Source organism: Streptococcus dentasini (assembly GCF_053206945.1).
In genome coordinates this window covers 230,687-286,561 of sequence record NZ_JBRUHS010000002.1, presented here as the reverse complement: position 1 = coordinate 286,561, position 55,875 = coordinate 230,687, and the positions used below count along the sequence as shown (strand labels likewise).

Below are 55,875 nucleotides of genomic sequence, written 5' to 3'. Positions count from 1 at the left end.
AAGATTCAGAAGTGGGCAGCGCTGCCCTATTTATGATCCCAAAAGGAGTTGCTTCTACTGCTGGAGCAACATTTAATCAAGATGTAATAACAGTAGGGCAGGGCGCCTCGTCAGATGAGACTCCCTATTATAAAACTAGCTAGTTCAATCGTTAAAGTAGTTCGTATCAAAATTGCTATTACAAATACATTTCAAGATTACATTAATATGTTGACAACGTTTTTCGATTTATCTATAATAAAGGCAATTATGAAAATGAGAGGAGTATATAAATGAGAAAAGATTTATCATGGAGTGAAAAACAACGTTTTTCAATTCGAAAGTATTCACTAGGAGCTGCTTCTGTCTTAATTGGGGCTAGTTTGTTAATAGGAAACCAAGTTTTGGCAGATGAACAAGCTGCTCCTAATGATTCGATCCCTGATACTACAGTTCAAACAGTAGCCGTCAATGATGAGGGGCAAAATGTAGTTACTGATACTGGGATTGATAACTTACAAGAAAATAAAACAGCAGAGGGTGCGGCATCGGTAGCATCAGAAATATCTGATGCTGCAAGTCAGGCAGATATAAAAGAAGGTCTAGTTACTAACGAAGCTGCTTCGGCCACAGTTGATGAAGCGACACAGACTGATGGTAATACGACTCCCCCTGTAGCCGCTAATCAAAATACAGAATCAGCTTCAAGTTCTACTGATACTAGTGAAGTTACTTTACCCACACTGGAGCGTTATACTTTTGATAAAGAAGTAGAAGTTAAGAGCGAACCCAAGGTAACTGCAAAAACGGATTTTACCTTTAAACAAGGGGAAAGTATTAGCTATGATAAGCGCCTCCAAACTGACGGTTATAATTGGATCAGTTACGTTTCTTATAATGGGAATCGCCGTTATGTTATGCTGGATAAACTGGCAGCACCGGAGCCTCAGCCAAGTGAACCTAAGTTAACGGGGCAAATTAGCTTTGAAAATCAGACAGAACAAGGATTTGATATCCGCATATCTAATGTTTCAGATGATAATGGAGTTCTTGCTGTTAAGGTACCTATTTGGACAGTTAAAAATGATCAAGATGATTTAATTTGGTATGATGGTGTCAAACAAGATGACGGCACTTACAAGGTTGCTGTTAAGTTGGCTGATCATAAAAATGACAAGGGTGATTATCTCGTACATCTTTACTATGTTGAAAATGATGGTAGGATGGTTGGCATTACCGAAGCCAAGTATACAGTTGAAGAAACAACCCCGCAAGTCACCACCCGTACAGGAACTCTTTCCTTTAGCAACCAGGCTAATGGTGATTTCGATGTAATTATCTCCGATGTCTCAGACAGTGCAGGTCTTAAGGCTGTTAAGGTACCGGTTTGGACAGATGATAATGGTCAAGACGATTTGGTTTGGTATGATGGTGTCCAACAAGGAGATGGCACTTATAAAGTAAGTGTGAAGCGTTCAGATCATAAGGATGAAACAGGTCTTTATCAGATACATCTTTACTATATTGAAAATGACGGTCAGATGGTTGGAATTACCAATGGACAACATACACCTGAGGTAAAAAAAGAAGAAAATAAACTAACAGGTACTATCACTATTCAAAATCAAACTGCTGATGGTTTTGAAGTCGTTGTTACAAATGTTGCTGATAGCAAAGGAATAAAGGCTGTTAAAGTTCCTGTCTGGACGGAACAATCAGATCAGGATGATGTTGTTTGGTATGATGCTACTAAACAAGATAATGGCGACTATATGGCTGTCGTTAAAACTAGTGAACATAAAGGAGAACACGGCGATTACAACATCCATCTCTACTACGTTGAGGATGATGATAGAATGGTCGGTGTAGCTGCTACCAAGACCACAGTTCCTCAGCCAGAGGAGGAAGCGGATTATGAAAGTACTCTTCCCTCATTGAGGAGTTATACCTTTGTTAAACAAGTAGATGTTAGAAATTCCCCTCAGGTAGCTTCTGATGTTGTCTTTACTTTTGATGCCGGAGAAAGTATTAATTACGATAAAATTTTGAGAAAAGATGGACATAATTGGATTTCTTATGTCAGCTATGGTGGTCAACGGCGTTACATAGTTATTGATTAGTCCTTATAATAAACCTTTCTATAGATAATCATCACTTCAATATCAGAGGTGATGATTTTTTAGAAGTTGGGAATAACTGCTTTCCCATAGGAATCCTAGAAAGTAGGGATTTTGACAGCCTTGTGAATTTGTGATACTATGGGACGAGAAAGTAGAGTAAAGTATGTATCGCGTATTAAGTATTGATGGTGAGGTCATAGTTCTCGCTAATACAGCCGGTCATGTCAAACGAGTGGAACGTTCGTCTTTTAGCTTTGACCCTAGATTGGGAGATAGGGTTGACCTTTATTATGACGAAAACGATGATGTTATTGCGACAAGAGCCAAGTTGACAGATAAAGGATCGGGTTCTCGAGCAATTAGATCAACGCTCTTGCAAGGAATTTTCGACCTCTTCACAGAAGTTTTAACAATCCATAATGACCAAGTTGGGAATATCCAGAAGATTTTATCCCAACTCTTTATAGCCTTCTTCATGGTTTGGGCTTTGGTTGGTGTCGTCGTAGTTGAGCTGGTTATCTTAATAGAATCACTCGTAATTTGGGCTTACCAGTTTATTGTGATTGCTATCAAGTATTTGCATGATATTATTTCCAAAAAATTAAAAGAGCGAGCTAAAAAACAAGCTCAGCGACAGACTTATATGGCTTATAGTGATTCCGTTTATAACCAAGAGTATGGGGATACTATCAACTCGGAAGCTTATGCTGACTATGAAGATGATTCTTATATTATTGACTTAGACTCCTTAGAATTATCGCCCGATGAGCGTGACAAAGAGGACACGGATTACTCCAATTAGAAGGCAAGGCAGTCGGTAAAGGAAAAACTGTTTCACTGTCATTAAGTTAAAATCTCTAAGATTCATTTTGAATCCTGATGTAGTGAGTGATAAAAAATTCAAGGAGGTTGAGACAAAAGTTCTCAGCCTTATTTATTTGGTTAATTTTATTTGCTAGGCGCAGTGGTTGGGAGAAAAACTGGTTGACTCTGCCAAGAAGTCTTTCCCCTGCACAGTTCATTAGGTGCTTTAGCACCAATGAACCACTGCTGGTTGGATATCCTTATCTTGGGGCGCTTCTCTATCTTTAGGCGCCCCCTTAAACAGTCCACTGGACTATTTAACTACCACACAAATGATAGCTCCAACAGTTTGGGGAACTGTTGGAGGAGATCCAATTCTATGAATGTTAGCTCATGTTGATCCCTTTTTAATTGAAAAATAAAGCTTGTAAAGCAAGTGTCAAAATGCTCCGATGGAGTTTGGCAGTCTGGGGATTGACTGCCAAAGCCTGCCACTTAAAAACAGGAAAGTGGCAGAGGCCTGAGCCTTAAAATAAGAAAGCGAGGACAATCAAATTCTTTAAATTATTGATTTCTGTCCCCCACACTTTTTTAGCAGAAAATAGGGCTTGACTATAAGCCAATTGATTTCTAAATAGTGTAGAAATCATGATTGAACCTTTCTTTATAGGTGAAATTTTGCTAAAATGATAAAGAAATAAACATTAATAGAGGTAAGATATGTCACAATTTTTAGTCTTTGGTCACCAAAATCCTGATACCGATGCTATTGCATCATCCTACGGCTGGGCTTATTTGGAGCGTACAGCTTTTGGACGTGATGCGGAAAGTGTAGCTCTTGGGACTCCAAATGAAGAAACTGCTTTTGTTCTCGATTATTTTGATGTTGAAGCGCCACGTGTTGTTGAATCTGCTAAGGAAGAAGGCGTTAGCCAAGTTATCTTAACAGACCACAATGAATTTCAGCAATCTATTTCAGATATTCGCGAAGTAGAAATCGCAGCTGTTATCGACCACCACCGTGTGGCCAACTTTGAAACGGCCAACCCGCTTTACATGCGTGTGGAACCAGTTGGATCAGCTTCTTCAATTGTTTATCGTGCTTTTAAGGAAAACAATGTTGAAGTGCCAAAAGAAGTAGCCGGTCTTCTCCTATCAGGTCTTATCTCTGATACCCTTTTGCTTAAATCACCAACTACTCACGAAACGGATCCCCAAGTGGCTAAGGAATTAGCTGAAATTGCTGGCGTCAACTTGGAAGAGTATGGCTTGGCTATGCTGAAAGCAGGGACTAATCTTTCAAGCAAGTCAGCTGAAGAATTGATCGATATTGATGCTAAGAGTTTTGAGCTCAATGGTAACAATGTGCGCGTGGCTCAGGTCAACACGGTTGATATTAATGAAGTTTTGGATCGCCAAGCTGAAATCGAGGAAGCTATTAAGACCTCACAAGAAGCTAATGGCTACTCAGATTTTGTTTTGATGATTACAGATATTCTCAATTCAAACTCAGAAATCCTAGCCTTGGGTAGCCATATGGATAAGGTTGAAGCAGCCTTCAATTTCAAATTGGAAAACAATCATGCCTTCCTTGAAGGGGCTGTATCACGTAAGAAACAAGTGGTTCCGCAGTTGACGGAAAGTTTTAACGGTTAATAACCATTAAAGCCAAGGACTTTTGCCCTTGGCTTTAATTTATAGGAAAAACAAATGAAGACAGACCTAATACAAGAAGGAGACCTCCTGTTTACAGTAGGCGATTCAGAAATGGGACAGGCTATCACGACCGCCACAGGTGATTACAGTCATGTTGCTATTTATCTCGAAGGAAGTATTTATCACGCGACAATAGACCAAGGGGTATCTAAACAGGACTTGACAAGCTTTTTGGAAGAAAATAAGGTTGTAGATGCTTTTTTCTATCCAAAGATCAAGGTTAAACAAGTCCTTAGAGGAGCTCAGACTCTACTTGGAAATCCATATAATATCAGCTTTTATCCTGACGGAACAGGCTTTTACTGCTCTCAATTTATTGCTCATATCCTTCCCATCTTTAGCGAAGTTCCAATGAAATTTGGGAACGTTCAGCAGGAAGTGACAGATTTCTGGCAGGAATACTATGAGCAGCTTGGTTTAGCTGTCCCTAAAGGACAGTCTGGGACCCGAGCCTTCTAGCCCAATCATCTCAATTACTTTATCGCTGTCGGATAAAATAATTGCACTAAATTTATAACTTTAGCCCTATATGATGTTCAGAAAGGCCTTATGCATACGGTAGGTGAAATCTGTTAGGTCTTCGTTAGGCCCATGTTCAATGGTCCACTTCATCAGTGACCGGACAATAGATGCATATAGTTGGGTCAAGAGTTCCAGAGGAAGATTGTAGGATGTTCCCTCTCTGAGTAAAAGCTCTTTGATATACAGCTGACAAAGCTGGTCGAATTGCTCCTCAAAACCTTGTTGATTATCCAAGGGAGTTTTTAATAGGGCCTTTAGAAGGGCTGTGTTTTCCTGATAAAATTGATAAATATCCCCTAAAAAGTCCTTTAGTTGACCATTATCCAAATTTTCCCCATATTTAGCCGCAAATTTTTCCTGAAGAGGGTCCAAAGTTTTTGCAATGAGCTGTTCAATAATGTCATATTTATCCAAGTAGTGGCTGTAAAAGGTAGAACGACTGACTAGGGCTTGCTTGCAAATATCTTGAACCGTCAGGGAATAAAAACCCTGAGTCAAAATGAGATTGGTTAGAGCTGCTTCAATATCGCGCTTGGTCTTAAGAACTCGAATATCTTGCACCATATAATTTTCTCCTATTTGTTGCTTATCAAACATATATCATACATAATGTACGATTTCCTACAGATTATAAGAAAATATGGATTGTTTGTCAATACTAGTCACAATATACTAATGGTGTTGATAAATTAAGGAGAAATCGTATGAATATTTTAGTCGTCAATGGGCATCCTGATCGAGAGAGTTTTAGTCAGGCAATTTTTGAAACAGTGATGGCAAACCTAGATTTTGCCCAACATCAGGTGGAAACATTGGAGCTTGGCCGCCTGCACTTTGATCCTGTTTTACGCTATGGTTATCGCAAGCGCATGCCGGAGGATAAGTTTATCTTACAGTCACAGGAACTTATCCAGTGGGCCGATCATTTCATCTTTATCTACCCGATATGGTGGAGCGGCATGCCTAGCCTCATGAAAGGCTGGATTGATCGTACCTTTACTCCGGGGATCGCCTATTCTTCTAATACCGAGGGTAATTTCATCTGGAACTACCTGCGTGGACAGCAATTTCGCAAACTTTTAAAGGGAAGAACGGCAGATATTATTGCAACCTCCATGGCCCCCAGCTGGTGGTATAAACTCTTTTCTGGCTGGATCAGTGTACCAGATAGTTATGGCCTAGCAGCATTAAAAAGTGCTGTTCTCAATCATTGTGGTATTAAAACGCGCCGCTTAATAGTGCTGGGCAATATGGGGCGTGAAACTTGTACAGAAGCAAAACGAAAAGCTTTTTTGAACAAAGTAGGTGTAGCTATCAAAAAGCTATAGAGAATATAAAAATTAAAAGGTAATACTCTTTTGCCATAAAGTTTCCTCCATTCTTTTTTGTCTGCTTGTTTTCAGGCAAAAAAAGGAGGACTCCTACACTTAAGCATAAGAAGTCCTCTAAAATGAAAGAAGCTATATCTTTCAAAAGATTTTATATTTAATTTTTTATTATATTTTCCTGTATCAAAAAGATCTATGAACTATCTTCATAATATTAATAGACCATGAATAATACATTGTAAATTCCTCCATTACTGTTTAATCCATTTTTACTCCTCTCATGGGTACTCCATAAAATATCACTAAAGTTCCTACACTAATTTTTCAGAATCGTTAACTTATCACCTTTCACCAAAACAACCTCGTTATTACTTATTGGTTGCAAGGTTAATTTTGTCGAATATTGTTCTACAATATTACTTGTTATTTTTTGAAAAGGTGAATTCAAATAATGAGGAACAGTATAGAAATCTACTATCCTAAGTGCTTCATAATTACTTAAATTGGGGGCTTTTTTTATACTATCCATAGAACTTATATATTCAATATTAGGAGCTGTAATGATTGCTCCCGCAGATTCCCCTATATAAATTTTCCCCGAATTTATTGCATTTTTAATTAGTACGTCTGCACCTGTTCTCTTCATTTCCTGCAATAAAAAGAATGTATTTCCGCCGGTAACATAGATTATGTCGTTATCAGCTATCTTAGCTTTCATCTCCTTTTCATTTGCCGTTGATAAATCCAGTACATCAACAATCGCCCCTAAGTTTTCTAACGCTTTCTTTCCTGAATTCACAAAGAAATTAACTTTTTCAACATTACTTGCTGTTGGTATAAACACTATCTTTTTTTCATATAATTCACCTGCAAATTCAGGAAGAAAAGTAGCTACTTCTTTAAAATAAGATGTTAAAAATAATTTTCTGACCATTTGTTTTCACCTCGTATTTTTCTTTCACTTATAGTATAATGTATATAGGTTTCAAAATATGACACCTTTATGTTTAGAGGAGATGTTTGAATGAATAAATCAGAGCGACTTAATGATATGATGATATATTTAAATAATAAGAGCTATTTTAACTTAACAGATTTGATGGAGAAATATAATATCTCAAGAAGCACTGCAATTAGAGATGTTCAATCTTTAGAACAGATTGGAATGCCAATATTTTCGGAACATGGCAGGTATGGACGATATGGAATTTTAAAAAACCGATTACTTTCACCTATTATTTTTACCACTGATGAAATGTATGCGATGTACTTCTCCATGCTGACACTAAAAGAGTATCAATCTACTCCTTTTGATTTAGACCTACAGAAACTAAAACTAAAATTTGAATCCTGTATCTCTAAAGAACATAAGCTGAATTTGGACAGAATGGAAACAGTATTCAGCTTTGCATCGTTAAAGCAAGTGAATAATTGTCCATTTTTGAAAGATATATTGTATTTATCAATTAACTATTCTGTATGTGATATTACTTATAAAAGCAAAAATAATGATTATAAATACACTGTACAATTTTTGAATATATCTACATCGTTTGGTCAATGGTATGTGACAGCATATAATTATGATAATGACAAAATGCAAGTATTTCGTTGTGATAAAATTCTTTCTTTATCTATCAATGAAAATAAAGAGCCTGTTGACAACTATAGAATTGAAACTTTGAAAAAAAATAATTTCAAGGAAAAGAATTCTACTGATTTTGAAGTAAATATAACAAAAAAAGGTGTAGATTTATTTATAAAAGAAAATTATCCATCAATGTCATTAATTTGGTGTAACAATACACCGATTATCAAAGGATACTACAACAAAAATGAGGAAGATTTTATCTCAAGCTACTTTTCTATTTTTGGAAAAGAAATTATTTCAATTAATCCACCTGAATTAAAAGAATTGATTATTAAAAAAATAGAAGATAATATGACTTATATCAAATCTCTTTAAGTTTGTAGCTAAATTTTAAAGGTTTCAGAATTTGATACTTTTATTCTGTATAATTAAAGTATCCAAAAGGAGGTCTTCTTAAATGAATACAAAAACAGAATTCTTAAAAATTATGGCTGAACAAACAGAAATAGCTTTAGCAACATCTGTAAATAATGTTCCAAATGTGAGAATAGTAAATTTTTATTTTGAGCCGGCTGAAAATATACTTTACTTTTCGTCTTTTAAAGGAAACGACAAAATCAAAGAAATAAAATCAAATCCATATGTGGCATTTACCACAATTCCTCACTCAGGAAATGAACATGTTAAAGCTAAGGGGATAGTTCAAAAAAGTTCCAAAACTATTTTTGATATTGCTGAGCAATTTATTGCTAAAATTCCGGATTATAAAGATACTATAGAATATGCAGGAAAATCCTTGATTTTATTTGAAGTAAGATTTGATACGGCTATAGTTACAAAGGATTTAGACACAATTAAAACATTACAGCTGTAAATTGTAACCTATTTACCAAGGTAACAACCTGAAGATTAATAAGCTTTTATTTTTCAGGTCTTTTAATTGTTAATAAGATTTGCTTTATAATCTTCCAGTCACCCTCATTTTTTTTCAATTCCAGGCTGAACTATAACACTTGCATTGCTTTGGTCTGTGTACCAAGATATTTAACCGCTGAGGATAATATGATATAATTTTCCTTGTGGTTGTAAATCAGATCGACCAATTCCTGAAAGATATACTCTTTCCAACAAACTTTAGGATTTCATCTGTTAATTATTAATACAATTCCTTTTGTATATTGGTAAGGTAGCGCTTGAAAAAAATGGTTAAAAGTCATTTATCTCATTTGTGATAACGGAATCATGTATACTGTCATTTATATTATAAAAATCAAGAACTATAAATATTTACTGAACTATCATATAATATGATTAAATTTAAAACTTGCTTACCTCATGCTATCTAATTCATTCTTTTATAGCAAGCACATAAAACAATCCCATTTCATCCCTAATATCTATAATTTTATCATATATGATTAGGTTCATTTTTAAGAACTATGCTTAGAGCTGTTCTTATACTATTAGTATATGAGCAAGCACAGTAAGTGTACGGACACTTACGGAAAATTGACGAAGCAGCCCTTGGGGAGCTGCTTCTTTTTTTATCAATTTTTAGCTTGTTAGGGAGAACCCTAAGACCCCGAAATACATTCAAAGGAGGAACTAACTATGGCAAATAGAACAAGAAACGAAAGACTTGAAATTAAACTAACTGAAGAAGAAAAGGCTCTTTTTGCAGAGAAAAAAAGACTTGCGAAGTGTAGAAACATGAGCCATTTCATCCGCAAATGCGTTTTGGAAAAGGAAATTTATCAAGTGGATTTAGAGCCTTTCAGAGATTTACAAGGCTTACTTTCTAATGCAACAAACAACATCAATCAGATTTCAAAGCGAGTAAATTCGACAGGTGTAATCTACAAAGAGGACATCAGTGATATAAAAAAAGAGATTGAACATTTCTCAAAAGAGCTGTGGCAAATTCATTCACTACTTCTGAAAAGAACATCTGAAACGGAAGGTGAATAATAATGGCTATTACAAAAATACACCCTATAAAATCAACCCTTCATCTTGCCATTGCTTATATTGTTAATGGAGATAAAACAGATGAACAGCTTTTAGTCAGCACTCATAAATGCCACGAATCAACTGCTCACACTCAGTTTTTAAGGACACGAAATGACGCAGGAACAAAAGGAACCGTTCTTGCAAGACATCTCATTCAATCATTTTTACCGGGAGAAACAAGTCCTGAATTGGCTCACCAGATTGGTATGGAGCTGTGTAAAAAGATACTCAAAGATGAGTACGAATTTGTCTTATCTACTCACGTAGATAAGGGGCATATCCACAATCACATCATCTTCAATAATGTAAATATGGTAACAGGTAGGTGCTACCAGTCTAACAAGAAAAGCTACCACCAAATCCGTTATCAGAGTGATAAACTCTGCAAAGAAAATAGCCTATCTGTCATTGACGAGTTTTACGAAAGCTATAAGAAAAAATATAAGATTAACGGTAAATCTTGGTATGAAAACGAACAGGTAAAACATGGCACTTCTTGGAAAAGCAGGCTTCAATTTGACATTGACAGAATGATAAAACAGTCAAAGGACTGGGACGAATTTTTAAAGAAGATGGCTGATCTTGGCTATGAAATCAAATACGGTAAGCACATTGCTTTTAAGCCAAAAGATAAGGCGAGATTTACAAGGACTAAAACAATCGGAGAAGATTATACCGAAGAAAGATTAAAAGAACGAATTGCAGAAAGAGAGTTTATCAAGACTCCCGACGTCAAAAAACGCATCGGCAATGTTATTGACATGAACTCCAATGCAAAGGTAAAGGAAAGCAAAGGCTACGAATATTGGGCAACCAAACATAACCTTCATACAATGGCTGAGTCTGTTATTTATATCAGAGAACATGGCATTAAATCCGTTAAACAGCTTGACGAGTATATTCAAAAAGCAGCCGATGAAAGGCAAAATATACAAGAGAAAATCAAGACTATTGATAAGGAAATGCAGAAGCTTTCCACCACTATGGAGCAAGTTCATACCATTAAAAAATACAGAGCGTGCTACAAGGAATATACTGCTAATCCGTCTGACAAGGCATTTTTTGAAGAGTACAAAGCTCAGATTACCCTATATGAAAATGCTCTCTCAGAGCTTAAAAAATCCTATTCCAAGCTCCCAAATTCAAAGGATATTTTAGCTGAGCTTGATAAATTACAAGAAAAAAAGAACACCCTTATGCAAGAGTATTCTTCCTCAAAATCCACTATGGACGAGCTTTATAAGATACGAAAAAATTACGGAATTTATATGGGTAAGGAGATGGAGAGATAATCTTTATCTCCTTTTTTCGAAAATAAAAAAAGAGTCGGTGCAGTCCCAAGACCACACCGACCATAAGTTTATCTCTCAGCTTCTTTTGATTGAAATCACTGAATTTCAGACGCTTTTAAAGTGGTTCTGGTTTTGTATTAATGGTTGCCTATAACTTTGAGATGGGTAATCTGGCCACTTACTACTTTTGCAATGTCTTTACCTGTCAAAGTAAAATAATCACCTGATTTTCTGCGACAGACAACGCCCCAATTAGCCTGTAACCAGCCATCATCTTGTTTCTCAATATCCCATAAATGCTTAGTTGCTAGATTTCGACTGAAGAAAATTTTAAAGAAATTTTCAATTTCTGCACGTCCCCTATAGGTATGACCATCATTGGCCTCGATAACAGCGTCTTGGGTAAATAATGCGCAGAGTTCCTGAAGGCTGTTTTCATTTTGAACAGCCAGATCAGATAGTTCAAAGTAGCGGTTTAATATGTTCATGCAATAACCTCCTCTTTAATAATTCGATACAATTTGAACAATTGTATTATAGAGCTTTTTTTGATAGAATGCAAAGAAAGGAGTGATAAGGTGAAAAATTTATCCCATCCTGCAACAGCAGATATTAAACTAGAGCAAATTCTTTATGCTTTGAGTGAACCCATTCGTTTAGCCATTTTTCGAGAATTATATAAATCTAACAAGGAAAGAAACTGCAGCTACTTCTCGGACCTGGGAAAGAAAAATAATTTGTCTCATCATTATAAAATGTTGAGAGAAAATGGATTAATCAGAGTTCGTATAGACGGACGACAGCGCTTTATTTCCCTAAGACTAGATGAATTGAATGAAAGATTTCCAGGACTGCTAGAGAGCATTTATGAAAGTCTATAAATGATATGAGGAGCTGGATTGATCGTATCTTTACTCCGAGTATTGCTTATTCTTCTAATACCAAGGGAAATTTCATCTGGAACTACCTGTGTGGACGGCAATTTCGCAAACTTTTAAAAGGAAGAACGGCAGATATTATTGCAACCTCCATGGCCCCCAGCTGGTGGTATAAACTCTTTTCTGGCTGGATCAGTGTGCCAGATAGTTATGGCCTAGCAGCATTAAAAAGTGCTGTTCTCAATCATTGTGGTATTAAAACGCGCCGCTTAATGGTGCTGGGCAATATGGGGCGTGAAACTTGTACATTGGAAAAGCGCCAACACTTTTTAAAAGAGGTTGGAAAAATATACAAAAATTATAGTTTTAAAATCGTCATAAAAAACTGAAACAATACAGAAAGCCTCTTTTTTGTTTCACTTGAAAGAATCAATATTATGTGTGCTAATGAAACTCCGCTAATCTTTGCATTGAGATTAGCGGAGTTTTTAATTGCCCGAAAGAGCTTCTGATCAAAAGACTTTATTAATGGCTAATAATCTGTAAATAAGTAATCTTACCGTCCTTTATTTCTACTAAATGCCTTCCTGTCTGTGCAGAATAAATTCCTGCTATGCTGCGGCAAATAAGAGCCCAGTTAGTTTTGAATCCCGTACTGGTTTTTTGAATATCCCATAAATGTCTGACAGTCGGATTTGTATCGAAAAAATTCTTGTAAAAGGAAGCGATAGCCTCTCTGCCAGAATAAGTTTCACCGCCATCTGTTTTAATGACAGCATTGGCAGCAAAAAGATTGCAGAGTTCCCAAAAGCTTTGGGCATCTTCTCCAGCAGAATCTGCTAGCAGAAAATAGTGTTCGAGTATTTCCAATTTACTGCCCTCCCTAGACTTTATTGTTGATTGCTATTTATGGATGTTTTAATAAAAGTTTGCCGTTGATTTTTCCTTTTTCTAAATCCAGTAAAGCCTGAACGGCATCGTCGATAGGAGCAGTAAAAAGTTCTGGCAGTTGAATTTGATTGCTTGCGACCAATTTCAGAGTCCAAATTAAATAATCATGGACAGTTTTGATGTGCTGAGAACAATAGCCGCCGAAGTTAAAACCAATCAGGTTGATATTGTTTAACCAGAGAATATCAGGATCAATATCTGCATGCTCTTCCTGCGAAGCGTTTCCAAGGATGGCTAATGTACCACGAGTATTCAGCTTTTGGAGATTGTCTTTCCTGTGCTCTCCGCCTACGGGATCTACGATAAGATCAAATTTTTCTTCAGAAGAATTGAAAAATGTTTCTCGCAGATAAGCAGCATCATAGCTCAAGTCCATCGCCTTTTGGCGTCTTTCTTCATTGCTGACAACTGCAATAACTTTTTTAGCTCCTAAAAGTTTAGCTGTTTGACCAATCTGAGAACCCAAACCGCCCGTTGCTCCATAGACGAGAACGCTGCTGCCTGCCTCCAGTTTTACGATTTCTTTTAGAAATACCAGAGCTGTTGCTGTATTGGTTAAAGCTGCTACAGCTAAATCAAGTCCTAGGCGATCAGGAACTTTAACTACATAATCCTCATGAAGGCTAACTAAATCAGAGAACCCGTTTAAAGTATTGATGGTCAAGCCAGCAACTCTGTCTCCAACTTGTAACGCTGTTACTCCAGCACCGAGTTCCATGACAGTTCCCGCAACTTCCAGTCCAGGTGTAGCGGGAAGTTCTAGCTGGCCAAACCCTCTAGCGAAGATGACATCAATTAAACCTACTCCTGAATAATCCACCTTAATAAGAACTTCCTTTTCTTTAGGGCTGGGATTTTCAGTTTCCTGATAAACCATTGTTTCCGGACCATTATAATCTATAATTTGCAATGCTTTCATGTGCAATACCTCCTGAAAGTAAGAATAATCATCATTGATGATTTGCCTAAAGTATAACAGCTGTGTTATGCTTGAACAAGTAGGCACATTTTTTGCTTATACTAACAAAAAAGTAACTAAAGGAGGCTTGTGAAATGAGAGATACACCAAATGACTGTCCTTTCGGCTGTACTGTGGAAGTTGCCATGGAAGCGATTGGTGGGCGCTGGAAGGGAGCAATCCTATTCCATCTGGCCGATGAAGGAGTGCTGCGCTTTGGCCAATTAAGGAAAAGAATTCCTGGAATTAATCAGCGTATGCTGACGAACCAACTTCGTAAACTGGAAGAAGTCGGTATTATCAAGAGAACTGTTTTTCCTGTTGTACCTCCTCGTGTAGACTATGAACTTACAGAATTTGGAGATACCTTAAAGCCCCTCCTCTTTCAGCTGAAGAAATGGGGACAGGATTATATTGATTTTCAAATCGCTATGTCAGAAGAATAGTTAGACAACTTTTTCTATCATGCTGTTTTGCAGGAGGACTTATTGGTCGATGCTTATTAGCCAGTATTTGCGATAGTTTATGCTTTAAAAATCATCCAATAATTTTAGAAAGGACGTATAAACGTCTTTTTTTTATTTGCAAAAATAGTTTAAAAAGATTATACTTCCATTAACTAACCACTGGTTAGTTGTTGAGAAATCAATAGTTCATAAGAAAGCAGAAACGATGATGAAACAGACTTTTTACCAAGTGGCAACAAAATATACGGCTAAAAAATATCATATCAGTCCTCATATTTTTAAAGTGACGTTTGACTTATTAATCTTTCCAGTTAGTATCTGGGTTGTAGAAAATCACGGTTCCTACTTTTTGATCGATACAGGCATGGGGAATATGGCATCTTATGCTGTGGAGACTTATTTAGGCAGAAAGCCATTGGCTGCGGCCTTTTTGACACATGGCCATTCGGATCATGTGGGAGGAATCGCCCAGCTCAAGAACTTATATCCAACCTTACCTCTGATGATAGACAGAAGAGAGCTACCTTACGTTTCGGGACAAAAGCCTTATCCAAGACGTAAAAAGGTGGAGTCAGTAGCTTTCGATACCGATTGGCTAGAAGATTTGGATAGTGAGAGAGCAAGCTCTCTCTTAGCAGATGCAGGGCTGGTACCGATTTTTACACCTGGGCACTCACCGGGGCATACCTGTTACTATCATGCTGAAGATAAGGTTCTGATTGCGGGAGATCTGCTGACGACCAGCCGATTTGGTCACCTAAAGCCGCCAATGAAAGCTTTCACGGCAGATATGCCTCAAGCTCTGGCGACAGCTCATGATCTTTTGCAGACCTATTCACAAACCTTGATCAGTGTCTGTCACGGAGGAGAAGTTGCCAATGCCCTAGAAGAAATGGAGAAGAGTAGATGGTATCAGAAAAAATAAGTCAGACTAAGGAGACTATCCTTGCCGCTGCCCAAAGCTTATTTCAAGAAAAAAACTATCAAACCGTGGGGGTACGAGAGATTGCTAAGCGTGCAGGTTGTTCACACACAGCCATTTACCTCTATTTTAAAAATAAAAGTGAGATTCTCTATGAGGTGGCGCATAAGCCCTTAGAAAAACTGTATCATACCTTACTTGCTCTGGAAGAGCAAGATTTGACACCCAGTGTAAAATTATTAGAAGGAAGTCATATCTTCATACAGTTTGGCTTTGATAACTATAATTCTTTCTCCCTGCTTTTTCTAGATGATGGTGAACGTGTGGATCAAGAGCAATTTACCTATCCCATTAGTGAGCTTCGGATGAAGAGTTTCCAACTTTTGAAAGAGACTGTTACTAGTCTACTGAGTCCTGATTTGACGCAGGAGGAAGCCATCAACGTTGTGCGCGGTGTTTATCTTTTTCTCCAAGGCATGGTAACTAATTATGCAGATGGTCAGACCAGTTACGATGAACGCCTGCGTACTATCGTAACAGACTATTTAACCTACACAATTATCCAAAAAAGGAAGGAAGAATGTCAATGACTCATTCTTATTTATTGGTTATTGATATGCAAACGGATTATGTTGGAAAGGGAAAATATCGCTCCAATTCCCAATTATTGTCAGCGATTAATGGTAAAATAGCCAGCTATCCTGAAGGTCATGTGATTTATATTGTCAATCGTTTCTGGTGGGAGCTTAGTAGGAAGCCCAAGGTATTTGCTCAAGGTTTGTCGCTTGTGTCAGATCACGTATTTGAAAAACGCCGTGCATCTTGCCTAAGCAATACTGCCCTCTTGCCCTTCTTAAAGGAAAGAGAGGTCAGAGAGTTGGAAATTGTCGGTGTTGATGGCAATGCTTGTGTCAAGGCTTCTGCCTTAGCAGCGGCTCGGTCTGGATTCAAGGTCAGCCTAGATTTAAATGGTATTGGGGTTGCCAATCAGACCAAATTCACGAAAACAAAAGATAAATTACTGGCAGCAGGCAGCAGGAGTTTCTTTTGTGAATTAGAAAGGAGGCAGATCTAATTGTCCAGTATTATGATTAGCATTCGTTTTTTGTTAGAACTGGTAACTGTCATGGGGTTACTAGGCGGTCTTCTCACAGAAAAAACTTGGGCAGTCAAACTTAGCTTTGCCTTTATAGGCTTACTAATGGTGCTTGTCTGGAGCCGTTATGGTGCTCCCAAATCATCTCAGGCTTTGACAGGTCTTTCTAAATTAGGCTTGGAGGTTCTTGCTTTTGGGCTTGGATCAGTAGGGGCTTTCGTTCTTTATGGGAAACATATTGGCTGGTGCTATACGCTGATTGCCCTAGGGGATTTGCTTGGAATCTATCTACTGGGCTTAAATTAGTGTTGAGATTTTTGAAAAAACCACCCTTTAATCCGTCTTTCAACTAATTAAAGGGTGGTTTTTAGGAATGCTGGATTATTTTAAAAAAAACGCTGTGGGAATGTAAGCATATCTTTAGCAACAATCTCTTGGTAGCGATCAGCCGTCATGATTTTTTCAGGAGCTTGATCCGATTTTTACAGGCTGTGCTGGAAAAAGGCTTATCACCATATTTCTGAAAATAAATCCTACCTAGTTGAGCTAAGCTCAGGCTCTTCCCGAGATCGAAGATTTTAGTTAGGAGGCCATTGAAAGGCAGGTAGCCTAATTCAGTTAAAACCAAGCAGTCGATCTCATTTAGCGAATAATTATCTAAACTTTGGTTTTTAATAACATCAAGATAATTAAGCAAATTAGCCATGAAATTTACCCTCCGCAATTGAGGGCATTATGCCACAATTTTAATTTAATCAGAATTTATAGCTGACTAGATCTGTCAGCTGAGTTTGAACGAGATGGATATGATTTGTTATAATGGTAACTGACGTAATGATTGGCTCTGGAAAATATAGTTTCAAGAGATTTTTTGATCTAAATAATAATAGGAGGTGAGAGCGATGGTCGATAAGCTTAAGTTTACCTGCCCAGGAATTTTTGAAGGGGGGCAATTTCCTATTGATAATACAGGACGTGGGAAAGATCAATCGCCTGCTTTCTACCTCGACAATCTATCGCCTCAGGCCCAAGTACTCGCTATTATCTTAGAAGATTTAACCCACCCTCTGAAGAAGGAATTTACTCACTGGTTAATATGGAATATCCCAGCTTCTAGTCGTATTCCATCAGGTTTGATGGGCGGGTTTGAAGCAGAGAATTTACCTTCGGCGCGTCAAGGATTGGCTTATAGAGGATACCGTTATGCAGGTCCTAGACCACCCTTGGGGCAAACGCATGACTACCGCTTTACGGTCTATGTCTTAGACCAGTCTATGGAGCTAGGCAGATGGACGTGGAAACCCCAGCTTTTAAAGGCTATGCAGGGACATATCTTACAAAAAGGACAGCTAACCGCTAGTTTTGGTAGTGAAAAACCACTGACGCCAATTCCAGCGAGCTAAAAGCAGAAAAAAGCTAGGAGGGCTAATGATTCTTGTTTTTAATCCAGGTCGGCTGACAGGTCAGCCTTTTTTCCGAGATCTAATAAATTATCTCTATAAGCGTAATGATGTGAGCTTGAGACAGATCAAACAGGACTTTCCTCAAGTTAAGCAGCTAGAGCGCAGTTTAGAAGAGTATATACAAGCTGGTTACATCAGACGGTATCAACGCCGCTATTATCTTCAAATACAACTGACGGAAAATGAAGACCAGCTGCAGGAAATTCACTTAGATGATAGCCTATTTATTGACAGTCTCAGCCCCGCCTACCAAAAACTCTTAACCTTAGAATTTAGTACGCGTCTTGCTAATAAGACTAATCAGGCTGTCTTGATCGAACAGACAGACTTTGCTAGAACGCGTCTTACCTTATCCAATTATTTTTACAAACTTAAATCGGGTTACCCTCTATCTCAAGAACAGCAGATCCTTTATGCTATTCTGGGAGATGTTAATCCTGAGTATGCGCTCAAGTATATGACCACTTTTCTTTTGAAATTTGGTCGCAAGGATAGGGTTAAACAGAAGCGACCGGATATTTTTGTCCAAAGTTTGGTTATTTTAGGCTACATAGCAGAAATAGAGGATCAGACATACAGTCTAACGATGACATTTGATCATGAAAAACTAATTTTTCACGTATAAAAAGAGCCAAGACGAGGCTCTTTTTGCATGCAGTAATTTTATTGCTTGTGCATCGGGTGCTTTCTCATCCCTAAAAACTAAGCCTGTTAGTTAAAAGTACAGGCCGCCGTCATATCATCACAAAGTTAAGCTTATTTTGTCTCTGTCACCATAAGATAGAGAAAATAAGGTGCTCCAATGATAGCAACGATAATACCCGTTGGAATACCTGTACCTACCAGGAAAATACGACCAATAGTATCTGCAATGAGTAAAAGAATCATACCAATAAGCATGGAGGCAGGGAGACTGATCTGATGTTGATTGCCTAACCAACGCTTGGTAATGTGACCAGCGACGAGACCAACAAAGGTGATATTTCCAACTAGAACAACGCTGAGTGAAGCAAGAGCTGTTGCTAACACCAAGACAATCAGACGTTCCCGCTGCAGGCGAAGTCCCAAAGCAAGGGCTGTCTGCTCATTAAGATTCATGATATTGAGAGATTTACTGCGGCTAAATGTTACTAGCCAGATAAGAAAGAGAACAGGAGCGAAGGATACTAGAGTTGTCCAGTCATTACCTGTAATTTTCCCGCTCAGCCAGGAAATAATATACTCCATCTTATTATCATCGCTTTGGCTAACAATTGCAATCATGATGCCTGAAAGCATGCTAGAAACCCCAACGCCTGTAATAATGAGACGGGTAGGACTGATATCATGATTCTTTTGCCAAGACATCAGGTAAACGAGGAGCATAGCTCCAGCTCCACCAAACATAGATAGAATAGGAAGTAAGCTAGTAGTTTCAATACTGCTAGCATTGAGAACACTGATTGCAATCGCCATAAGGAGCCCTGCTCCAGCATTAATTCCTAGGATTCCCGAATCGGCCAAGGAATTTTTAGTCAAGGTCTGTAAGAGGGTTCCTGCCAAAGCGAGAGATGCTCCACCTAGCATGCAAGCTAAGATACGCGGCAGCCGAATTCTGATGATGATGAAACTAGTTGCCGGTTCACTTTGGCCGATAAGCAGGTCAAAGATATCCTTCAGTGAGGATTGAGCATAGCCGATAGACAGCGATAAAATAATAACTAATAAGAGCAGACTGATAAGTAAAGTAAAATGTTTAGCCGGAAAGAATGGTTCCTTCATAGGTGTCCTCCTTTTCTAACCAACCATAGGAAACAAGGAAGACCGACTAGGCAGACAAGAGCACTGATAGGAACTTCTGTTGGGGGATTGAGTGTTCGGCTGACCACATCGACCCAAATCATAAAGGTAGCCCCTGCAAAAGCTGTCAGTGGAAGCAGATAGCGGTAGTCCCTAACGATGAAAATTCGGATGAAATGTGGGACGATTAGACCGATGAAAGCTATAGAACCAACTAGAGCCACGGCTCCAGCCGATAGGAGTAAGACAATACCTAAAAGTATAAAACTAATAGCAGTTGTACGCTGTCCCAAGGCTTTTGAGACGGTTTCGTCAAGACTTAAAATTGTCAGCTGATGTGATAGCAATTGAGCAAGGAATAAGCCTGCTACAATAAAGGGGGTAATAATAACCAGCATTTTCCAATTAATCTGAGAAAAGCCTCCAGCCTGCCAGCCGATAATACTCGTTTCTAAGTGAAAATAGAGAGTTATGGCTTGACCTATAGATGCACAAAGGGTAGAGGTCATAGCTCCAGCTAAAATAAGCCTAATAGGGTGGTATCCTTTTCGCGGCTGATAAGACAGACCAAAGATCAAACAGGCTGTCACAAAAGATCCCAGTAAACAGACGAAAAGAATAGCTGTATAATGTAAACTGCCCCAAATAGCATATCCAATGATTAAGGCGAGTCCAGCTCCAGCATTGATTCCTAGCAACCCAGGATCGGCAATAGGATTGCGAGTAACGCCTTGCATAATGGCACCAGCTTGGGCCATGGCTGCCCCGACTAGCATAGCCGCTAGTAATCTTGGCAGACGCAAATCAATGATGACATCCTGCAGTGATGAGTCATATAAAGGATGCTTAATGACTTGCCAAAGCTGATGTTGACTGTAGTTAACAGCCCCAAAACGCAAAGCCATGTAGCAGGCGACGATAAAAAATGCTAAGATGATGAAAAAAATAAGCCAAGTCTTGCTTGGCTTATTTTTCTGACCAAGAAGTGTTTCTTCTTTGTTCATTAAATCCCTTTCCCTTATTGTTCAGCCTTCCTAACAGCATCAACGAAGGCAGGTAACTGTTTGTCTAAGGACATTGGATCAGAGAAGTAAAAGAGAGCTTCGTCAACTTCTAGAACGTGCTTATTTTGAACAGCAGGGACATTTTGCCAAACATCGCTCTCTTTAAGAGAGGCAGCAGAGTTTTTGGTAGCCTTGCTGACGTTAAGTAACGCATAATCACCGATATAGTCCCCAATGACTTCTTGAGAAACACCAAAGTAACCGGTTTTAAAAACATCGTCTTGAACCTTTTGTGGTGCAGCATAGCCCAAAGCATCATAAATCAGTTCACCACCGCGTCCCCAATTCTTGCCATACAGATAGATGTCTTTATCATAGAAATCCATGACGGTAAAGGTGGTGTTCTTAGGAAGGATACTGCTAAGCTCCTTTTTGGCCTTGCCTGTTTTTGTTTTCCAATTTTTGAGCCAAGCCTGGGCTTTATCCTCCTTATCGAAGACCTTTCCTAAATCAGTTAGCATTTGTAAGTAGTCTCGCTTACCGTACTCAATCACTAAAACAGGTGCGATTTCCCTGAGCTGTTTGATATTTTTATCGGTTGAAAAAGCGATGATAAGATCAGGTTTTTCAGCAGCAATAGCTTCGGTATCCTCAGATGTGAGTTTTTTGGCACCTTTAAGCTGATCACCGAAAGCAGGGCTGTCCTTTTCATTATCTAAAGAATAGCTGGAAACATCAACACCTAGTTCTAGGAGGTAACCCGTATAAGAGTAGGCAAAATTAACAACTTTTTTAGGGTTTTTAGGCACCTTGCCGTAGTAGGTAAAGCCTTCAATTTTAGGTTTGTCGGAAACCTCTTTGTCCTTATTTTTTGCTTGGTTTCCGCAAGCCGCAAGAACAAAGACGGCCAGTACGGCCAAAAAGGCCGTTAAAATTTTCTTCATAAGTTTTCTCCTCTTTATCAAGATACAAAGCCGTTAAGCACTCCAAGGAAAAATAGGGGACCAGCCGAAGAATCAGTAAGATTCTGAGCAGGTGAGTATTTTTTCACAGGAGTGTAGGCGTGTTCAATTACTAAGATACAAAGCCGTTAAGCACTTCAAAGAAAAATAAGGAACCTGACGAGGAATTAGCGAGATTCTGAGCAGGTGAGTATTTTTTCACAGGAGTGTAGGCGTGTTCAATTACTAAGATACAAAGCCGTTAAGCACTTCAAAGAAAAATAGGGAACCTGACGAGGAATTAGCGAGATTCTGAGCAGGTGAGTCTTTTTTCGCAGGAGTGTAGGCGTGTTCAATTATCAAGATACATAGAAGCAATTCGCTTGGTAATAGCGAAAATCTCTGACGGAAAAAAACTCATAAGGTCTGGGGACCTTTTAAGGTTGTACTTAGGATGATGAACGACAGCGCATCACAAATATAGGAGCCGTGTCCTTGTACACAAGGGAGTCGTTTTTTTCCGAAACGATTAGCTTCATGCTCAATTGAAATCAATCTATTTTATCAGCTGGTAAGTCAGCAGAATAGGGCAGTGATGGATAGGATCTTCAGCTAGCAATGCTTCAATTCTGAAGATCTCCTTTAAAATATCAGGGGTCATAATCTGATCGACAGGGCCTTCGTAGCGAATTTCCCCATCCTTTAAAGCAACAAGGTGATCAGAAAAACGAGCTGATAAATTGAGATCGTGCAGCACCATGATAATTGTCTTGCCAGCCTCTTGATTAAGATCTCGAAGCAATTCCAAAATTTCTAGCTGATGATTCATGTCTAAATAGGTAGTCGGCTCATCCAAAAAGATAGTATCAGTATCTTGAGCGAGAGCCATGGCAATCCAGACGCGCTGGCGCTGACCGCCGGATAGACTGTCAACATCAACCTTGGCAAATTCGGTCACCCCAGTAACTTCCATAGCCCAGTGAATCTTGTTGCGATCTTCCTGAGTCAAACTACCCAAATATTTTTGATGAGGAAAGCGACCATAGGAAATCAAATCGTAAACAGAGATACCCTGAGTAGCCTCTAAAACCTGCGGAAGAAGTGCTAACTTTTTGGCAACTTCTTTAGTTGATAGATTAGCAATGGATTGTCCATCTAGATAAATCTGTCCTTGTTTAATAGCTTGAATTCGAGTCAGGGCTTTGAGTAAAGTAGACTTACCGCAGCCATTAGCCCCAATAATGGTGGTAATTTCACCTTCAGGAAGACTTAGAGATAGGTCATCAATAATAACTTGGTGATCATAGGCAACCTGAATCTGGTCTGCACAAATCTTTGACATAGAACCTCCTTTCAAAAGATATAAAAAGTACTTCAAAGGTCCTAGCCCTTTGAAAGGGAAAAATGAAGCTAACAAAGCTAACCACATTAATTCACGAAACTAGACAATTGGCTAACAAATCCAACAAGTATCAATGAAAAATCGCAATAAAAATTGATCTATCAGGTTAAACATTATGAGAATTTGAGGCCAGACAGAGCTGTCTCCAGTTCGTGTTCCACTAAGTAAGATACCAAGGACAAAATACATTTGGCCTAGCGAGAAACCTAAAGTGAGCGTGCTCAGCCTAGAGAGCAGGATAAGAATCCGTGGATGGAGACTTGATTTTCTTCACTTTTCTATCTCTTAACTTGGTCAAAACATGCATTTTCGCCTTTATTGATACAGCCTATTGAGGCAAGTATCGGAAGTTTGACAGCCACACTTGGCGAGCTGTCTATGTCAGGGAATAAAACGACATCTTTAGATTCCAAAGCCGCCAGATTGACTAGCTCTGGCCTCGGAATCTTTTCACATTATAACACAGGAATTTTTAATTTGGAACAGCTTATTGAATATTTTTAAACAAGGCAAAAGCCAAGTCCCCCAAGGGATTTGGCTCCTTGTAATGATTCTAAATAAGAGGTTTTATTAATAATTATTAGCAGTTCCTAGAGATACCTCTTGGCAACACTCAGATCGCCATCATAAGCTGCTCGTTGGCCATTAACAATCTGAAAAGCGTCCGCTCCTTTTCCCGCGATGATAACAGCATCTTTTTCTCCTTGCGTCAATTGAAGAGCAGTTTCAATTGCTTCTTCTCTGTCGACAATAATATCAACAGGGCGATTAATATAACTGGCAATTTCCTGCGAGATAGTTAAGGGATCTTCCTTGTTGGGATCATCAGCTGTTAAGATCACCCTTAATTGGGGGTATTGATTGATAACCTTCCCAAAATCAGCACGGCGGCTCTCACCTTTATTACCTGGAGCACCAAGAATCAAAACAGCTACCCCAGTCTGGTGTTGGGTTACAACACTGAGCAATTTGTGCAGACTATCGCCGTTGTGGGCGTAGTCGACAAAAACCTTAGCCCCATTATTTTGGGTTAAGACCTCCATGCGTCCTGGAACGGACGTTTGTGCAATACCAGCCTGTATGTCCAGTTGGCTAGCCCCCAAACGCAAGCAGGCAAGTCCAGCAGCGAGAGCATTTTCCTGATTGAAATCACCGATCAGCTGAATATCGTAATGACCTGCCAATTTTCCAGTTGCTGCAAAACTAAAGGCCTGTCCCTCTTCAATCTGATTGTCTGATACCTGACCGTAGAAATCGTGGGGAAGGTCTGCTACTTGGTCACGGACAATTTCAAAATGCTCCATACCACTATTAACGATGGCAGCACGGCTGTTATCCATAAGCAGACGCTTGTGATAGAAATAATCTTCAAAACTAGGATGTTCAATGGGACCGATATGATCAGGACTGATATTGAGAAAAACACCAACGTCAAAGGTTAAACCATAAACACGCTTAACTAAAAAGGCCTGACTGGAAACCTCCATAATCAGATGAGAACGCCCATTATCCACAGCTTTAGCCATCATTCTAAAGAGATCGAGGCTTTCAGGAGTTGTTAGGGTTGACTTAAAAAAGGTTTCACCATCTAAAGTCGTATTCATGGTGGATAACATAGCTGGCTTTTGGCTTTGTTTTAAAATGTTATAGGCAAAATAAGCTGCTGTCGTTTTCCCTTTAGTACCTGTAAAGGCAAGCAATTGCAGCTTATTTTGGGGATTATCGTAAAACGTCATAGCAATCAAACTCATAGCTTGTTTGATATCGTTAACTAGGATAGCAGGGATGCCCATCTCGTAATCTTGCTCAGAAACGTAAAATTTCAGCCCAGCAGCAACAGCACTTTCCAGAAATTCTCTGCGAAAGGCTGCCCCCTTAACAAAAAAGAGAGTTGAGTCATCAACGTCACGGCTGTCATAACTCAATTTACTGAAAGATACCCCTTTCCAGCTATAATAAAAATGGCCATCCAGACTAATATCTCTAAAATTTTTATCTTGCTTAAGTATCTCAAGCACACGTGTCATTGTAATCATGGTTACTATTTTAGACTTAAAGTTACTGTTTTACAAGTCACAGGCAAAAGTTTATAATAAAATCTAGTGAATTTTTGGAAAGAGGCAGTATGTCAGAAGAAAAAAAAATAACACAAAATGAGAAGATGGTCAGAGGAACTTTCTGGTCAACAACAGGCAATACTCTTAGCCGTCTCCTCGGAGCTCTCTACATTATTCCTTGGTATGCTTGGATGGGACAATCCGCCAGTCAGGCCAACGCCCTCTATGGTATGGGCTACAATATTTATGCCTACTTTCTCCTGCTGTCTACGACGGGGATAAATGTAGCCGTGGCTAAGCAAATTGCCAAATATAATGCCATGGATAAGGAAGACCACTCTATCCATCTCATTCGGAGCTTCCTAAAGGTCATGCTCATTGTTGGCCTCGTTTTTGCTGCGATTATGTACTTTGGTTCGCCGCTTTTTGCGATTTTTTCTGGCTCAGGAAAAGAGCTGATACCAGTTATCCACAGTCTCTCGTTTGCAGTTCTGGTATTTCCTGCAATGAGTGTTATTAGAGGAGTTTTCCAAGGCTACAGTGACTTTAAGCCTTATGCCATGAGTCAGATGTTTGAGCAGTTGGTGCGTGTCATTTGGATGTTGCTGACTGCCTATATGATCATGCAGGTGGGTTCAGGAGATTATGTGGCTGCTGTCAGTCAATCAACCTTTGCTGCCTTTATTGGTATGATTGCCAGTATGGCCGTTCTCCTATATTATTTGCAAAAGGCTGGTCTGCTCAAAAAAATATTTGCCAAACAGACACAAAAAATTACGATTGATACCCTAGCCCTGCTGAAGGAAACCTTTAAGGAAGCTATTCCTTTTATTATCACCGGTTCAGCTATTCAAACCTTGCAGTTGATCGATCAAGGAACCTTTAATAATACCTTATCCGTTATAACAGATCTGAGCCGCAAGGAACTCAATGAGCTTTTTGCCTATCTATCTTCCAATCCTAGTAAAATCAACATGATTTTAATTTCAGTAGCGACCTCCATCGGTGGTGTAGGGATCCCTGTTCTAACAGAATCTTATGTGCAAAAGGACAAGGAAAGCCTGCGAAAGGTTGTCGTTAATAATTTGCAGATGCTGTGGATTTTCACCTTTCCAGCTGTTGTCGGCTCTTTAATTTTAGCCAAGCCTATCTATACTGTTTTCTATGGCTTACCCGAAAAAGATGCCCTCTATCTTTTTATTGGAGTAATGGCAGAGACCTTACTCTTAGCGCTTTATTCTCTGATGGCTCCTATGCTGCAAGCTCTCTTTGAGAACCGCAAGGCTATTGAATATTTTCTCTGGGGAATGGCGATTAAGCTGGTCTTTCAAATTCCCATGCTCTTTGTTTTTGGTGCTTATGGCCCTCTGGTATCTACAGCGCTCGCTCTCTGGATTCCCATTGTCTTTATGTATTTCAAAATTCAGGAAGTCACAGATTTTGATCACGCCGATATTAGACGTGCTTTCATTAGCATTTTTTGGATGACAGCCTTAATGGGGATAGTGGTTAGCTTAGGCTATTTGGGTCTACATTATTTCTATCCGGTGGCTGGACGAACCTCCAGCTTGGTTTATCTAGTGCTGCTCGGTGGTCTCGGGGTGGCTGTATACGCCTATCTCTCCTTACGGACACGCCAGATTGACAGTATTATTGGCAGTCGTGCTGATAGTTTACGGCGCAAGCTTAGAATATCCTAATCCTAGGTTAGGATAAATTTTATCAAACTCTTAAGCCCCTTTTTAAGGCCTGACCGACATCTTTGCCTACCAAGTGAAGCAATAATCTGATTATGTAGGCTTTGTTTACAGCCAGCCTTAACATTAACAGTACAATCAAGAATAAATACAAATAAGGAAGTGAAGGGAGTGACTTTCTGCGAAAGACTATGACCTGCCATTTCCTTTTTGTTATAGCATTTTTTTATAACAGCCTATCGATAATAAATATTGGCATGTTCCAGATTTTGGGAAAAAATCGTGCTAAAATAAAGAACAAAAAGGAGGCCTATTGATGACAGAACAATATAAATTAGCGACCTTGCTGGCACACGCAGGAATTAATTCTGATAAGGAGACAGGAGCGCTTGCTTCTCCAATCCATTTTTCAACAACGTATCAGCATCCCGAATTTGGCCAATCGACTGGTTTTGATTATACTCGCACTAAAAATCCGACCCGAGCAACGCTGGAACAAACTTTAGCGGCTATTGAACAGGCGGATTATGCGATTGCAACAAGTTCAGGAATGAGTGCTATTGTCTTGGCTTTTGAGATTTTTCCAGTCGGCAGTCATGTGGTGGCCGCACGCGATTTATATGGTGGTTCCTTTCGCTGGTTTAATGATAAGGAGAAGGAAGGCCGTTTCTTTTTTGATTATGCCAATACTGAGGCCGAAATGCTGGCAGCCATTACAGATACTACCGATATTGTCTATATTGAAACCCCAACCAATCCGCTGATGGTTGAATTTAATATTGAGAAAATTGCTAACCTAGCCCATGAGAAGGGGGCTGCTGTTATCGTGGATAATACCTTCTACAGTCCAATTTATCAAACTCCTATCACTCTGGGAGCTGATATTGTTGTCCATTCGGCGACCAAGTATTTAGCTGGACACAATGACGTTTTAGCTGGGGTAGTTATTACGAGTAATCAAGATTATTACGACAAACTTTTTTATAATCTCAATACAACCGGTCCCAACCTATCGCCTTTTGATAGTTATATGCTGATGCGTGGTTTAAAAACACTGAAGCTTCGTATGGAAGCTTCCACAGCTAATGCGAAACAAGTAGTGGCCTTTTTAGAACAATCTCCAGCAGTTAAAGAAGTTCTCTTTACAGGTAAGGGAGGGATGATTTCTTTTAAGGTTGTGAATAAAGATACTATCCCATCCCTTATCAATCAATTGCAGGTTTTTACCTTTGCTGAAAGCTTGGGTGGAGTAGAAAGTCTGATTACCTATCCGGCGACTCAGACTCACGCTGATATCCCAGCAGATGTCCGGGCTTCTTACGGCCTGACTGACGATTTGCTGCGCCTCTCGATAGGTATTGAAGATGCAGATGACCTAGTAGCTGATTTAAAACAAGCCTTAGAAGGCTAAGTATGAAAGAAGGATTGCATGACACATTACGATTTTACAACCCTACCCAACCGACTTGGTAACCACTCTGTCAAATGGAAGGAAGTGGAGGAAGATAAGGATTTGCTTCCCCTTTGGGTGGCAGATATGGATTTCTTAACCTTTCCAGAAATGCAAACTGCTATTCAGCGCTATACTGATTTTGGAGTTTACGGCTATCCCTATATTTGGGATGGTGTAGTTGAGGCCATTCAAAATTGGGAAAGAGCAGAGCATGGCTATCAGGTGGATAAGGAAGCCATTGTTCTTATTGAAGGGGTTGTCCCTGCTATATCAGTAGCCATTCAGGCTTTTACTCGAAAACAAGATGCAGTTCTTATCAATACACCGGTTTATCCTCCCTTTGCCCGCTCTGTCAAACTCAACGACCGCCGATTGATTGAAAATTCTTTGGTGGAAAGAAATGGTCATTTTGAACTTGATTTTGATCAGTTAGAAAAAGATATCGTAGAAAATCAAGTCAAACTTTATGTTTTTTGCAGTCCTCATAATCCTGGAGGACGGGTCTGGACAGCTAAGGAATTGCAAAAAGTAGCAGAGCTCTGCCAGAAACATGGAGTTATTCTGGTTTCAGATGAGATTCATCAGGATTTAGCCCTGTTTAATCATAAACATCACAGTATCAATACTGTCGGTGACTTTGGTCAGTTCAGTCTGGTTCTCTCCAGTGCCACAAAAACCTTCAATGTTGCCGGAACTAAAAATAGCTTTGCGATCATTGAAAATCCGGAATTACGAGTTCAATTTAAGAAGCGTCAACTAGCTAATAATCAGCATGAAGTTCCGACTATCGGCTTGATAACAACAGAGGCTGCCTTTCGTTACGGCAAACCTTGGTTGACCGAATTAAAAGCGCTTCTGGAAAAGCACAGCGATTTTCTAGCAAACTATCTAGAGCAGCATACTAAGATCAAGGTCATGAAACCAGAAGGCACCTACCTTGTATGGTTGGATTTCTCAGCCTATAATCTATCAGACGAGGAGCTTCACAAAAAAATCAAAGAAGAAGCCAAGCTCATCCTCAATGTCGGATCGACCTTTGGTAAGGAAGGTGTAGGTCATGCCCGCCTCAACCTTGCTACTCCTACATCAGTCCTGCAGGAAGCCTGTGAACGATTGGCTAAAGCTTTTCCAAAATAATGAGGCTATATAAGTAGATAAGAGGTGCTGACTCTTTCTTTGTCTTGTATACAAGTCTTTTGCTTCCATCATAGTATGGAAGTTTTTTCTTATGAAGTAAAATCTACAAGGAATAAGATGAGATCAAAAAATTCTAAAAATTGGGGTAGCCCCCTTTTGTTTATAGGGTCTATAGACAGTCTTGGAATGGATAGCTGTAGGTTTAACGGTTCCTAGTTGATGCCATTTTTCTAATGAAATAACAGTTATGCCCGTTAAAATCTCGGCCTATTTGGTATAATAAAGAAAATAATCTTAGAAAGAAGGCAAGCTTCTTGTAAGCTAATGTATTATGGGAAAATTTCAAGTTATTTCACACCCACTGATCCAACACAAACTCTCAATTCTGCGTCGTGAAGATACGTCCACGAAAAACTTTCGTGAATTGGTCAATGAAATTGCTATGCTTATGGGATATGAGGTTTCGCGTGACCTTCCACTAGAAGATGTAGAGATTCAAACACCAATGACCAAGACAGTACAAAAGCAGTTAGCTGGTAAAAAATTGGCTATTGTTCCTATTCTTCGAGCAGGTATTGGCATGGTTGATGGTCTTGTAAGTCTAGTACCAGCTGCCAAGGTCGGTCATATTGGTATGTATCGCGATGAGGAGACTTTGCAGCCTGTAGAGTATTTGGTCAAACTGCCTGAGGATATTGATCAGCGGCAGATTTTCTTAGTAGATCCTATGCTGGCAACTGGCGGCTCGGCTATTTTGGCTGTGGACTCTCTTAAAAAACGCGGTGCAGCTAACATCAAATTTGTCTGTCTAGTCGCAGCACCGGAAGGAGTCAAAGCACTTCAAGAAGCTCATCCCGACATTGATATTTATACGGCAGCCCTCGATGAAAAGTTAAATGATAACGGCTACATTGTACCTGGGCTTGGTGATGCTGGCGATCGTCTCTTTGGTACCAAATAGGTCTGTAGATTTACTTGGCCATCTTGTCTAACAGTCTGTTTGCTGGACTGTTTTTTTATGAAATTGTGAAAAGTGAGTTTTTTATTTGACCTTTTTTGACCAAATAGATATAATAAGGTCACGTTTTAGTAATGAAACATGGATTCGTCCTCAGAAAAGAGCAGCTAGTTGCTAAGATCTCAGGTCTTACAGCCACGGCTCCTCTGGGAGATAACTGATTTAGGAAGTCTGTATTTTGGTTGATTTACGTTTTTTCAGCCAGATGTTACTGATATTTGCTAAGCACGATTTATCCGTCGAGTCCTTAATATTTTGATCAAAGGAGAATACTATGATTCCAGTAGTTATTGAACAAACTAGTCGTGGAGAGCGTTCCTACGATATTTATTCACGCCTCTTGAAAGACCGCATCGTCATGCTGACAGGTCCGGTTGAAGATAATATGGCGAATTCAGTTATTGCCCAATTGTTGTTCTTGGACGCTCAAGATAGTACCAAAGATATTTACCTCTATGTGAATTCACCTGGTGGCTCTGTATCAGCTGGCTTGGCTATTGTAGACACTATGAATTTTATTAAATCAGATGTCCAAACAATCGTTATGGGAATGGCTGCATCGATGGGAACCATTATTGCTTCCAGCGGTGCCAAAGGCAAGCGCTTTATGTTGCCGCATGCAGAATACATGATTCACCAGCCGATGGGCGGCACTGGCGGTGGTACGCAACAGTCCGATATGGCTATTGCAGCTGAGCACCTCTTGCAAACGCGCCAAACTCTGGAACAAATTCTGGCAGATAATTCAGGTCAATCGCTTGAGAAGGTCCACGTGGATGCTGAGCGTGATAACTGGATGACAGCTCAGGAAACACTCGAATATGGCTTTATCGATGAAATTATGGAAAACAATGCCTTGAAATAAGATTTAGCGAATAATAGTTGAAAGAGGCTGAGGCAAAAAGTCCCGCCTCTTTTGAATTGCCCTAGATTTATCAAATAGCGCAGAGGTGGGATTGAAATGCTCCAGTGGAGTTTGGCAGTCTGGGGATAGACTGCCAAAGCCTGCCACCTAAAAACAGGAAAGTGGTAGAGGGCTGAGCCTAAAAATAGGAAAGTGAGGAAAATCAAAATCGTGATTTTACCACGATTTACTGATTTTTGTCCTACTTTCATACTTTTTCATAAACCTTTAGCGCAGCTGACTTTCCTTTTCCTAAAAGATATAAGGGACTGTTAAAGGTGGAAGTTTTAAAAACACGAGAGTGAGCAGACCGTTTAAGGAGAGATTGATTTAAGTCATTGACCAGGAATCAGGGAGCGGTGAGAACCCAATTAAAAATTTTTGAGTTCTTTCCATTCTCCTTTTTGTTATAATAGGGATATGTTAAAAATCAATCAGGATTTGTTAGCCATTGATCACCAAATTGACATGCTGGTTAAAGCGATTTTAGAGACCCCTCAAGTGCAGACCTATCGTACGGCCAAAGCAGTTTTGACTGCTGACAGCGATTTGCAAGAAAAAATTCTCCAATTCCAAAACTTGCAAGAGAGCTATGAGGAGCAGAAAAATTATGTTAATTTTAGACCGGAAGTAGCCCAGTTAAGGCGTCAGGTTTTGGCTCAGAAGCGTCAGATAGATATGACGCCTTGCGTCCAAGATTTGAGACTGGCTGAAGTAGCCTTGCAAAAACTTCTGGCCGATTTAACGACTCAAATTTCTCAAGCTGTTTCGCCAGATATATTTGTGGATACAGGTTTGCCCTTTGCACCGCATAAGCGCCAGCATGGACACGGTAGAGGAGAAAATATTCGAGAGAAGGGATAGGAAAATGTTTAATAAGCAAGAACGTAAGGGGATTATCGTCTATCTCTATTACAATCGCGATGCCAGAAAGCTAAATCGTTATGGTGATATGCTTTACCACTCTAGGCGTTTTCGCTATGTGCATCTCTACAGTGATGCGCAAAAGCTTGAGGGGACAATAGCGGCCTTAGAAAAGTTAAGATTTGTTAAGGAGGTACGCCTGTCATCTTTAGATAATATTGATCGCGATTTTGTCGGAAGTTTGTATCGCAATCAGGAAGAAGTGGGTGATGAAACTGATGATCTGGATATTGGTTCGCTTCCTACACTCTAGTTTTGTAGCTAGTTTCGCCCTGTCAGTCTGTTAAAAATTGCTGGAAGTAGTTTTTGTGCTAATCTCTAGTGTTGGATCAAAGATCTAGCGCTTGAGGCCAGTACAATTTTACCCAGCTTTTTCTTTTTACCAATTATAGGTATATTTGTGCCTTTATCTCAGTCTCAGAAAAGTCTTATGTTATTACGAATTAGTAATAATGCTGAAACCCCTTTCTTGACGCTTTTTATCCTGATTAACGAGCGAATCTTCTTGACAATTATCAGATAATTCTGTATTCTATACAGTAGGCTTTTAAAGCTAGGAGGGGGTCAAATATTATGGCCGACCTTTGTGCTTTTCAATCTAAATCCACCTGAATACAACCGTAAGAAAAGTTAGCTACCTTAGTCATTATAGCAACGGTGTGCAGCATTGGGGCTATTTGGGTGGGTCAAGTATCTTTATTAAGGAGAAATAATCTGATGTATAAAAAGATTATCGCAACTGGTATGCTTCTGCTGGCTGCTGTAACATTAGTAGCCTGCGGTAAGTCTCCTGATGTTACCAGCAATGCCGCTGGGACAAAAATTGGCGACACCATTAAAATCGGTGTAGATATGGAGCTGACAGGTCCTGTATCTGCTTACGGATCGGCCGAAAATCAAGGTATCAAGCTGGCTGTTAAAGAAATTAACAAAGCCGGTGGTGTAGATGGCAAAAAGCTAGAATTAGTGACCAAGGACAATAAGTCTGACAATGCTGAAGCTTCTACATCGGCAACGAACCTAGCTGTTCAAAGTCAAGTTAATGCGATTATTGGCCCTGCCACATCTGGAGCGGTTTCGGCAGCTTCGCTGAATGCTCAAAAAACAGGAGTTCCCCTTCTCTCCCCAAGTGGGACGCAGGATGATTTGACCATTGATAATCTCAATGGAAAAACAGAAACAAAGCAGTTTGTTTTCCGTACCACTTTTAGGGATAGTTTCCAAGGGCAAGTACTAGCTCAGTATGCATCGGAAAACCTGCAGGCGAAAAAGGTTGTGCTTTTTTATGATAATTCCAGCGACTATGCCAAAGGGATAGCAGATGAGTTCAAAGAAACTTACAAGGGTGATATTGTTGCCACTAAAACTTTTGCAGCGAAAGATACGGACTTCCAGTCAGCCCTGACAAGTATCAGAGATCTGGACTATGATGCTATCGTTATGCCTGGCTACTACACTGAAACAGGCTTGATTACAAAACAGGCGCGTGATATGGGCATCAGTGCACCTATTCTTGGTCCTGATGGTTTCAGTGATAAGACCTTTGTGAGCTTGGCAGGTAAGAAGAATACGACGAATGTCTACTACGTATCAGGTTACTCTACCAAGATTGCCTTGTCCGGAAAAGCTAATGATTTTATTAGCAACTTTAAAGAAACCTACGGTTCAGAACCCAATATGTTCTCGGCTCTTGCCTATGATTCTGTCTATATGATTGCAGCGGCAGCAAAGGGGGCAGATGACTCTATCGAATTGGCTTCTAATCTGGCAGCCTTGAAAAATTTTGAAGGAGTCACCGGTAAGATGACAATTGATAAGTACCACAACCCAATTAAGTCAGCCGTTATGGTGAAATTGGATAATGGTACAGAAAGCTCCGCTGAAGCTGTAACGGTTAAAAAATAACGGAGCTACTACAACGTTTGTATTAGATGGATAAAACTAGAAAGTTTGGTATTTTATGTTACTTGAACAACTCCCACAACAACTAGTTAATGGTATTATTCTGGGAAGTATCTATGCCTTACTGGCCCTGGGTTATACCATGGTTTATGGGATTATTAAATTGATTAACTTTGCTCATGGAGATATCTTCATGATGGGGGCTTTTATCGGCTACTATGCTATCAATGGTCTTCACATGAACTTCTGGCTGGCCTTGGTTTTTACCATGGTAATAACGGCTCTGTTAGGAATGTTGATTGAATTCTTAGCCTACCGTCCTCTGCGTAATTCCACACGAATTTCAGCTTTGATTACAGCTATAGGGGTATCCTTTCTCTTAGAGTACACCATGGTTTACTTTGTTGGCTCCAATCCGCGTTCGTTCCCAGAAGCTATTCAAAAACATAACTATGATTTAGGACCAGTGACAGTCACCAATATCCAGCTCTTAATCCTGGTTGTGGCTATTGCCTTGATGGTAGCTCTCCAAATAATTGTTAAGAAAACCAAAATGGGGAAAGCTATGCGAGCTGTATCGGTAGACAGTGATGCTGCCCAGCTGATGGGAATCAATGTTAATTCAACCATCAGTTTTACCTTTGCGCTTGGTTCAGCTTGGGCTGGCGCAGCAGGTGTTCTGATTGGTCTCTACTACAATTCCATTGACCCTCTGATGGGGATGATTCCCGGAATTAAAGCCTTTGTCGCCGCTGTATTGGGCGGTATTGGGATTATTCCGGGTGCTGCCTTGGGTGGTTTTGTTATCGGGATTTTGGAAACCTTGGCCAATGCAGTCAACCTGTCGACTTACCGCGATGCTATCGTCTATATTGTACTGATTATCATCCTTCTGGTTCGCCCAGCTGGTATCCTTGGTAAAAATGTGAAAGAGAAGGTGTAAGACATGAAACAGAATTTAAAATTAAATCTTACCTGGCTTGCGCTGATTGCTCTTGTCTACGCTATTCTGCAAATTTTAGCCAGCAGCGGTATTTTGAATCTCTATTACATTCAAATCTTAATGGGAATTGGCATCAGTATCTTGATGGGACTAGGGACTAATCTAGTCTTAGGATTTTCAGGCCAATTAACTTTAGGACAAGCTGGTTTCATGGCTATCGGTGCTTACTCCTCAGCAATTATTACGACCTACTATCCTACCTATGCGGCCTTTTATTGGTCTATCCTAGTAGGCGCTGTTATTGCAGCTGTAGTCGCTATTGTTTTTGGTTTGCCTACCCTACGCTTAAAAGGGGACTATCTGGCCATTGCGACCTTAGGTATGGCGGAAATTATCCGTATTTTAATCATCAACGGCGGAACTTTGACGAACGGTGCTGCTGGTCTGACAGGTATTTTGCCTTATACGACTTGGCAAGTCATCTTTCTCTTTGTAGTTGTCATTACCATTCTTGTCTTAAACCTTCTGCGTTCATCAATGGGACGTCAGATTATCACCCTGCGCGAGGATGAAATCGCAGCGGAGGCTATGGGTGTTAATGTTACCAATAGAAAAGTGCTAATTTTTGCAATCGGTGCGGTCATCTCAGCTATTGCTGGATCCCTCTATGTCAGCTATATCGGTACCATCGTCCCCAAAGATTTCCAATTGATGAAATCAATCGATTACCTCATTGTTGCCGTTCTGGGTGGTTTGGGTTCTATCACAGGAACAATCATCGCAGGAGTTGTTTTAGGTATCCTGAATATGTTCCTACAAAATGTATCAGAGCTGCGGATGATCATCTACTCTATTGCTCTTATTTTGGTAATGATTTTCCGTCCGAGTGGTCTCTTAGGAACTAAGGAATTCACGCTGTCACGTTTCTTTAAAAAGGATAAGGGGGGCAACAACTGATGGCACTTCTTGATGTAAAAAATTTAACAAAAAATTTCGGCGGCCTGACTGCGGTTGGCGATGTCTCCCTTGAGCTCAATGAAGGGGAGTTAGTCGGCCTCATTGGTCCTAACGGTGCAGGTAAGACCACTCTCTTTAACCTTTTGACGGGGGTTTATGTTCCCAGCGAAGGTACGGTAACGCTTGATGGCACCCTCATCAATGGTAAGACCCCGCATAAAATCGCTTCGCTGGGTCTGTCACGGACCTTCCAAAATATCCGTCTTTTTAAGGATATGACTGTTTTAGAAAATGTTTTGATCGGCTTTGCTAATCGTCACAGCGCTCATATCTTGGCCTCTGTCTTGCGTCTGCCAAAATACTATCAAAGTGAGAAGGACATTAAGCAGAAAGCGTTAGACCTGCTAGCGATCTTTGATTTGGCTGATAATGCCGATACTTTAGCTAAAAATCTTCCTTATGGACAGCAGCGCCGTTTGGAAATCGTTCGTGCTCTAGCTACAGAACCCAAGATACTCTTCTTAGACGAGCCTGCCGCCGGCATGAACCCGCAAGAAACAGCGGAATTAACAGCCTTGATCCGTAAAATTAAGGAAGAATTTGGAATCACTATCATCCTCATCGAACATGATATGAATTTAGTGATGGATGTTACTGAACGTATCTATGTATTGGAATACGGCCGTCTCATTGCGCATGGTACACCAGATGAAATCAAGTCTAACAAGCGTGTTATTGAAGCCTATCTTGGAGGTGAAGCCTAGTGTCTATGTTGAAAATTGAAAACCTCTCAGTCAGTTACGGTGCCATTGAAGCTGTAAAGGATGTTAGCTTTGAAGTCAATGAGGGGGAAGTTGTGACCCTTATCGGTGCCAATGGTGCAGGTAAGACCTCTATCCTCAGGACAATTTCGGGCCTTGTCCGTCCCAGCCAAGGAACCGTTTCTTATCTGGACAACGAGATCCAAAAAGTAGCTGCGCGTAAGATTGTAGCGGATGGATTGGCTCAGGTTCCCGAAGGCCGTCATGTTTTTCCGGGTCTGACCGTTTTAGAAAACCTAGAAATGGGGGCTTTTCTCAAGAATAACAAGGATACGAACCAATCCAATCTAAAGAAAATCTTTGATCGGTTTCCGCGTTTAGAAGAGCGAAAAAATCAAGATGCAGCTACCCTTTCAGGTGGTGAACAGCAGATGTTGGCTATGGGACGTGCACTTATGAGTCAGCCCAAACTCTTGTTACTCGATGAGCCGTCGATGGGATTGGCCCCAATCTTCATCCAAGAGATCTTTGATATTATCCAAGATATTCAAAAGCAAGGGACAACGGTTCTATTGATTGAGCAGAACGCCAACAAAGCTCTCTCTATTGCTGATCGAGGTTATGTGCTGGAGACAGGTAAGATTGTCCTGTCAGGAACAGGTCAAGAGCTGCTGGCTTCTGATGAAGTGCGCAAGGCCTATCTTGGGGGCTAAGTGGCCGAGAGCCGGTTTTTGCAAAACATAAAGATAATCCTCAACTGTTAAGTTGGGGATTATCTTATGTTTTCATGTATTTTGAAAATCAAAATCATGCAGTGTTGACCTTGTTATGTTGCCTAGGTTGATTTGGCTCTTTTTGCATGTAGTTTTTCGTCTGGTAGAAAAGAGTTGCATCGCAATATAAGAGAACTCTCTTTTAGTTTCTTTATATTGTAAAATAGCTTGAATAATTGGGAAAATAGGCTATAATGAAATTCGAGTATACTTAAAGGAAAAAAACAACCATGACATTTAAAAAAAGTGAAACCCTCTATCTTCTAATGAGTTTAGTCTTAATGGTAATGATTTTTGGTCTTTATTTACTGGCTAAACGTGTTTATACTGTCAAACCTGGCGATGTTGAAGTGGCCCCAACTCATGTGACTTCATCATCCTCGTCTTCTAAATCTTCAAACTCATTGGAAGCTGATTTGGCTGATCTAGAGGCGAACCCAAGCCGAGAGGCCGCTGACGATGTTCAAAAAGAGATTGACCGGCTAGATGATAAGACTAAAAAATCAGACTATCAGAACCGTCTGAATGTGATTCTAGCCCAGATGGCGATTGATGCCGCGGATGCTAGCCGAACCGCTGATAGTATCCAAGAAGCTCAAGCAGCTATCGATAAAGTGCAGAGCCAGTCTGAAAAGACCAACCTGCAGACTCAGTTAGACACTATCAGTCAGGGTGGTGGTCTGTCATCGAGTGTGGCTCAATAATTTAAATTAGAATTATTTTTGTCATTTTTTTGTCATTTTTGGCTATAAAACCTTATTGTACCAAGTAATTACCTAAGAAAGGTACCTCTAAGAATATGACAGAGGTGTTAAAAAGAAATTAAATTTCCTTGGACTTGGCAGGAAATTCAGGTATAATAGGTCAAGAAATACATTATAGTTGGAGATGACACTATGGCCAGACGCAGCCGTTCAAAGATCAAAACCTTTAGTGCGCATTATTTCATCAATATTTTACTATTTGTGATCTACCTAGCCGTTTCTTCGGTGACAGTTCACACTATGTTTAAGTATCATTTCCTAGCCTTCCGTTACTTGAATATTATCATAACCCTAGTGCTGTTAGCGGTTTTATTCCTGTCTGGCTTTTTGATACTAAAAAATAAGTTCAAACTAAGCACCAGCTTTCTCTTGGTGATTTTTACGACCCTATCGACGGTAACTTTCTTAGGATTTAATTCGACAGTGGGTTTCTTTGGTAATCTCAACAACTCTACCAAATATTCAGAAGTTGAAATGCAGGTAGTGGTGCCCAAGGACAGTCCGGCTAATAGTGTCAAGGAAATTGACACTGTTGAAGCACCAACTCAGACTGATGGCACCAATATTAATGAGTTCATTAAGCAAATTAAATCAGATACCTCTAAGAGCCTAAGAGTTAGCCATGTAGATTCTTACGTTCAGGCCTATAACAATCTGACCTCAGGATCGACTCAGGCCATTATTTTAAACAGTGCCTATGCCAATCTGATAGAAAATCAGGATAAGGATTACCATAGTAAGGTCAAAGTTCTCTATAAATATAAGATTCAGACAGCTACCACTATCAAATCTAAAAAAAGGTCAAAAGCTGACGCCTTTAATATCTATATTTCAGGTATTGATACTTATGGTTCTATCAACTCAGTCTCTCGTTCTGATGTTAATATTATCATGACGGTCAACTTAAAGACCCACAAGGTGCTTTTGACAACTACCCCGCGTGACGCCTATGTTGCTATTCCAGATGGCGGTCAAAATCAAAAGGATAAGCTGACCCATGCTGGTCTCTACGGTGTTGAAACCTCTATGAAGACCCTGCAGAATCTCTATAATGTAGACATTGATTACTATGCCCGTCTCAACTTTACATCTTTCTTAAAGCTTGTTGATCTTTTGGGTGGTATTGATGTTTATAATGACCAAGCTTTCACGGCTCACACTAATAAAGACTATACCTTTGAAGTGGGTAATGTCCATTTGGATTCGCAAGGAGCTTTAGCTTTTGTGCGTGAACGCTACAGTCTTGAAAATGGAGATAATGACCGCGGTAAAAATCAGGAAAAAGTTATCTCGGCAATTATCAACAAGCTAGCCTCGAGCAAATCTATCAGTAAGATTTCATCGATTGCTAATAACTTACAAGACTCTATTCAAACTAATATGCCGTTAGAAGATGTAATGACCATTGCCAATACGCAGCTGTCTTCAGGTAAAAAATTCACAGTAAGCTCACAAGCCGTTACAGGTACAGGTTCAACGGGAGAATTGCCATCTTACGCGATGCCGGGAGCCTCACTTTATATGATGCAGTTGGATGATGCTAGTGTATCTGACGCTAGCCAGCAAATTGAGGACGTGTTAGGAGGAAAATAGGGTGATTGATATTCATTCGCATATTATTTTTGATGTGGATGACGGTCCTGCGACCTTGGAAGAAAGTCTAGCCCTAATTGCTGAGAGCTATCAGCAGGGAGTTAGGACGATTGTGGCTACCTCCCATCGCCGCAAAGGAATGTTTGAAACACCCGAAGAGATTCTGTGGGCTAATTTCCAGCAGGTCAAAGAGTCAGCTAAGGAGCGCTTTGCTGACTTAAACTTGCTCTACGGTGGTGAGCTCTACTACACAGAAGATCTGAGGCAAAAATTGGAGGCAGGTCTTGTGCCTACTATGGCTGAAAGCCGGTATGCCCTGATTGAGTTTAGTATGGCAACGCCTTGGCGAGACCTCCACCAAGCTCTAACGAAACTGCTCTTATTAGGGATTACTCCGATCGTTGCGCATATTGAACGCTATAATGCCTTAGAAAATAAGCCAGCTAGGGTTCAGGAGCTGCTCAATATGGGCTGTTATACTCAAGTGAACAGCAACCATGTCCTTAAGCCAAGGTGGTTTTCTGATTCGGAAAAAATCTTTAAAAGGCGGGGTCGTTACTTTTTAGAGCAAGATTTAGTTTCTTGCATTGCCAGTGATATGCATAATCTAGATAAGCGTCCGCCTTTTATGGCTCAGGCCTATCAAGCAGTCCTCAAGGCTTATGGGCAGGACAAGGCGCAAGCCCTATTCAAAAACAACATGGCTCAGTTGCTTGGCCATGAGTATGTATAAAGGAGTACCTATGAATTCAGCAGAAAATGCATCATTTGAAATTGATGTGTTCGCCCTACTTAAGAAACTGTGGAACCGAAAGTTTTTGATCATTTTTGTTTCCCTGCTTCTTGGCTTTGTCACTTTATTTGTGAGTGCTTTCATTCTCCCCAAGGAATACACTTCATCCACGCGTATTTATGTGGTGCATAACAATAGTAATTCCATCAACTATCAGGACATTCAAGCCGGAACTGATTTGGTTAATGACTATAAAGAAATTATCCAATCACAGGATGTTTTGGATGAAGTTGTTGACAAGCAAAAATTGGATATCACGCCAGAGGAACTGGGGAACCGTATTGTAGTTGATGTACCAACAGACACGCGTCTGATTACTATTTCGGTTAAAGATAGAAATGCTCAAGAAGCTAGCCGCTTAGCTAATGCTATCCGCGATGTTGCTATCCAGAAGATTAAGGATGTGACTAAGGTCGAGGATGTGACGATTGCCGAAACAGCCAAAGTTCCCACAGCGCCAAGCTCTCCTAATATCAAACGCAATCTAATTCTCGGTATCTTAGCAGGAGGTTTCCTCACGGTCGTAACCTTGATTATCTTTGAAGCTTTGGATGATCGGATTAAGACCAGTGAAGATGTGGAAAAAGCCTTGGATCGTACCTTGCTTGGGGTTGTTCCAGCAATTGAGCAGTAGGAGGAATGATGGGTTACTTAGAGTTAGCAAAACAAAAAGAAAAACTGATCAATACAGCAGAGGAATATTATAATTCCATCCGTGCTAATATCCAATTTAGTGGCAGTCATATCAAGGTTATTGCACTGACCTCGGTGCAGCCGCAAGAAGGTAAGTCTACAACGACTGCAAGTTTAGCGGTATCTTTTGCGCGTGCAGGCTTCAAGACCTTATTGATTGATGCTGATACCCGCAACTCAGTCATGATGGGTACCTTTAAACCGGACGGTTCGGTCAAGGGATTAACCGATTTCTTAACGGGCTATGCAGACCTGCAGGCTGTTATCAGTCGTACCAGTGTTGACAATCTTTCCCTTATTCCTGCGGGACAGGTTCCTCCTAATCCGACTGCTCTGCTTCAGAGTGATAATTTTAAGCGTATGATTGGGGCGGTCAGAGAGCACTATGATTATGTTCTGATCGATACGCCGCCAATTGGTCGAGTAGTCGACGCAGCTATTATAGCTCAGGAGTCTGATGCATCGGTTTTGATTACCGAAGCAGGCCTTATCCATGCTCGATTTGCTAAGAAGGCTATCGAGCAGATGGAAAAGAGTGGCGCACAGTTTCTGGGTATTATTCTCAATAAGGTTGATGAAAGAACAGAAAACTACGGTAGTTACGGCAGCTATGGCGATTATGGTGATAAAGCTAGAAAGAAGCCGCAATCTAGCTCTCATCACAGCAGAAGAGCTAAATAAGAACTGGTCATTAGACCGGTTTTTTAATAGCCTAAACCTGCCAGTCTCAAAGGTTTTTGCTATAATAGGACAAGGTATTTGCAATCGAAAGAGAGGACATCATCATGGAACGTGCTATTTTTGCCGGCGGTTGTTTTTGGTGTATGGTTCAGCCCTTTGAAGAGCAAGAGGGAATATTATCAGTTCGTTCTGGCTACACTGGGGGTTATGTCGAAAATCCGACCTATGAGGAGGTTTGTTCCCATACAACAGGCCATACAGAAGCAGTCGAAATCATCTTCGATGAGAATCAAGTTTCCTATGAGGAACTAGTAGAACTTTACTGGGCTCAGACCGATCCGACGGATGCTTTTGGCCAGTTTGAAGATCGCGGAGATAATTACCGGCCGGTCATCTTTTATACGACGGACGAACAAAAAGCTATCGCTGAAAAATCTAAAGCCAATCTAGCTGCTTCTGGACGCTTTGAGGCTCCAATCGTCACTAGTATTGAGCCAGCCCAGACTTTTTATCTAGCTGAGGACTACCATCAGGAGTTTTATAAGAAAAATCCCGAGCGCTACGCTCAGTCCAGCCGTCTACGACATCGCTTTTTGGAGGAACATTGGCAATGAGAAAGTCCTTTTACACCTGGCTGATGGCCCAGCGCAATCCCAAGTCTCAGGAACCAGCAGCCCTGCTGGCCGATCTGGCCTTTAACGACAGCACCTTTCCCAAGCATACCGATAATTTCGAGGAGGTCAGCCGCTACCTAGAAGACCAGGCCAGCTTTAGCTTTAATCTAAGTGATTTTGATAAGATTTGGGAAGATTATTTGGCCCACTAAGGTAGCAGTCCATGAAATTTATCTACATTACATTAGGCTGTTTAGCTTTTGTCTTAGGGCTTATTGGTGTTATTCTCCCTGTTTTGCCAACTACACCTTTCTTGCTGCTGGCAGGCGTTTGCTTTACCAGAAGTTCTGAGAAGTTTGAGTTCTGGCTGAAAAGGACAAGGGTGTACCAAAATTATGTGTCAGATTATGCTGAAACGAAAACAATTTCAAAAGAACGAAAGAAAAAGATTATCTGGCGTATCTATGTTTTAATGGCTGTTTCTATCATTTTAGCACCTCTTTGGCCTGTACGCTTGTTGTTAGCTGGTTTAACGATTTTTATTACTTATTATCTCTTCAAGGTGATTCCTGATAAAGACGAATGAAACCATGGTTTGCCCGTGCTTTTTTCAGTCAAATACGATATAATAAGACCACTAATAAGGAAGGAAAGAGGCAGTTTATTTGCAAGAGTATTCTGTTGAAATAAAGCTCAATCATCCCGATGATTTGCTGGCTCTCTTTGGCAGCAATGAACGTCACCTAAAATTGATTGAAGAAAATACGGATGTCGTGATCCATGCCAGAACTGAAGTGGTGCAGATCCTGAGTGATGATGAAGCTGCCTTAGAAACAGCTCGTCTGGCTATTGAAGCCCTGCTGATTCTAGTCGGTCGCGGCATGCTGATCAATACTTCTGATGTTGTCACTGCCCTGAGCATGGCTCAAGGCGGAACGATTGACCAATTCGTCGCCCTCTATGAAGAGGAAATTATCAAAGATAATTACGGTAAGCCAATCCGTGTCAAAACTCTGGGGCAAAAGGTTTATGTGGATAGTGTCAAGAATCACGATGTCGTCTTTGGTATCGGTCCAGCAGGAACTGGTAAAACCTTTCTGGCTGTAACCTTAGCGGTAACAGCCCTTAAGCGTGGTCAAGTCAAGCGCATTATTCTGACGCGTCCGGCCGTCGAGGCCGGTGAGAGTCTAGGCTTTTTACCGGGGGACCTCAAGGAAAAGGTTGATCCTTATTTGCGCCCCGTTTATGATGCCCTCTATCAGATTTTAGGAAAAGAGCAGACAACCCGGCTCATGGAGCGAGAAATTATTGAGATTGCCCCCCTGGCCTATATGCGTGGGCGGACACTGGACGATGCTTTTGTTATCCTGGATGAAGCCCAGAACACGACCATCATGCAGATGAAGATGTTCCTGACACGTCTAGGTTTTAACTCTAAGATGATTGTCAATGGGGATACTAGTCAGATTGACCTGCCTAGAAATAGCCCTTCTGGTCTGCTCGATGCTATCGAGAAGCTCAAAGCTATTAAGCAGATTGACTTTGTTTACCTATCGGCTAAGGATGTGGTCAGACACCCTGTGGTTGCTGAAATTATCAATGCTTATGAGCAAGAGGCTGAGTAGTTTAGGAGAGCTTTTAAACCATATAACTATAAAAAGAGTGGGAAGTTGGTTCTTTAGCAACTAACTTCCCACTCTTTTAACTTTATGAAGATCGGTCTAGTTTTTGGGATTGAGAAAAGCATAAGCAGCACCGATGAGCAGGCCTCCGCCAATCCAGTTGCCGACAAAGGATATGAACCAGTGGCGCAGCACATTGGTAAGAGTATAGCCGTCAAGATGAACAGAGGTGAAACCCATCAGGAAGAAGGATGAAAAATTAGCCACCAAGTGTTCTGCATTCATAAAGACAAACATAAAGATAGCTGAAATAATCAGAGTAATCTTGGCCGTTTCATCTTTGACTAAAAGATAAGAAAGGATAGCAATATTGACAAAAATATTAGCAATAATACTGTCAAAGAAAATCTGTGCGGATGTTTTAGCCAGTTTGACCTGGACAGTATTGACCAAAAAACTTTTGTCATTGACGAGACTGTAAGCAAAACTTTGGTTAAATAGAGCGGCGATCAGAGCGGCTCCAATTAAATTAAAGATAGTGCAGACGATAAGAATTTTGAAAACCTTTTTGACTGAAATGAAGCGATAGTAAGCTCCCGCAGTTAAATACATCATATTAGAAGTAACCAATTCGGCATTTAAAAAGAGAATATAAACAAGGCCAAAGCTAAATATAAAGGGAAAGATAAAGCGCCCTAGGTTTGGATGAATCTGATTAACGACATCAGCTGCAATACCACCGACACCTGTACTGAGCGTCAAAAATGCGCCAGCAAAAAGCGATTTTAGTGCATAACGAGAAAAACTCTGATCAATCAGCTGGACTTTAGTCTGACAAGCTGTTTTAACTTTTTCAGAAAATGACATGATAGCCTCCATGGATAGTGATAAGGCTATTTTAACATAAGAGATCAGCTTTTGAAAAGGCTTTCAAAAAAAGTTATTCCTTCAGCTAGGCCCTTTCTCTTGTTTTATCCAGAGGCTAGGCTTTTATGCTATAATAGAGGTGATAATTAGATTGGAAGACCTATGTATATTGAAATAAGAGATGAGACTAAGCAAGTCTCACAAGAGATGCTCAGTCAGATTAAAGAAATGCTCGAGTTTGCTGCTAAAAAGCTAGGCCAGGAAACTAAAGAAATGGCTGTCACTTTTGTTGATAATGAGACGATACACCAAATTAACTTAGAATATCGCGGCATGGATCACCCAACTGATGTGGTCAGTTTGGAGTACAAGCCAGAAGCGCCCATCATTTTTTCTGACGAAGATCTAGCAGAAAATCCTGAATTAGCAGAGATGATGGCGGACTATGATGCCTACATCGGCGAACTCTTTATTTCTGTTGACAAGGCACACGAGCAGGCTGAAAGCTATGGTCACAGCTTCGAGCGTGAGATGGGGTTTCTAGCTATTCATGGTTTTCTGCACATTAATGGCTATGATCACTATACTCCGGCAGAAGAAAAAGAGATGTTCACTTTACAGGAAGAGATTTTAGAAGCCTATGGACTTACGCGAGACTAATTCACCTAAAAAATGGAAAAACCGAACGCTAACCTCTAGTTTAGAATTTGCCCTGACCGGTATCTTTACAGCTTTCAAAGAAGAACGTAACATGCGCAAGCATGGGATATCAGCTATTCTGGCTGTTCTAGCTGGTGTTATTTTCCATATTACGGCTGTGGAATGGTTGTTCTTATCGCTGGCTATATTCTTGGTGATTACTTTTGAGATTATTAACTCGGCAATTGAAAATGTCGTCGATTTGGCTAGTAATTATCACTTTTCGATGTTGGCCAAGAACGCCAAAGATATGGCTGCCGGTGCCGTACTGGTTATTTCGGGGTATGCGGTTGTAACTGGCCTCATTATCTTTGTGCCAAAAATTTGGGTCATGCTCTTTCATTAAGTCAGTTGCTGTACTTGAGCGAATGGAGCTATTTTTTTAGAATAGAAAGGAATGGACGGGTTTGTGTTTTGAAATGAACACGGACTAAAGCTATGTAAAAAGAGGGACTGGGTAACAAGCATTTGCTCTGCCAGTCATTATTTTTATCTTGCTTAACGTTTTTGTATCGTATGTTTAAATCAGGATTTGTGGCTATTTTAGGCCGTCCTAACGTTGGTAAATCAACATTTCTCAACCATGTCATGGGGCAGAAAATCGCCATCATGAGCGATAAAGCCCAGACAACGCGCAATAAAATCATGGGCATCTATACGACCGATACGGAGCAGATTGTTTTTATTGATACTCCGGGAATTCATAAGCCTAAAACAGCTCTGGGCGATTTCATGGTGGAGTCGGCTTATTCGACCCTGCGTGAAGTGGAAACCGTTCTTTTTATGGTGCCGGCCGACGAGGCGCGGGGCAAGGGCGATAATATGATTATAGAGCGCCTTAAGGCAGCTAAGATTCCAGTCATTTTGGTCATTAATAAGATTGACAAGGTCCATCCTGACCCACTTTTAGAGCAGATTGATGATTTCCGTAGTCAGATGGACTTCAAGGAAATTGTTCCGATTTCTGCCCTTCAAGGCAATAATGTGGAAACTCTGATGACCATTCTCAAGGACAATCTGGAGGAAGGCTTCCAGTATTTCCCTGAAGATCAAATCACAGACCATCCAGAGCGCTTCTTGGTCTCTGAAATGATTCGTGAGAAAATTCTCAAATTGACCGAGCAGGAAGTTCCGCACTCCGTGGCTGTAGTGATTGAGTCCATGAAGCGCGACGAAGAAACAGACAAGGTGCATATCCGCGCGACCATCATGGTCGAACGCGACAGTCAAAAAGGCATCATCATCGGTAAGCAAGGTGCTATGCTTAAGAAAATCGGTAAGATGGCCAGACGTGACATCGAACTCATGCTGGGGGACAAGGTTTACCTTGAAACTTGGGTCAAGGTCAAGAAAAATTGGCGCGATAAGAAGTTGGACTTGGCAGACTTTGGCTATAATAAGAAAGAGTATTAAAATAGCCTACGGATAGACTATTTTAACCCGAGCCTGAAAACAGAAAAGCGAGGCAGATGCAGGTCCAGTGGACTGTTTTAGGTCATCGCCTGAAAATAAGAGAGCGATGAGATCCAGTGGACCTTTTTAACCCGAGCCCAGAAATGGGGAAGCGAGACACGGATAGACTCGTAGTCCAAGTTGGGCTTAGTGAGAGGACAGACCAATGACAGCTAACCTATTTATCGAAGAGACAGGGCAAGAACAGAAACAAACAATAATCTTTTTGCACGCTTCGGGTTCCAGTAGTAAAATGTGGCAGCATCACATAGCAGCACTAAAAAATGATTTCCACTGTATCGCCATTGACTTGCCCGGACATGGTAATAGTCGTAACATTGAGTGGACAACTTTCGACGATGTTACGGAAATGATTGCCAGCATTATCAAGGCGAAAGCTCACGGGAAGCCTCATCTTGTCGGACTATCACTGGGAGCCAGTCTTATTTTGAAACTACTGGTGAAAGAGGCTGACTTAGTTGGTCAGGCGATTGTTGACGGTTCCAGCCATCAGCCAATAAAAGGTTATCGCAAGGTCATTGCTGGTGTCTATGTTATGTCACTGCTAAAAAATACAAAGTTGGTCGCCAAACTCATGAGCAGCATGATGGCAAAAGATGGTGTTCCTGAAGAAGAGTATAGAAGCTTTGTTGCAGATTTACAGCAGGCTTCAAAGCGCTCCTTTCACCGTGCTATGTCCCAAGCTAATCTTTTAAGAATAAACCTGAGAGTTGATAATCCTGTCTTTTTCGTTTCAGGTGGAAAGGAGTCGGGTTCGATACATGAATCACACCAATTGCTGGTAAGTAAAAATCCAGCCAGCGAGTGTGCTTATTATCCCGACAAAGGTCATGCTTGGCTGTTTAGTGATGTGACTACCCACATTCAGCTCGTGCAGTATTTTTTACAGAGAGCTGCCTTTCCCAATCAATTGAGGCGGTTTGCTGATTAAGAAGATGTAAAATAAGGTTTAAAGCTGGGGAGAGCCTGGCTTTTGCCATAAGGAGGTAAAACGATGACTTATTTGGATATGTTAGTAGAAAGCGTGGAACGCGCACAGGAACGGTTTGAGCGTTTGTTTGAAGGAGTGACAGTTGAAGAGGCCAATCGTTTCCCAGCTGCAGAAGTTTCAGGTCAAATTAAATCCATAACTTGGTTGGCTTGGCATACTGCGCGTGAGATGGACTTACAGATTTCTGACTTGGCAGGCAGGGAACCTATCTGGTTTAGTCAGGGCTGGAAGGAACAGTTTCACTTGGATTTACCTGATGATACTCAGGACTGGCGGCATTCTTTGGAGGAAGCTCAAAAAGTCCAAGTGGATGATCTGAGTATTGCGCTGGGATATCTGGAAGCAGCTGCTAAGCTCACTAAAGATTACCTCAACTCGCTTGATGAAGCCGTTCTTGATGACATTGTGGATGATTCTTGGACACCTGCGGTCACTCGCGGTGCGCGTCTGGTGTCGATCATTGATGATGCTACTATGCATTCAGGTCAGGTTATCTATGCTAGGCGCTTGCTGGGCTTGACAGATTAAGCTGTAAAAAGCAAACAAGTATCAAAAATTTAATGAAAGAAAGGAAGGAACAGCTTAGAATCCAAGAGGAAGAGCTGATGAAAAAGATAAGAGGCATAGAAAAGCAAATTTCTCTGTCTTGTCCTTGTTTCTATTAGTTTTTCTGGCTGTTCCTGATGTTTTAGATATGCCCGAATTACCGGAGGTTGAGACCGTCAGGCGCGGTTTGGAAGGTCTGATTGTCGGCAAGAAGATTGTAGCAGTAGATGTACGTGTGCCCAAGATGGTTAAGACGGATTTTGACAGCTTCAAGCTGGACTTGCTGGGTCAGACGGTTCACTCTATGCGCCGCCGTGGTAAATATCTCATTTTTGATTTAGGCGCTCAGGTGTTAATCTCGCATCTGCGTATGGAAGGCAAGTATCTGCTTTTTCCCGAGCAGGTGCCCGATGATAAGCACTTTCATGCGTTTTTTGAGCTGAGTGATGGCTCAACCTTGGTTTATCAAGATGTCCGTAAGTTTGGAACTTTTGAATTGCTGGCAAAATCGGCTGAAAGTACTTATTTTAAGCAAAAGAAAATTGGGCCTGAGCCAAACAAAAAAGACTTTAAGCTGGCGCCCTTTGAGCGAGCTGTCTTATCTTCTCATAAATCTATTAAACCCTCGCTTTTAGAACAAAAGCTGGTCGCAGGTTTAGGTAATATCTATGCTGATGAAGTGCTGTGGGCAGCTAGGGTTCATCCAGAACGTCCAGCAGATAGTCTTAAGAAAGCTGAAATCAAGCGAGTCCATGACGAAACCATTCGTATTTTACAGTTAGGAATTGAAAAAGGCGGATCGACCATTCGAACCTATCGTAACGCTTTAGGTGAAGATGGCACCATGCAAGAGTATCTACAAGTTTACGGCCGAACAGGTGAACCCTGTCCGCGTTGTGGAACAGAGATTCAGAAAATCAAAGTAGGAGGACGCGGGACGCATTTTTGTCCGTCCTGTCAAAAACGATGAGCAAGATCATTGGAATTACAGGCGGTATTGCCTCTGGCAAGTCAACGGTTGTTGAACAGATTCGCCGAGCCGGTTATCAGGTGATTGATGCGGATCAGGTCGTGCATGACCTGCAAAACAAGGGGGGCAAGCTCTATCAGGCTCTTATTTTTGCTTTTGGAACAGACATTGTAGCGGCCGATGGTCAACTGGATAGAGCCAAATTGGCTCAGCTGATTTTTTCAACTAAGGAAAATCAGGAAAAGTCTGCCAAGCTGCAAAATCAAATTATCCGTGAAGAATTGGCCCGTAGGCGTGAGGTTTTAGCTGCCAAAGAGTCTGTCTTTTTCATGGATATTCCGCTCCTTTATGAGTTGGACTATCAAGACTGGTTTGATGAAATCTGGCTGGTTTATGTTGATGAGGACAAACAGTTAGAGCGATTGATGGCACGCAATCACTACAGTCTTGATGAGGCTGCTAAGCGGATTGCTGCCCAACTTCCTATGTCGAAAAAGATTGGCTTAGCTGACCGAGTGATTGACAACAATGGCAGTCTGACTGATACCCACACACAAATTCACCATCTTTTGGCTGAATTATAGCTCCATGGGACCTCGAACATCAGGCCTGAAATTTAAGGTCACGTGGGCTATTTTTATGCTCTAGATATGGTATAATACATATCGAAGTTCTAAGAAAGAAGATGATGACTTATAAATAATCAAGGTGTCAGTACAATTAATTGGCGGCAGAATCTAAGGGTAGCTTGGTTCGGTAATTTTCTTACTGGGGCAAGCTTTTCACTTGTTATGCCTTTTATGTCCCTCTTTGTGGAAGAGTTGGGAGCCAAGCAAGGAATGGTTGAGCTCTATGCAGGCCTTTCAGTTTCACTGTCAGCCCTCGCCTCAGCCTTGGTTGCTCCTATCTGGGGCAGCTTAGCAGATCGCTATGGTCGCAAGCCCATGATGATCCGTGCTAGCTTGGTCATGGCTTTTACTATGGGGGGCTTGGCCTTTGTTCCCAATGTGTTCTGGCTCTTAATGTTTAGACTTTTAAATGGTATGTTTGCGGGTTATGTTCCTAATTCGACCGCCCTGATTGCCAGTCAAGCTCCCAAGGATAAGTTAGGAACAGCTTTGGGAACCTTGGCAACGGGTGTAACAGCCGGAACTTTAATTGGTCCTTTATTGGGAGGTTATTTTGCAGACTGGCTGGGCATTAGGAACCTTTTTTTGCTGGTCGGTGGTCTGCTCTTAATACTTAATCTATTGACTATTTTTCTTATCAGAGAAAACTTTATACCTGTTAAGAAAGCACATGAACTAGCTACTAAAGAGCTATTTAAACAAATTAAAGACCGTCAGGTGATGCTAGGTCTTTTTGTAACGAGCATGATTATTCAAATATCGGCCCAATCGATCGCTCCTATTTTAACCCTTTACATCCGACACCTAGGGCAGACAGAAAATCTGATGTTTGTGTCGGGACTAATTGTCTCCAGTATGGGCTTCTCCAGCATGCTATCTAGTTCCTTTCTAGGGAAAGTCGGTGATAAAATCGGTAATCACCGTTTGCTCCTTTTGGCTCTCTTTTACAGTTTTTGTATGTATCTGTCTTTCGCCCATGCCAAGACTCCCTTACAGCTGGGTCTGCTCCGTTTTTTATATGGCTTTGGAACAGGTGCTCTGATGCCCAGTGTTAATTCTTTGCTGACTAAAATTACTCCCAAGGAAGGCATCTCTCGGATTTTCAGTTACAATCAGATGTTTACCAATATCGGTCAGGTTATCGGTCCCTTTGTCGGTTCCAGTGTAGCTGCTGGACTTGGTTATCAGTGGGTCTTTTACGTGACCAGTCTGATTGTCTTTGTCAATTTCTCTTGGAGTTTTATCAACTTTAGACATTATTTGAAAGTTAAGGAAATCTAGTGCGCGTAAAAATCAATTTAAAATGCAGCTCCTGCGGCAGCCAAAATTATCTGACTAGTAAAAATAAGACCAGTCATCCTGATAAAATTCAGGTACCTAAATATTGCCCCAAGGAACGAAAAGTAACCCTCCATCTTGAATCTTAAGGGCATTTATGATAAACTACTTAGGACAATAGTGGAGGAATGAACATGTATAACATCTTACTGACAGCCTTGCTAGTGATGTCTGTGGTTTTGATTATCGCTATATTTATGCAACCGCAGAAAAATCCAAGCAGCAACGTATTTGATAACAGTGGTTCGGAGGCCTTATTTGAACGAACCAAAGCACGTGGCTTTGAGGCTTTCATGGAACGCTTTACGGGTATTTTAACTTTCTTGTGGTTGTTGGATGCCCTTGTGCTTGCGATTTTATCAAGTAAGTAATGACGAAAGTGAGCGAGACATGGTCTGGCTCCTTTTTTATAGGAGTCCTTCACAAATAGAACCATAAAAAGAAAGAGTAGTAATGGAAGAAAAAATTATTAATTACCTGCGAGAAAGGGGCAAGTCTAGCGTCAATGACTTAGCCGCTGACTTAGATATGTCGGGGGCTGAGAAGTTTCCTAAACTCATAAAAACCATCTCCAAACTGGAGAGTAATAGAAAGCTGCGCTTTAACCAAGATGGTTTTATCTCCTTGCGCAAGGATACGACGAGCCAGCAAAAACATGAAATTACCGTTCAAGGTATTTTTCGTGCCAATAAGAATGGTTTTGGCTTTCTGCATGTTAGTGACGAGGAAGAGGACATGTTCATCGGCCGCAATGATGTTGGTCATGCAATCGATGGGGATACCGTCGAGGTTGTCATAAAAAAACCAGCCGATCGTCTTAAAGGTACTGCTGCTGAAGCTCGTGTTGTCGATATTGTCGAACGCTCCCTCAAAACCGTAGTAGGAACCTTTATCCTTGATGATGAACGTCCCAAATATGCTGGTTATATCAGATCAAAAAACCAAAAGATTACCCAAAAAATCTATATTAAAAAGGAACCACTAGCGCTTGACGGTACAGAGATTGTCAAGGTTGATATTGATAAATATCCTACCCGTCACCACGATTATTTTGTCGCTCATGTCCGCGATATTGTTGGTCATAAGGGGGATGTCGGTATCGATGTGCTTGAGGTCTTGGAGTCTATGGATATCGTCTCTGACTTTCCAGAGGATGTCATGGCTGAAGCTGGAGCTATCCCTGAAGCCCCATCGGAAAGCGATATGGCAGGACGTTTGGATCTGCGTGACGAAATCACCTTTACTATTGATGGTAAGGATGCTAAGGACTTGGATGATGCTGTCCATATCAAAAAGCTGGATAATGGTAACTTTGAGTTGGGGGTGCATATCGCTGATGTCTCCTACTATGTGATAGAAGGATCTGCTCTTGATCGCGAGGCAATTGCCCGAGGAACCTCTGTCTATGTAACGGACCGCGTGGTACCAATGTTGCCGGAGCGCCTGTCTAACGGTATTTGCTCCCTCAACCCCAATCTTGACCGGTTGACTCAGTCGGCTATTATGGAAATAACGCCGCAGGGGCGTGTAGTTGATCATACTATCACCCAGACAGTGATTAAGACAACTTTCCGAATGACTTATAGCGATGTTAATGAGATGTTAGCGGGCAATCAAGAGGTTATAGACCAGTTCAAGCCGATTATGGAATCAGTCAGCCATATGGCTGAGCTACATAAGATTTTAGAAGAGATGCGAGAACGTCGCGGAGCCCTTAATTTTGATACTGCTGAACCTCGTATTTTGGTCAGTGATAAAGGAAGGCCTCTTGATATTGTTGTCCGAGATCGCGGGATTGCAGAGCGTATGATTGAGTCCTTTATGCTGGCCGCCAATGAGTGCGTAGCTGAACATTTTGCCAAGCAGCAGCTGCCATTTATCTACCGGATTCATGAACAACCCAAGGCAGAGAAGTTGCAAAAATTCATGGATTATGCCTCTCTCTTTGGGGTACCAATCTACGGCACGGCTAATAGTCTCGGTCAGAAGGCTCTGCAGGAATTTATGACCAAAATTGAAGGCCAGCCAGGTCATGAGGTTATGGCTATGATGTTACTGCGTTCCATGCAGCAGGCTCGCTACTCTGAGCATAATCACGGACACTACGGACTTGCAGCAGAATACTATACCCATTTTACCAGTCCTATCCGTCGTTATCCTGACCTCTTGGTCCACCGTATGGTACGAGAATACGGGAACTTGACACAGGAAAAGAAAGAGCATTTTGAAGAAGTTATCCCAGACTTAGCGGCATCATCGTCTGCCTTGGAGCGTCGGGCTATTGAGGCTGAACGAACGGTTGAAGCTATGAAGAAGGCTGAATATATGGAAGAACATGTCGGCGAAGAATTCGACGCTCTCGTTGCCAGCGTGGTTAAGTTTGGGCTCTTTGTTGAGCTGCCTAATACTATTGAAGGGTTGGTACATATAACGACGCTGCCAGAGTTCTATAATTACCACGAACGCACCATGACCCTGCAAGGGGAACGTACTGGCAAGGTCTTTCGCGTTGGTCAGCCTATCCGTGTACGCTTGATCAGAGCCGATAAAGAGACAGGCGATATTGATTTTGAATATTTAGCCAGTGACTTTGATATTATTGAAAAAGTGGATCATGAGGCACGTAAGGCTCGTGAGGGGAAAAACCGTGAATTCCGCCGCAAACGTCGCGATGATAGTGGGAAGCGACGGCGCCGAGAAGGTGATAATAATCACCGAAGCGATGGTAAAACAGAGTCTCGAAAAGATAAGGGTTCCTATGATAACCGCCGTAAGTCCTCTAAAAAGCCAGATAAGCGAAAAAATCAGAACCGTCCTCATAACGATAATAAAGGGCGTGAGCGCGGTCGCCGCAAAAAAAGAAGATGATCGATAATGCTCTTTAGGAAGAGTTGCGTTCTCAAAAAGATATCTAGGAGGTTTGTGATTGCATGGTTAAAGATAACAATAAGCCCTTGGCTCAAAATAAAAAAGCCCGGCATGATTATACCATCGTTGATACCGTCGAAGCTGGTGTAGTTCTGACTGGAACCGAAATCAAATCTGTCCGGGCTTCTCGCATCCAGCTCAAAGATGGCTATGCTCAGATAAAAGATGGTCAGGCTTGGCTGGTTAATGTTCATATTGCTCCCTTTGAACAAGGCAATATCTGGAATCAGGATCCTGAGCGCACTCGTAAGCTCCTCCTTAAAAAACGTGAGATTAGCCGCTTGGCAAATGAGCTTAAAGGAACTGGTATGACGCTGATTCCACTCAAGGTCTATATCAAGCGGGGTTTTGCTAAGGTACTCATCGGTCTAGCCAAAGGGAAGCACGATTACGATAAACGTGAGTCCATTAAACGTCGGGACCAAGAACGGGATATTAAGCGCCAGATGAAAAATTTTAATAGCCGGTAGAAAAATTATTAACTTTGAGGTACTAATTTGGTAGATAAATTTTTTTCGGAGCTATATGAGATATGTGTAAGAAAGCTGATTGATAACGATTGGCTTGATAGAGCTGTTATATTTTTAGTCATATTATGTTTTAGATTTAATCCTAAATTACTGGGAAACTTCCAATTAAAACACGTATTGGCAGGAAATTATTATCTAACTCCGATTGGTAACTTAATAGAATTTATAAATAAGTATTATATTAATTTAGCTTTCTATTTAGTACTACCTTATATAGCATCTCTAAGTGTTTATAGCGTATTAGTATGTGTTTATGGATTGCTAGAGAAGATCTCATTAAAAAGAAATAGATCATTAAGATTAAATGACTATCTCGATTTTATGTTTGATTCGAAGTTACTTAGAAGGCTTACTATTGGGAGTTTGCGGTTATTATTTTATTCTGTGAAATATTT

At 40.7% G+C, this 55,875-nt stretch carries 64 protein-coding genes and 1 pseudogene (2 of these 65 only partly in view); 53 read left to right on the top strand and 12 right to left on the bottom strand.

Translation table 11 applies throughout. The features are described from left to right. From ACVR1G_RS02845 to ACVR1G_RS02825, 5 genes are all read left to right on the top strand, one after another. Positions 1–143, top strand: partial view of a DUF6287 domain-containing protein gene (locus tag ACVR1G_RS02845; RefSeq protein ID WP_447451703.1) — the final stretch only. 421 nt of this gene lie to the left of the window's left edge; the window shows 143 of its 564 coding nt (coding positions 422–564); the start codon falls outside the window, past its left edge; its stop codon occupies positions 141–143. A 129-nt stretch (positions 144–272) separates the two neighbouring features. Next, positions 273–2,099: a GBS Bsp-like repeat-containing protein gene (locus ACVR1G_RS02840; RefSeq protein ID WP_447451702.1), complete on the top strand. Its 1,827-nt coding sequence runs from the start codon at positions 273–275 to the stop codon at positions 2,097–2,099. Positions 2,100–2,262: 163 nt separating this feature from the next. Further along, a complete protein-coding gene (locus ACVR1G_RS02835; RefSeq protein WP_447451701.1) occupies positions 2,263–2,901 on the top strand; it encodes a hypothetical protein in 639 nt (212 codons plus the stop codon). A 722-nt stretch (positions 2,902–3,623) separates the two neighbouring features. After that, the gene (locus ACVR1G_RS02830; RefSeq protein ID WP_447451700.1) at positions 3,624–4,559 is read left to right on the top strand and encodes a manganese-dependent inorganic pyrophosphatase; all 936 of its coding nucleotides are present in this window, start codon (positions 3,624–3,626) and stop codon (positions 4,557–4,559) included. Positions 4,560–4,613: 54 nt separating this feature from the next. Then, positions 4,614–5,078, top strand: coding sequence for a YiiX/YebB-like N1pC/P60 family cysteine hydrolase (locus ACVR1G_RS02825; protein WP_447451699.1), 465 nt, complete (start codon positions 4,614–4,616; stop codon positions 5,076–5,078). A 66-nt stretch (positions 5,079–5,144) separates the two neighbouring features. On the opposite strand, the gene ACVR1G_RS02820 is transcribed toward ACVR1G_RS02825, so the two are convergent. After that, complete coding sequence (locus tag ACVR1G_RS02820; RefSeq protein ID WP_447451698.1) at positions 5,145–5,705, bottom strand: TetR/AcrR family transcriptional regulator; 561 nt, start codon at positions 5,703–5,705, stop codon at positions 5,145–5,147. Between the two features lie 140 nt (positions 5,706–5,845). Here ACVR1G_RS02820 and ACVR1G_RS02815 point away from each other — a divergent pair, with 140 nt between their 5' ends. Continuing rightward, the gene (locus ACVR1G_RS02815; RefSeq protein ID WP_447451697.1) at positions 5,846–6,469 is read left to right on the top strand and encodes an NAD(P)H-dependent oxidoreductase; all 624 of its coding nucleotides are present in this window, start codon (positions 5,846–5,848) and stop codon (positions 6,467–6,469) included. Between the two features lie 316 nt (positions 6,470–6,785). On the opposite strand, the gene ACVR1G_RS02810 is transcribed toward ACVR1G_RS02815, so the two are convergent. Then, entirely contained in the window at positions 6,786–7,403 is a 618-nt protein-coding gene (locus ACVR1G_RS02810; RefSeq protein WP_021002839.1) for a peptidase E, read from the bottom strand. A gap of 90 nt (positions 7,404–7,493) precedes the next feature. Between ACVR1G_RS02810 and ACVR1G_RS02805 the strand changes: the two genes are divergently transcribed. The 4 genes from ACVR1G_RS02805 to ACVR1G_RS02790 all read left to right on the top strand — a co-directional run bounded on the left by ACVR1G_RS02805 (position 7,494) and on the right by ACVR1G_RS02790 (position 11,362). Next, positions 7,494–8,435, top strand: coding sequence for a helix-turn-helix transcriptional regulator (locus tag ACVR1G_RS02805; protein WP_086432461.1), 942 nt, complete (start codon positions 7,494–7,496; stop codon positions 8,433–8,435). Positions 8,436–8,517: 82 nt separating this feature from the next. Further along, on the top strand, positions 8,518–8,934 hold the full coding sequence (locus ACVR1G_RS02800) for a pyridoxamine 5'-phosphate oxidase family protein (RefSeq protein WP_003042823.1): 417 nt from the start codon (positions 8,518–8,520) through the stop codon (positions 8,932–8,934). 737 nt (positions 8,935–9,671) lie between these two features. Further along, on the top strand, positions 9,672–10,028 hold the full coding sequence (locus ACVR1G_RS02795; protein WP_414298460.1) for a plasmid mobilization protein: 357 nt from the start codon (positions 9,672–9,674) through the stop codon (positions 10,026–10,028). A 2-nt stretch (positions 10,029–10,030) separates the two neighbouring features. After that, entirely contained in the window at positions 10,031–11,362 is a 1,332-nt protein-coding gene (locus tag ACVR1G_RS02790) for a relaxase/mobilization nuclease domain-containing protein (RefSeq protein WP_447451696.1), read from the top strand. A gap of 137 nt (positions 11,363–11,499) precedes the next feature. Here the strand turns inward: ACVR1G_RS02790 and ACVR1G_RS02785 are convergent, their stop codons facing one another. Continuing rightward, positions 11,500–11,850 (bottom strand): nuclear transport factor 2 family protein, encoded by a 351-nt coding sequence (locus tag ACVR1G_RS02785; RefSeq protein WP_447451695.1) that lies wholly within the window; start codon positions 11,848–11,850, stop codon positions 11,500–11,502. Positions 11,851–11,940: 90 nt separating this feature from the next. Here ACVR1G_RS02785 and ACVR1G_RS02780 point away from each other — a divergent pair, with 90 nt between their 5' ends. Both ACVR1G_RS02780 and ACVR1G_RS02775 read left to right on the top strand, forming a co-directional pair. After that, complete coding sequence (locus ACVR1G_RS02780) at positions 11,941–12,243, top strand: ArsR/SmtB family transcription factor (protein ID WP_004227010.1); 303 nt, start codon at positions 11,941–11,943, stop codon at positions 12,241–12,243. Between the two features lie 5 nt (positions 12,244–12,248). Then, a pseudogene (locus ACVR1G_RS02775) lies at positions 12,249–12,629 on the top strand (NAD(P)H-dependent oxidoreductase); the annotation flags it as partial. Positions 12,630–12,765: 136 nt separating this feature from the next. Here the strand turns inward: ACVR1G_RS02775 and ACVR1G_RS02770 are convergent. Then, positions 12,766–13,110, bottom strand: coding sequence for a nuclear transport factor 2-like protein (locus ACVR1G_RS02770; RefSeq protein WP_447451694.1), 345 nt, complete (start codon positions 13,108–13,110; stop codon positions 12,766–12,768). Between the two features lie 37 nt (positions 13,111–13,147). Then, a complete protein-coding gene (locus ACVR1G_RS02765; RefSeq protein ID WP_447451693.1) occupies positions 13,148–14,110 on the bottom strand; it encodes a quinone oxidoreductase family protein in 963 nt (320 codons plus the stop codon). A 134-nt stretch (positions 14,111–14,244) separates the two neighbouring features. On the opposite strand from ACVR1G_RS02765, the gene ACVR1G_RS02760 reads away from it, so the two are divergent. The 5 genes from ACVR1G_RS02760 (at position 14,245) to ACVR1G_RS02740 (ending at position 16,940) form a co-directional block, all read left to right on the top strand. Further along, positions 14,245–14,595: a winged helix-turn-helix transcriptional regulator gene (locus tag ACVR1G_RS02760; protein WP_165211737.1), complete on the top strand. Its 351-nt coding sequence runs from the start codon at positions 14,245–14,247 to the stop codon at positions 14,593–14,595. A 226-nt stretch (positions 14,596–14,821) separates the two neighbouring features. Next, positions 14,822–15,541, top strand: a complete 720-nt coding sequence (locus ACVR1G_RS02755; RefSeq protein WP_447451692.1) for an MBL fold metallo-hydrolase — start codon at positions 14,822–14,824, stop codon at positions 15,539–15,541. Further along, entirely contained in the window at positions 15,523–16,128 is a 606-nt protein-coding gene (locus tag ACVR1G_RS02750; protein WP_447451691.1) for a TetR/AcrR family transcriptional regulator, read from the top strand. The genes ACVR1G_RS02755 and ACVR1G_RS02750 overlap by 19 nt, the downstream gene beginning before the upstream one ends. After that, positions 16,125–16,613: a cysteine hydrolase family protein gene (locus tag ACVR1G_RS02745; RefSeq protein WP_447451690.1), complete on the top strand. Its 489-nt coding sequence runs from the start codon at positions 16,125–16,127 to the stop codon at positions 16,611–16,613. Before ACVR1G_RS02750 ends, ACVR1G_RS02745 begins: the two co-directional genes overlap by 4 nt. Further along, positions 16,614–16,940, top strand: a complete 327-nt coding sequence (locus ACVR1G_RS02740; RefSeq protein ID WP_447451689.1) for a DUF2568 domain-containing protein — start codon at positions 16,614–16,616, stop codon at positions 16,938–16,940. A 145-nt stretch (positions 16,941–17,085) separates the two neighbouring features. On the opposite strand, the gene ACVR1G_RS02735 is transcribed toward ACVR1G_RS02740, so the two are convergent. After that, positions 17,086–17,340, bottom strand: coding sequence for a hypothetical protein (locus ACVR1G_RS02735; RefSeq protein WP_447451688.1), 255 nt, complete (start codon positions 17,338–17,340; stop codon positions 17,086–17,088). Positions 17,341–17,536: 196 nt separating this feature from the next. On the opposite strand from ACVR1G_RS02735, the gene ACVR1G_RS02730 reads away from it, so the two are divergent. Then, positions 17,537–18,037 carry a YbhB/YbcL family Raf kinase inhibitor-like protein gene (locus tag ACVR1G_RS02730; protein WP_447451687.1) on the top strand — a complete coding sequence of 167 codons (501 nt, stop codon included), beginning with the start codon at positions 17,537–17,539 and terminating at the stop codon, positions 18,035–18,037. A gap of 25 nt (positions 18,038–18,062) precedes the next feature. Beyond that, positions 18,063–18,722, top strand: coding sequence for a DUF1803 domain-containing protein (locus ACVR1G_RS02725; RefSeq protein WP_447451686.1), 660 nt, complete (start codon positions 18,063–18,065; stop codon positions 18,720–18,722). A 131-nt stretch (positions 18,723–18,853) separates the two neighbouring features. On the opposite strand, the gene ACVR1G_RS02720 is transcribed toward ACVR1G_RS02725, so the two are convergent. The 5 genes from ACVR1G_RS02720 to ACVR1G_RS02700 all read right to left on the bottom strand — a co-directional run bounded on the left by ACVR1G_RS02720 (position 18,854) and on the right by ACVR1G_RS02700 (position 25,259). Continuing rightward, the gene (locus tag ACVR1G_RS02720; protein ID WP_447451685.1) at positions 18,854–19,858 is read right to left on the bottom strand and encodes a FecCD family ABC transporter permease; all 1,005 of its coding nucleotides are present in this window, start codon (positions 19,856–19,858) and stop codon (positions 18,854–18,856) included. After that, positions 19,855–20,880, bottom strand: a complete 1,026-nt coding sequence (locus ACVR1G_RS02715) for a FecCD family ABC transporter permease (protein WP_447451684.1) — start codon at positions 20,878–20,880, stop codon at positions 19,855–19,857. Before ACVR1G_RS02715 ends, ACVR1G_RS02720 begins: the two co-directional genes overlap by 4 nt. A gap of 14 nt (positions 20,881–20,894) precedes the next feature. Then, positions 20,895–21,824 (bottom strand): ABC transporter substrate-binding protein, encoded by a 930-nt coding sequence (locus ACVR1G_RS02710; protein ID WP_447451683.1) that lies wholly within the window; start codon positions 21,822–21,824, stop codon positions 20,895–20,897. A gap of 553 nt (positions 21,825–22,377) precedes the next feature. Then, positions 22,378–23,163, bottom strand: a complete 786-nt coding sequence (locus tag ACVR1G_RS02705) for an ABC transporter ATP-binding protein (RefSeq protein ID WP_447451682.1) — start codon at positions 23,161–23,163, stop codon at positions 22,378–22,380. Between the two features lie 650 nt (positions 23,164–23,813). After that, entirely contained in the window at positions 23,814–25,259 is a 1,446-nt protein-coding gene (locus tag ACVR1G_RS02700; protein ID WP_447451681.1) for a UDP-N-acetylmuramoyl-L-alanyl-D-glutamate--L-lysine ligase, read from the bottom strand. 89 nt (positions 25,260–25,348) lie between these two features. Here ACVR1G_RS02700 and ACVR1G_RS02695 point away from each other — a divergent pair, with 89 nt between their 5' ends. The 21 genes from ACVR1G_RS02695 to ACVR1G_RS02595 all read left to right on the top strand — a co-directional run bounded on the left by ACVR1G_RS02695 (position 25,349) and on the right by ACVR1G_RS02595 (position 44,512). Then, entirely contained in the window at positions 25,349–26,980 is a 1,632-nt protein-coding gene (locus ACVR1G_RS02695; protein ID WP_447451680.1) for a putative polysaccharide biosynthesis protein, read from the top strand. 313 nt (positions 26,981–27,293) lie between these two features. Continuing rightward, on the top strand, positions 27,294–28,388 hold the full coding sequence (locus ACVR1G_RS02690; protein WP_447451679.1) for a cystathionine gamma-synthase: 1,095 nt from the start codon (positions 27,294–27,296) through the stop codon (positions 28,386–28,388). An 18-nt stretch (positions 28,389–28,406) separates the two neighbouring features. After that, positions 28,407–29,567: a MalY/PatB family protein gene (locus ACVR1G_RS02685; RefSeq protein ID WP_447451678.1), complete on the top strand. Its 1,161-nt coding sequence runs from the start codon at positions 28,407–28,409 to the stop codon at positions 29,565–29,567. A gap of 331 nt (positions 29,568–29,898) precedes the next feature. Next, on the top strand, positions 29,899–30,528 hold the full coding sequence (upp, locus tag ACVR1G_RS02680; RefSeq protein WP_447451677.1) for a uracil phosphoribosyltransferase: 630 nt from the start codon (positions 29,899–29,901) through the stop codon (positions 30,526–30,528). 331 nt (positions 30,529–30,859) lie between these two features. Next, positions 30,860–31,450, top strand: a complete 591-nt coding sequence (locus ACVR1G_RS02675; RefSeq protein WP_447451676.1) for an ATP-dependent Clp protease proteolytic subunit — start codon at positions 30,860–30,862, stop codon at positions 31,448–31,450. 459 nt (positions 31,451–31,909) lie between these two features. Continuing rightward, the gene (locus ACVR1G_RS02670; protein ID WP_447451675.1) at positions 31,910–32,353 is read left to right on the top strand and encodes a YlbF/YmcA family competence regulator; all 444 of its coding nucleotides are present in this window, start codon (positions 31,910–31,912) and stop codon (positions 32,351–32,353) included. A 4-nt stretch (positions 32,354–32,357) separates the two neighbouring features. Then, on the top strand, positions 32,358–32,666 hold the full coding sequence (locus ACVR1G_RS02665; protein WP_447451674.1) for a DUF2129 domain-containing protein: 309 nt from the start codon (positions 32,358–32,360) through the stop codon (positions 32,664–32,666). 464 nt (positions 32,667–33,130) lie between these two features. Further along, the gene (locus ACVR1G_RS02660; RefSeq protein WP_447451673.1) at positions 33,131–34,318 is read left to right on the top strand and encodes an ABC transporter substrate-binding protein; all 1,188 of its coding nucleotides are present in this window, start codon (positions 33,131–33,133) and stop codon (positions 34,316–34,318) included. 55 nt (positions 34,319–34,373) lie between these two features. Further along, positions 34,374–35,258 carry a branched-chain amino acid ABC transporter permease gene (locus ACVR1G_RS02655; protein WP_447451672.1) on the top strand — a complete coding sequence of 295 codons (885 nt, stop codon included), beginning with the start codon at positions 34,374–34,376 and terminating at the stop codon, positions 35,256–35,258. Positions 35,259–35,261: 3 nt separating this feature from the next. Continuing rightward, positions 35,262–36,215, top strand: a complete 954-nt coding sequence (locus tag ACVR1G_RS02650; protein WP_447451671.1) for a branched-chain amino acid ABC transporter permease — start codon at positions 35,262–35,264, stop codon at positions 36,213–36,215. Further along, positions 36,215–36,979 carry an ABC transporter ATP-binding protein gene (locus ACVR1G_RS02645; protein WP_447451670.1) on the top strand — a complete coding sequence of 255 codons (765 nt, stop codon included), beginning with the start codon at positions 36,215–36,217 and terminating at the stop codon, positions 36,977–36,979. Before ACVR1G_RS02650 ends, ACVR1G_RS02645 begins: the two co-directional genes overlap by 1 nt. Then, the gene (locus ACVR1G_RS02640) at positions 36,979–37,689 is read left to right on the top strand and encodes an ABC transporter ATP-binding protein (protein WP_447451669.1); all 711 of its coding nucleotides are present in this window, start codon (positions 36,979–36,981) and stop codon (positions 37,687–37,689) included. The genes ACVR1G_RS02645 and ACVR1G_RS02640 overlap by 1 nt, the downstream gene beginning before the upstream one ends. A gap of 290 nt (positions 37,690–37,979) precedes the next feature. Continuing rightward, entirely contained in the window at positions 37,980–38,453 is a 474-nt protein-coding gene (locus ACVR1G_RS02635) for a hypothetical protein (protein ID WP_447451668.1), read from the top strand. A 192-nt stretch (positions 38,454–38,645) separates the two neighbouring features. Further along, positions 38,646–40,106, top strand: a complete 1,461-nt coding sequence (gene cpsA / locus ACVR1G_RS02630) for an LCP family glycopolymer transferase CpsA (RefSeq protein ID WP_447451667.1) — start codon at positions 38,646–38,648, stop codon at positions 40,104–40,106. 1 nt (position 40,107) lies between these two features. Next, positions 40,108–40,839 (top strand): capsular polysaccharide biosynthesis protein Cps4B, encoded by a 732-nt coding sequence (gene cps4B, locus ACVR1G_RS02625; protein WP_447451666.1) that lies wholly within the window; start codon positions 40,108–40,110, stop codon positions 40,837–40,839. Positions 40,840–40,849: 10 nt separating this feature from the next. Next, entirely contained in the window at positions 40,850–41,533 is a 684-nt protein-coding gene (locus ACVR1G_RS02620) for a Wzz/FepE/Etk N-terminal domain-containing protein (RefSeq protein ID WP_447451665.1), read from the top strand. An 8-nt stretch (positions 41,534–41,541) separates the two neighbouring features. Then, entirely contained in the window at positions 41,542–42,273 is a 732-nt protein-coding gene (locus tag ACVR1G_RS02615) for a tyrosine-protein kinase (RefSeq protein WP_447451716.1), read from the top strand. A 104-nt stretch (positions 42,274–42,377) separates the two neighbouring features. Continuing rightward, positions 42,378–42,887: a peptide-methionine (S)-S-oxide reductase MsrA gene (gene msrA / locus ACVR1G_RS02610; RefSeq protein WP_447451664.1), complete on the top strand. Its 510-nt coding sequence runs from the start codon at positions 42,378–42,380 to the stop codon at positions 42,885–42,887. After that, entirely contained in the window at positions 42,884–43,099 is a 216-nt protein-coding gene (locus tag ACVR1G_RS02605) for a YozE family protein (protein WP_447451663.1), read from the top strand. Before msrA ends, ACVR1G_RS02605 begins: the two co-directional genes overlap by 4 nt. Positions 43,100–43,110: 11 nt before the next feature. Further along, positions 43,111–43,473, top strand: coding sequence for a YbaN family protein (locus ACVR1G_RS02600; RefSeq protein ID WP_447451662.1), 363 nt, complete (start codon positions 43,111–43,113; stop codon positions 43,471–43,473). A gap of 79 nt (positions 43,474–43,552) precedes the next feature. Further along, on the top strand, positions 43,553–44,512 hold the full coding sequence (locus ACVR1G_RS02595; protein ID WP_447451661.1) for a PhoH family protein: 960 nt from the start codon (positions 43,553–43,555) through the stop codon (positions 44,510–44,512). Positions 44,513–44,608: 96 nt separating this feature from the next. Here ACVR1G_RS02595 and ACVR1G_RS02590 read toward each other — a convergent pair whose 3' ends face one another. Beyond that, on the bottom strand, positions 44,609–45,376 hold the full coding sequence (locus ACVR1G_RS02590) for a formate/nitrite transporter family protein (RefSeq protein ID WP_447451660.1): 768 nt from the start codon (positions 45,374–45,376) through the stop codon (positions 44,609–44,611). A 162-nt stretch (positions 45,377–45,538) separates the two neighbouring features. Between ACVR1G_RS02590 and ybeY the strand changes: the two genes are divergently transcribed. The 13 genes from ybeY to ACVR1G_RS02525 form a co-directional block, all read left to right on the top strand. Further along, on the top strand, positions 45,539–46,036 hold the full coding sequence (gene ybeY / locus ACVR1G_RS02585; protein WP_447451659.1) for an rRNA maturation RNase YbeY: 498 nt from the start codon (positions 45,539–45,541) through the stop codon (positions 46,034–46,036). Beyond that, a complete protein-coding gene (gene dagK, locus ACVR1G_RS02580; protein ID WP_447451658.1) occupies positions 46,017–46,421 on the top strand; it encodes a diacylglycerol kinase in 405 nt (134 codons plus the stop codon). The genes ybeY and dagK overlap by 20 nt, the downstream gene beginning before the upstream one ends. A gap of 170 nt (positions 46,422–46,591) precedes the next feature. Then, positions 46,592–47,488, top strand: coding sequence for a GTPase Era (era, locus tag ACVR1G_RS02575; protein ID WP_447451657.1), 897 nt, complete (start codon positions 46,592–46,594; stop codon positions 47,486–47,488). 205 nt (positions 47,489–47,693) lie between these two features. Further along, entirely contained in the window at positions 47,694–48,479 is a 786-nt protein-coding gene (locus tag ACVR1G_RS02570; RefSeq protein ID WP_447451656.1) for an alpha/beta fold hydrolase, read from the top strand. Positions 48,480–48,542: 63 nt separating this feature from the next. Then, a complete protein-coding gene (locus ACVR1G_RS02565) occupies positions 48,543–49,067 on the top strand; it encodes a DinB family protein (RefSeq protein ID WP_447451655.1) in 525 nt (174 codons plus the stop codon). 166 nt (positions 49,068–49,233) lie between these two features. After that, a complete protein-coding gene (gene mutM, locus ACVR1G_RS02560; RefSeq protein ID WP_447451715.1) occupies positions 49,234–50,055 on the top strand; it encodes a DNA-formamidopyrimidine glycosylase in 822 nt (273 codons plus the stop codon). Next, on the top strand, positions 50,052–50,639 hold the full coding sequence (gene coaE, locus ACVR1G_RS02555) for a dephospho-CoA kinase (RefSeq protein WP_447451654.1): 588 nt from the start codon (positions 50,052–50,054) through the stop codon (positions 50,637–50,639). Before mutM ends, coaE begins: the two co-directional genes overlap by 4 nt. Positions 50,640–50,774: 135 nt before the next feature. Beyond that, positions 50,775–51,965, top strand: a complete 1,191-nt coding sequence (locus tag ACVR1G_RS02550) for a multidrug efflux MFS transporter (protein WP_491092698.1) — start codon at positions 50,775–50,777, stop codon at positions 51,963–51,965. Further along, complete coding sequence (rpmG, locus tag ACVR1G_RS02545; protein ID WP_447451652.1) at positions 51,965–52,111, top strand: 50S ribosomal protein L33; 147 nt, start codon at positions 51,965–51,967, stop codon at positions 52,109–52,111. The genes ACVR1G_RS02550 and rpmG overlap by 1 nt, the downstream gene beginning before the upstream one ends. Before the next feature lie 45 nt (positions 52,112–52,156). Then, entirely contained in the window at positions 52,157–52,393 is a 237-nt protein-coding gene (gene secG, locus ACVR1G_RS02540) for a preprotein translocase subunit SecG (protein ID WP_447451651.1), read from the top strand. An 82-nt stretch (positions 52,394–52,475) separates the two neighbouring features. Next, positions 52,476–54,890, top strand: a complete 2,415-nt coding sequence (gene rnr, locus ACVR1G_RS02535) for a ribonuclease R (protein WP_447451650.1) — start codon at positions 52,476–52,478, stop codon at positions 54,888–54,890. A 62-nt stretch (positions 54,891–54,952) separates the two neighbouring features. Further along, a complete protein-coding gene (smpB, locus tag ACVR1G_RS02530) occupies positions 54,953–55,420 on the top strand; it encodes an SsrA-binding protein SmpB (protein WP_447451649.1) in 468 nt (155 codons plus the stop codon). A 27-nt stretch (positions 55,421–55,447) separates the two neighbouring features. Next, a protein-coding gene (locus ACVR1G_RS02525) for a hypothetical protein (RefSeq protein ID WP_447451648.1) crosses the window boundary here: on the top strand, positions 55,448–55,875 show its 5' portion. Its footprint extends 319 nt past the window's final position; 428 of the gene's 747 nt are visible here — the first part of the coding sequence; the start codon lies at positions 55,448–55,450; the stop codon falls past the right edge of the window.

What these genes read in the sequence shown, in the direction of transcription:
- ACVR1G_RS02840 (WP_447451702.1), top strand. Translation starts at nt 273, where the DNA reads ATGAGAAAAGATTTATCATGGAGTGAAAAACAACGTTTTTCAATTCGA.
- ACVR1G_RS02835 (WP_447451701.1), top strand. Translation starts at nt 2,263, where the DNA reads ATGTATCGCGTATTAAGTATTGATGGTGAGGTCATAGTTCTCGCTAAT.
- ACVR1G_RS02830 (WP_447451700.1), top strand. Translation starts at nt 3,624, where the DNA reads ATGTCACAATTTTTAGTCTTTGGTCACCAAAATCCTGATACCGATGCT.
- ACVR1G_RS02825 (WP_447451699.1), top strand. Translation starts at nt 4,614, where the DNA reads ATGAAGACAGACCTAATACAAGAAGGAGACCTCCTGTTTACAGTAGGC.
- ACVR1G_RS02820 (WP_447451698.1), bottom strand. Translation starts at nt 5,705, where the DNA reads ATGGTGCAAGATATTCGAGTTCTTAAGACCAAGCGCGATATTGAAGCA.
- ACVR1G_RS02815 (WP_447451697.1), top strand. Translation starts at nt 5,846, where the DNA reads ATGAATATTTTAGTCGTCAATGGGCATCCTGATCGAGAGAGTTTTAGT.
- ACVR1G_RS02810 (WP_021002839.1), bottom strand. Translation starts at nt 7,403, where the DNA reads ATGGTCAGAAAATTATTTTTAACATCTTATTTTAAAGAAGTAGCTACT.
- ACVR1G_RS02805 (WP_086432461.1), top strand. Translation starts at nt 7,494, where the DNA reads ATGAATAAATCAGAGCGACTTAATGATATGATGATATATTTAAATAAT.
- ACVR1G_RS02800 (WP_003042823.1), top strand. Translation starts at nt 8,518, where the DNA reads ATGAATACAAAAACAGAATTCTTAAAAATTATGGCTGAACAAACAGAA.
- ACVR1G_RS02795 (WP_414298460.1), top strand. Translation starts at nt 9,672, where the DNA reads ATGGCAAATAGAACAAGAAACGAAAGACTTGAAATTAAACTAACTGAA.
- ACVR1G_RS02790 (WP_447451696.1), top strand. Translation starts at nt 10,031, where the DNA reads ATGGCTATTACAAAAATACACCCTATAAAATCAACCCTTCATCTTGCC.
- ACVR1G_RS02785 (WP_447451695.1), bottom strand. Translation starts at nt 11,850, where the DNA reads ATGAACATATTAAACCGCTACTTTGAACTATCTGATCTGGCTGTTCAA.
- ACVR1G_RS02765 (WP_447451693.1), bottom strand. Translation starts at nt 14,110, where the DNA reads ATGAAAGCATTGCAAATTATAGATTATAATGGTCCGGAAACAATGGTT.
- ACVR1G_RS02760 (WP_165211737.1), top strand. Translation starts at nt 14,245, where the DNA reads ATGAGAGATACACCAAATGACTGTCCTTTCGGCTGTACTGTGGAAGTT.
- ACVR1G_RS02755 (WP_447451692.1), top strand. Translation starts at nt 14,822, where the DNA reads ATGATGAAACAGACTTTTTACCAAGTGGCAACAAAATATACGGCTAAA.
- ACVR1G_RS02750 (WP_447451691.1), top strand. Translation starts at nt 15,523, where the DNA reads ATGGTATCAGAAAAAATAAGTCAGACTAAGGAGACTATCCTTGCCGCT.
- ACVR1G_RS02745 (WP_447451690.1), top strand. Translation starts at nt 16,125, where the DNA reads ATGACTCATTCTTATTTATTGGTTATTGATATGCAAACGGATTATGTT.
- ACVR1G_RS02735 (WP_447451688.1), bottom strand. Translation starts at nt 17,340, where the DNA reads ATGGCTAATTTGCTTAATTATCTTGATGTTATTAAAAACCAAAGTTTA.
- ACVR1G_RS02730 (WP_447451687.1), top strand. Translation starts at nt 17,537, where the DNA reads ATGGTCGATAAGCTTAAGTTTACCTGCCCAGGAATTTTTGAAGGGGGG.
- ACVR1G_RS02725 (WP_447451686.1), top strand. Translation starts at nt 18,063, where the DNA reads ATGATTCTTGTTTTTAATCCAGGTCGGCTGACAGGTCAGCCTTTTTTC.
- ACVR1G_RS02720 (WP_447451685.1), bottom strand. Translation starts at nt 19,858, where the DNA reads ATGAAGGAACCATTCTTTCCGGCTAAACATTTTACTTTACTTATCAGT.
- ACVR1G_RS02715 (WP_447451684.1), bottom strand. Translation starts at nt 20,880, where the DNA reads ATGAACAAAGAAGAAACACTTCTTGGTCAGAAAAATAAGCCAAGCAAG.
- ACVR1G_RS02710 (WP_447451683.1), bottom strand. Translation starts at nt 21,824, where the DNA reads ATGAAGAAAATTTTAACGGCCTTTTTGGCCGTACTGGCCGTCTTTGTT.
- ACVR1G_RS02705 (WP_447451682.1), bottom strand. Translation starts at nt 23,163, where the DNA reads ATGTCAAAGATTTGTGCAGACCAGATTCAGGTTGCCTATGATCACCAA.
- ACVR1G_RS02700 (WP_447451681.1), bottom strand. Translation starts at nt 25,259, where the DNA reads ATGATTACAATGACACGTGTGCTTGAGATACTTAAGCAAGATAAAAAT.
- ACVR1G_RS02695 (WP_447451680.1), top strand. Translation starts at nt 25,349, where the DNA reads ATGTCAGAAGAAAAAAAAATAACACAAAATGAGAAGATGGTCAGAGGA.
- ACVR1G_RS02690 (WP_447451679.1), top strand. Translation starts at nt 27,294, where the DNA reads ATGACAGAACAATATAAATTAGCGACCTTGCTGGCACACGCAGGAATT.
- ACVR1G_RS02685 (WP_447451678.1), top strand. Translation starts at nt 28,407, where the DNA reads ATGACACATTACGATTTTACAACCCTACCCAACCGACTTGGTAACCAC.
- upp (WP_447451677.1), top strand. Translation starts at nt 29,899, where the DNA reads ATGGGAAAATTTCAAGTTATTTCACACCCACTGATCCAACACAAACTC.
- ACVR1G_RS02675 (WP_447451676.1), top strand. Translation starts at nt 30,860, where the DNA reads ATGATTCCAGTAGTTATTGAACAAACTAGTCGTGGAGAGCGTTCCTAC.
- ACVR1G_RS02670 (WP_447451675.1), top strand. Translation starts at nt 31,910, where the DNA reads ATGTTAAAAATCAATCAGGATTTGTTAGCCATTGATCACCAAATTGAC.
- ACVR1G_RS02665 (WP_447451674.1), top strand. Translation starts at nt 32,358, where the DNA reads ATGTTTAATAAGCAAGAACGTAAGGGGATTATCGTCTATCTCTATTAC.
- ACVR1G_RS02660 (WP_447451673.1), top strand. Translation starts at nt 33,131, where the DNA reads ATGTATAAAAAGATTATCGCAACTGGTATGCTTCTGCTGGCTGCTGTA.
- ACVR1G_RS02655 (WP_447451672.1), top strand. Translation starts at nt 34,374, where the DNA reads ATGTTACTTGAACAACTCCCACAACAACTAGTTAATGGTATTATTCTG.
- ACVR1G_RS02650 (WP_447451671.1), top strand. Translation starts at nt 35,262, where the DNA reads ATGAAACAGAATTTAAAATTAAATCTTACCTGGCTTGCGCTGATTGCT.
- ACVR1G_RS02645 (WP_447451670.1), top strand. Translation starts at nt 36,215, where the DNA reads ATGGCACTTCTTGATGTAAAAAATTTAACAAAAAATTTCGGCGGCCTG.
- ACVR1G_RS02635 (WP_447451668.1), top strand. Translation starts at nt 37,980, where the DNA reads ATGACATTTAAAAAAAGTGAAACCCTCTATCTTCTAATGAGTTTAGTC.
- cpsA (WP_447451667.1), top strand. Translation starts at nt 38,646, where the DNA reads ATGGCCAGACGCAGCCGTTCAAAGATCAAAACCTTTAGTGCGCATTAT.
- ACVR1G_RS02620 (WP_447451665.1), top strand. Translation starts at nt 40,850, where the DNA reads ATGAATTCAGCAGAAAATGCATCATTTGAAATTGATGTGTTCGCCCTA.
- ACVR1G_RS02615 (WP_447451716.1), top strand. Translation starts at nt 41,542, where the DNA reads ATGGGTTACTTAGAGTTAGCAAAACAAAAAGAAAAACTGATCAATACA.
- msrA (WP_447451664.1), top strand. Translation starts at nt 42,378, where the DNA reads ATGGAACGTGCTATTTTTGCCGGCGGTTGTTTTTGGTGTATGGTTCAG.
- ACVR1G_RS02605 (WP_447451663.1), top strand. Translation starts at nt 42,884, where the DNA reads ATGAGAAAGTCCTTTTACACCTGGCTGATGGCCCAGCGCAATCCCAAG.
- ACVR1G_RS02600 (WP_447451662.1), top strand. Translation starts at nt 43,111, where the DNA reads ATGAAATTTATCTACATTACATTAGGCTGTTTAGCTTTTGTCTTAGGG.
- ACVR1G_RS02590 (WP_447451660.1), bottom strand. Translation starts at nt 45,376, where the DNA reads ATGTCATTTTCTGAAAAAGTTAAAACAGCTTGTCAGACTAAAGTCCAG.
- ybeY (WP_447451659.1), top strand. Translation starts at nt 45,539, where the DNA reads ATGTATATTGAAATAAGAGATGAGACTAAGCAAGTCTCACAAGAGATG.
- dagK (WP_447451658.1), top strand. Translation starts at nt 46,017, where the DNA reads ATGGACTTACGCGAGACTAATTCACCTAAAAAATGGAAAAACCGAACG.
- era (WP_447451657.1), top strand. Translation starts at nt 46,592, where the DNA reads ATGTTTAAATCAGGATTTGTGGCTATTTTAGGCCGTCCTAACGTTGGT.
- ACVR1G_RS02570 (WP_447451656.1), top strand. Translation starts at nt 47,694, where the DNA reads ATGACAGCTAACCTATTTATCGAAGAGACAGGGCAAGAACAGAAACAA.
- ACVR1G_RS02565 (WP_447451655.1), top strand. Translation starts at nt 48,543, where the DNA reads ATGACTTATTTGGATATGTTAGTAGAAAGCGTGGAACGCGCACAGGAA.
- mutM (WP_447451715.1), top strand. Translation starts at nt 49,234, where the DNA reads ATGCCCGAATTACCGGAGGTTGAGACCGTCAGGCGCGGTTTGGAAGGT.
- coaE (WP_447451654.1), top strand. Translation starts at nt 50,052, where the DNA reads ATGAGCAAGATCATTGGAATTACAGGCGGTATTGCCTCTGGCAAGTCA.
- secG (WP_447451651.1), top strand. Translation starts at nt 52,157, where the DNA reads ATGTATAACATCTTACTGACAGCCTTGCTAGTGATGTCTGTGGTTTTG.
- rnr (WP_447451650.1), top strand. Translation starts at nt 52,476, where the DNA reads ATGGAAGAAAAAATTATTAATTACCTGCGAGAAAGGGGCAAGTCTAGC.
- smpB (WP_447451649.1), top strand. Translation starts at nt 54,953, where the DNA reads ATGGTTAAAGATAACAATAAGCCCTTGGCTCAAAATAAAAAAGCCCGG.